The 54,762-nt window shown below is 68.3% G+C and carries 58 protein-coding genes, 4 tRNA genes and 1 pseudogene (1 of these 63 only partly in view); 8 read left to right on the top strand and 55 right to left on the bottom strand.

What is annotated here, in order from left to right; genetic code table 11:
- The 27 genes from secY to rpsL form a co-directional block, all read right to left on the bottom strand.
- Positions 1-1,225, bottom strand: partial view of a preprotein translocase subunit SecY gene (gene secY / locus NOD94_RS03800; RefSeq protein WP_281204235.1) — the 5' portion only. Its footprint begins 92 nt before the window's first position; 1,225 of the gene's 1,317 nt are visible here — the first part of the coding sequence; its start codon is at positions 1,223-1,225; its stop codon lies off the left edge, out of view.
- Between the two features lie 187 nt (positions 1,226-1,412).
- Positions 1,413-1,868, bottom strand: coding sequence for a 50S ribosomal protein L15 (rplO, locus tag NOD94_RS03795; RefSeq protein WP_008739693.1), 456 nt, complete (start codon positions 1,866-1,868; stop codon positions 1,413-1,415).
- A gap of 1 nt (position 1,869) precedes the next feature.
- Positions 1,870-2,052: a 50S ribosomal protein L30 gene (gene rpmD / locus NOD94_RS03790; RefSeq protein WP_053682614.1), complete on the bottom strand. Its 183-nt coding sequence runs from the start codon at positions 2,050-2,052 to the stop codon at positions 1,870-1,872.
- Positions 2,052-2,654, bottom strand: a complete 603-nt coding sequence (gene rpsE / locus NOD94_RS03785) for a 30S ribosomal protein S5 (protein ID WP_073912880.1) — start codon at positions 2,652-2,654, stop codon at positions 2,052-2,054. Before rpsE ends, rpmD begins: the two co-directional genes overlap by 1 nt.
- Before the next feature lie 45 nt (positions 2,655-2,699).
- Positions 2,700-3,083 carry a 50S ribosomal protein L18 gene (rplR, locus tag NOD94_RS03780; protein WP_008739696.1) on the bottom strand — a complete coding sequence of 128 codons (384 nt, stop codon included), beginning with the start codon at positions 3,081-3,083 and terminating at the stop codon, positions 2,700-2,702.
- Positions 3,084-3,085: 2 nt separating this feature from the next.
- A complete protein-coding gene (gene rplF / locus NOD94_RS03775) occupies positions 3,086-3,625 on the bottom strand; it encodes a 50S ribosomal protein L6 (RefSeq protein ID WP_281204234.1) in 540 nt (179 codons plus the stop codon).
- A 20-nt stretch (positions 3,626-3,645) separates the two neighbouring features.
- Entirely contained in the window at positions 3,646-4,044 is a 399-nt protein-coding gene (gene rpsH / locus NOD94_RS03770; RefSeq protein WP_007265911.1) for a 30S ribosomal protein S8, read from the bottom strand.
- 223 nt (positions 4,045-4,267) lie between these two features.
- A complete protein-coding gene (locus NOD94_RS03765) occupies positions 4,268-4,453 on the bottom strand; it encodes a type Z 30S ribosomal protein S14 (RefSeq protein ID WP_003956452.1) in 186 nt (61 codons plus the stop codon).
- A 5-nt stretch (positions 4,454-4,458) separates the two neighbouring features.
- Complete coding sequence (gene rplE, locus NOD94_RS03760; protein WP_030008469.1) at positions 4,459-5,010, bottom strand: 50S ribosomal protein L5; 552 nt, start codon at positions 5,008-5,010, stop codon at positions 4,459-4,461.
- Positions 5,010-5,321: a 50S ribosomal protein L24 gene (gene rplX / locus NOD94_RS03755; RefSeq protein ID WP_030008468.1), complete on the bottom strand. Its 312-nt coding sequence runs from the start codon at positions 5,319-5,321 to the stop codon at positions 5,010-5,012. Before rplX ends, rplE begins: the two co-directional genes overlap by 1 nt.
- A 2-nt stretch (positions 5,322-5,323) precedes the next feature.
- Positions 5,324-5,692, bottom strand: a complete 369-nt coding sequence (rplN, locus tag NOD94_RS03750) for a 50S ribosomal protein L14 (protein ID WP_053682618.1) — start codon at positions 5,690-5,692, stop codon at positions 5,324-5,326.
- Between the two features lie 109 nt (positions 5,693-5,801).
- Positions 5,802-6,086: a 30S ribosomal protein S17 gene (gene rpsQ / locus NOD94_RS03745; protein WP_008739702.1), complete on the bottom strand. Its 285-nt coding sequence runs from the start codon at positions 6,084-6,086 to the stop codon at positions 5,802-5,804.
- Positions 6,086-6,310 (bottom strand): 50S ribosomal protein L29, encoded by a 225-nt coding sequence (gene rpmC, locus NOD94_RS03740; protein WP_008739703.1) that lies wholly within the window; start codon positions 6,308-6,310, stop codon positions 6,086-6,088. The genes rpsQ and rpmC overlap by 1 nt, the downstream gene beginning before the upstream one ends.
- Positions 6,310-6,729 carry a 50S ribosomal protein L16 gene (rplP, locus tag NOD94_RS03735; RefSeq protein WP_030026326.1) on the bottom strand — a complete coding sequence of 140 codons (420 nt, stop codon included), beginning with the start codon at positions 6,727-6,729 and terminating at the stop codon, positions 6,310-6,312. Before rplP ends, rpmC begins: the two co-directional genes overlap by 1 nt.
- Before the next feature lie 5 nt (positions 6,730-6,734).
- A complete protein-coding gene (gene rpsC, locus NOD94_RS03730) occupies positions 6,735-7,577 on the bottom strand; it encodes a 30S ribosomal protein S3 (protein ID WP_008739710.1) in 843 nt (280 codons plus the stop codon).
- Complete coding sequence (gene rplV, locus NOD94_RS03725; RefSeq protein WP_007265904.1) at positions 7,577-7,924, bottom strand: 50S ribosomal protein L22; 348 nt, start codon at positions 7,922-7,924, stop codon at positions 7,577-7,579. Before rplV ends, rpsC begins: the two co-directional genes overlap by 1 nt.
- A gap of 43 nt (positions 7,925-7,967) precedes the next feature.
- Positions 7,968-8,249: a 30S ribosomal protein S19 gene (rpsS, locus tag NOD94_RS03720; RefSeq protein WP_008739713.1), complete on the bottom strand. Its 282-nt coding sequence runs from the start codon at positions 8,247-8,249 to the stop codon at positions 7,968-7,970.
- A 12-nt stretch (positions 8,250-8,261) separates the two neighbouring features.
- The gene (rplB, locus tag NOD94_RS03715) at positions 8,262-9,098 is read right to left on the bottom strand and encodes a 50S ribosomal protein L2 (protein ID WP_030388860.1); all 837 of its coding nucleotides are present in this window, start codon (positions 9,096-9,098) and stop codon (positions 8,262-8,264) included.
- A gap of 39 nt (positions 9,099-9,137) precedes the next feature.
- Positions 9,138-9,461 carry a 50S ribosomal protein L23 gene (gene rplW, locus NOD94_RS03710; RefSeq protein ID WP_266934873.1) on the bottom strand — a complete coding sequence of 108 codons (324 nt, stop codon included), beginning with the start codon at positions 9,459-9,461 and terminating at the stop codon, positions 9,138-9,140.
- Positions 9,461-10,120, bottom strand: a complete 660-nt coding sequence (gene rplD, locus NOD94_RS03705) for a 50S ribosomal protein L4 (protein ID WP_281204233.1) — start codon at positions 10,118-10,120, stop codon at positions 9,461-9,463. Before rplD ends, rplW begins: the two co-directional genes overlap by 1 nt.
- A gap of 4 nt (positions 10,121-10,124) precedes the next feature.
- The gene (gene rplC, locus NOD94_RS03700; protein ID WP_281204232.1) at positions 10,125-10,769 is read right to left on the bottom strand and encodes a 50S ribosomal protein L3; all 645 of its coding nucleotides are present in this window, start codon (positions 10,767-10,769) and stop codon (positions 10,125-10,127) included.
- A 14-nt stretch (positions 10,770-10,783) separates the two neighbouring features.
- Positions 10,784-11,092: a 30S ribosomal protein S10 gene (rpsJ, locus tag NOD94_RS03695; RefSeq protein ID WP_003948644.1), complete on the bottom strand. Its 309-nt coding sequence runs from the start codon at positions 11,090-11,092 to the stop codon at positions 10,784-10,786.
- 465 nt (positions 11,093-11,557) lie between these two features.
- Positions 11,558-12,745, bottom strand: coding sequence for a hypothetical protein (locus NOD94_RS03690; protein WP_281204231.1), 1,188 nt, complete (start codon positions 12,743-12,745; stop codon positions 11,558-11,560).
- A 221-nt stretch (positions 12,746-12,966) separates the two neighbouring features.
- Positions 12,967-14,160 carry an elongation factor Tu gene (gene tuf / locus NOD94_RS03685; protein ID WP_281204230.1) on the bottom strand — a complete coding sequence of 398 codons (1,194 nt, stop codon included), beginning with the start codon at positions 14,158-14,160 and terminating at the stop codon, positions 12,967-12,969.
- A gap of 150 nt (positions 14,161-14,310) precedes the next feature.
- Positions 14,311-16,443, bottom strand: a complete 2,133-nt coding sequence (fusA, locus tag NOD94_RS03680) for an elongation factor G (RefSeq protein ID WP_281204229.1) — start codon at positions 16,441-16,443, stop codon at positions 14,311-14,313.
- Between the two features lie 39 nt (positions 16,444-16,482).
- The gene (rpsG, locus tag NOD94_RS03675) at positions 16,483-16,953 is read right to left on the bottom strand and encodes a 30S ribosomal protein S7 (RefSeq protein WP_266626462.1); all 471 of its coding nucleotides are present in this window, start codon (positions 16,951-16,953) and stop codon (positions 16,483-16,485) included.
- A gap of 2 nt (positions 16,954-16,955) precedes the next feature.
- Positions 16,956-17,327 carry a 30S ribosomal protein S12 gene (rpsL, locus tag NOD94_RS03670; RefSeq protein WP_007265893.1) on the bottom strand — a complete coding sequence of 124 codons (372 nt, stop codon included), beginning with the start codon at positions 17,325-17,327 and terminating at the stop codon, positions 16,956-16,958.
- Positions 17,328-17,728: 401 nt separating this feature from the next.
- On the opposite strand from rpsL, the gene NOD94_RS03665 reads away from it, so the two are divergent.
- Positions 17,729-20,215, top strand: coding sequence for a YfhO family protein (locus NOD94_RS03665; RefSeq protein WP_281204228.1), 2,487 nt, complete (start codon positions 17,729-17,731; stop codon positions 20,213-20,215).
- Positions 20,216-20,391: 176 nt separating this feature from the next.
- On the opposite strand, the gene NOD94_RS03660 is transcribed toward NOD94_RS03665, so the two are convergent.
- From NOD94_RS03660 to NOD94_RS03610, 11 genes are all read right to left on the bottom strand, one after another.
- A complete protein-coding gene (locus NOD94_RS03660; protein WP_281204227.1) occupies positions 20,392-24,291 on the bottom strand; it encodes a DNA-directed RNA polymerase subunit beta' in 3,900 nt (1,299 codons plus the stop codon).
- A gap of 97 nt (positions 24,292-24,388) precedes the next feature.
- The gene (rpoB, locus tag NOD94_RS03655; RefSeq protein WP_281204226.1) at positions 24,389-27,871 is read right to left on the bottom strand and encodes a DNA-directed RNA polymerase subunit beta; all 3,483 of its coding nucleotides are present in this window, start codon (positions 27,869-27,871) and stop codon (positions 24,389-24,391) included.
- A 565-nt stretch (positions 27,872-28,436) separates the two neighbouring features.
- Positions 28,437-28,817, bottom strand: coding sequence for a 50S ribosomal protein L7/L12 (rplL, locus tag NOD94_RS03650; protein ID WP_281204225.1), 381 nt, complete (start codon positions 28,815-28,817; stop codon positions 28,437-28,439).
- Positions 28,818-28,927: 110 nt separating this feature from the next.
- Positions 28,928-29,458, bottom strand: coding sequence for a 50S ribosomal protein L10 (gene rplJ, locus NOD94_RS03645; RefSeq protein WP_030710304.1), 531 nt, complete (start codon positions 29,456-29,458; stop codon positions 28,928-28,930).
- A gap of 250 nt (positions 29,459-29,708) precedes the next feature.
- Positions 29,709-30,602 carry a hypothetical protein gene (locus tag NOD94_RS03640; RefSeq protein ID WP_281204224.1) on the bottom strand — a complete coding sequence of 298 codons (894 nt, stop codon included), beginning with the start codon at positions 30,600-30,602 and terminating at the stop codon, positions 29,709-29,711.
- A gap of 49 nt (positions 30,603-30,651) precedes the next feature.
- Entirely contained in the window at positions 30,652-31,518 is an 867-nt protein-coding gene (locus tag NOD94_RS03635) for an LppX_LprAFG lipoprotein (RefSeq protein ID WP_281204223.1), read from the bottom strand.
- A gap of 190 nt (positions 31,519-31,708) precedes the next feature.
- On the bottom strand, positions 31,709-32,437 hold the full coding sequence (gene rplA / locus NOD94_RS03630) for a 50S ribosomal protein L1 (protein WP_281204222.1): 729 nt from the start codon (positions 32,435-32,437) through the stop codon (positions 31,709-31,711).
- An 85-nt stretch (positions 32,438-32,522) separates the two neighbouring features.
- The gene (rplK, locus tag NOD94_RS03625) at positions 32,523-32,957 is read right to left on the bottom strand and encodes a 50S ribosomal protein L11 (RefSeq protein ID WP_281204221.1); all 435 of its coding nucleotides are present in this window, start codon (positions 32,955-32,957) and stop codon (positions 32,523-32,525) included.
- A 184-nt stretch (positions 32,958-33,141) separates the two neighbouring features.
- The gene (gene nusG / locus NOD94_RS03620; RefSeq protein WP_281204220.1) at positions 33,142-34,077 is read right to left on the bottom strand and encodes a transcription termination/antitermination protein NusG; all 936 of its coding nucleotides are present in this window, start codon (positions 34,075-34,077) and stop codon (positions 33,142-33,144) included.
- An 84-nt stretch (positions 34,078-34,161) separates the two neighbouring features.
- On the bottom strand, positions 34,162-34,443 hold the full coding sequence (secE, locus tag NOD94_RS03615) for a preprotein translocase subunit SecE (RefSeq protein WP_281204219.1): 282 nt from the start codon (positions 34,441-34,443) through the stop codon (positions 34,162-34,164).
- Positions 34,444-34,548: 105 nt separating this feature from the next.
- Positions 34,549-34,621, bottom strand: a tRNA-Trp gene (locus NOD94_RS03610).
- Between the two features lie 191 nt (positions 34,622-34,812).
- Between NOD94_RS03610 and NOD94_RS03605 the strand changes: the two genes are divergently transcribed.
- The gene (locus NOD94_RS03605; protein ID WP_281204218.1) at positions 34,813-36,039 is read left to right on the top strand and encodes a pyridoxal phosphate-dependent aminotransferase; all 1,227 of its coding nucleotides are present in this window, start codon (positions 34,813-34,815) and stop codon (positions 36,037-36,039) included.
- Between the two features lie 185 nt (positions 36,040-36,224).
- Positions 36,225-37,244, top strand: coding sequence for an adenosine deaminase (locus NOD94_RS03600; protein WP_281204217.1), 1,020 nt, complete (start codon positions 36,225-36,227; stop codon positions 37,242-37,244).
- Here the strand turns inward: NOD94_RS03600 and NOD94_RS03595 are convergent.
- The 10 genes from NOD94_RS03595 to NOD94_RS03550 all read right to left on the bottom strand — a co-directional run bounded on the left by NOD94_RS03595 (position 37,234) and on the right by NOD94_RS03550 (position 43,360).
- Complete coding sequence (locus tag NOD94_RS03595; RefSeq protein ID WP_281204216.1) at positions 37,234-37,650, bottom strand: hypothetical protein; 417 nt, start codon at positions 37,648-37,650, stop codon at positions 37,234-37,236. The genes NOD94_RS03600 and NOD94_RS03595 overlap by 11 nt on opposite strands.
- A gap of 1 nt (position 37,651) precedes the next feature.
- Positions 37,652-38,707 carry a UDP-N-acetylmuramate dehydrogenase gene (locus NOD94_RS03590; RefSeq protein WP_281204215.1) on the bottom strand — a complete coding sequence of 352 codons (1,056 nt, stop codon included), beginning with the start codon at positions 38,705-38,707 and terminating at the stop codon, positions 37,652-37,654.
- Between the two features lie 45 nt (positions 38,708-38,752).
- Positions 38,753-39,151 carry a DUF3291 domain-containing protein gene (locus NOD94_RS03585; protein ID WP_281204214.1) on the bottom strand — a complete coding sequence of 133 codons (399 nt, stop codon included), beginning with the start codon at positions 39,149-39,151 and terminating at the stop codon, positions 38,753-38,755.
- A 150-nt stretch (positions 39,152-39,301) separates the two neighbouring features.
- The gene (locus tag NOD94_RS03580) at positions 39,302-40,759 is read right to left on the bottom strand and encodes a DHA2 family efflux MFS transporter permease subunit (RefSeq protein ID WP_281204213.1); all 1,458 of its coding nucleotides are present in this window, start codon (positions 40,757-40,759) and stop codon (positions 39,302-39,304) included.
- Between the two features lie 128 nt (positions 40,760-40,887).
- Positions 40,888-41,481 (bottom strand): helix-turn-helix domain-containing protein, encoded by a 594-nt coding sequence (locus tag NOD94_RS03575; protein WP_281204212.1) that lies wholly within the window; start codon positions 41,479-41,481, stop codon positions 40,888-40,890.
- 393 nt (positions 41,482-41,874) lie between these two features.
- Complete coding sequence (locus NOD94_RS03570; protein WP_281204211.1) at positions 41,875-42,303, bottom strand: MaoC family dehydratase; 429 nt, start codon at positions 42,301-42,303, stop codon at positions 41,875-41,877.
- Position 42,304: 1 nt separating this feature from the next.
- Positions 42,305-42,757, bottom strand: a complete 453-nt coding sequence (locus NOD94_RS03565; RefSeq protein WP_281204210.1) for a MaoC family dehydratase N-terminal domain-containing protein — start codon at positions 42,755-42,757, stop codon at positions 42,305-42,307.
- Positions 42,758-42,913: 156 nt separating this feature from the next.
- Complete coding sequence (gene rpmG / locus NOD94_RS03560) at positions 42,914-43,078, bottom strand: 50S ribosomal protein L33 (RefSeq protein ID WP_007265873.1); 165 nt, start codon at positions 43,076-43,078, stop codon at positions 42,914-42,916.
- Between the two features lie 88 nt (positions 43,079-43,166).
- Positions 43,167-43,239: transfer RNA gene (locus tag NOD94_RS03555), tRNA-Met, on the bottom strand.
- 48 nt (positions 43,240-43,287) lie between these two features.
- A tRNA-Thr gene (locus tag NOD94_RS03550) sits at positions 43,288-43,360 on the bottom strand.
- A gap of 390 nt (positions 43,361-43,750) precedes the next feature.
- Between NOD94_RS03550 and NOD94_RS03545 the strand changes: the two genes are divergently transcribed.
- Positions 43,751-45,040, top strand: coding sequence for an amidohydrolase family protein (locus NOD94_RS03545; protein ID WP_281204209.1), 1,290 nt, complete (start codon positions 43,751-43,753; stop codon positions 45,038-45,040).
- 55 nt (positions 45,041-45,095) lie between these two features.
- A complete protein-coding gene (locus NOD94_RS03540) occupies positions 45,096-45,752 on the top strand; it encodes an SDR family oxidoreductase (protein WP_281204208.1) in 657 nt (218 codons plus the stop codon).
- Positions 45,753-45,788: 36 nt separating this feature from the next.
- On the opposite strand, the gene NOD94_RS03535 is transcribed toward NOD94_RS03540, so the two are convergent.
- Positions 45,789-46,229: a DUF3574 domain-containing protein gene (locus NOD94_RS03535; protein WP_281204207.1), complete on the bottom strand. Its 441-nt coding sequence runs from the start codon at positions 46,227-46,229 to the stop codon at positions 45,789-45,791.
- A 105-nt stretch (positions 46,230-46,334) separates the two neighbouring features.
- Between NOD94_RS03535 and NOD94_RS03530 the strand changes: the two genes are divergently transcribed.
- Positions 46,335-46,841 (top strand): hypothetical protein, encoded by a 507-nt coding sequence (locus tag NOD94_RS03530; RefSeq protein WP_281204206.1) that lies wholly within the window; start codon positions 46,335-46,337, stop codon positions 46,839-46,841.
- A gap of 110 nt (positions 46,842-46,951) precedes the next feature.
- Here NOD94_RS03530 and NOD94_RS03525 read toward each other — a convergent pair.
- Positions 46,952-47,033: transfer RNA gene (locus tag NOD94_RS03525), tRNA-Tyr, on the bottom strand.
- A gap of 199 nt (positions 47,034-47,232) precedes the next feature.
- On the opposite strand from NOD94_RS03525, the gene NOD94_RS03520 reads away from it, so the two are divergent.
- Entirely contained in the window at positions 47,233-47,721 is a 489-nt protein-coding gene (locus tag NOD94_RS03520) for a YajQ family cyclic di-GMP-binding protein (RefSeq protein ID WP_281204205.1), read from the top strand.
- Positions 47,722-47,972: 251 nt separating this feature from the next.
- Complete coding sequence (locus NOD94_RS03515) at positions 47,973-49,400, top strand: SulP family inorganic anion transporter (RefSeq protein WP_281204204.1); 1,428 nt, start codon at positions 47,973-47,975, stop codon at positions 49,398-49,400.
- 376 nt (positions 49,401-49,776) lie between these two features.
- Here NOD94_RS03515 and NOD94_RS03510 read toward each other — a convergent pair whose 3' ends face one another.
- From NOD94_RS03510 to NOD94_RS03490, 5 genes and pseudogenes are all read right to left on the bottom strand, one after another.
- Positions 49,777-50,169 carry a YccF domain-containing protein gene (locus tag NOD94_RS03510; RefSeq protein ID WP_281204203.1) on the bottom strand — a complete coding sequence of 131 codons (393 nt, stop codon included), beginning with the start codon at positions 50,167-50,169 and terminating at the stop codon, positions 49,777-49,779.
- The gene (gene htpX / locus NOD94_RS03505; protein ID WP_281204202.1) at positions 50,166-51,029 is read right to left on the bottom strand and encodes a zinc metalloprotease HtpX; all 864 of its coding nucleotides are present in this window, start codon (positions 51,027-51,029) and stop codon (positions 50,166-50,168) included. Before htpX ends, NOD94_RS03510 begins: the two co-directional genes overlap by 4 nt.
- 215 nt (positions 51,030-51,244) lie before the next feature.
- Positions 51,245-52,783: an NADH-quinone oxidoreductase subunit N gene (locus NOD94_RS03500; protein ID WP_281204201.1), complete on the bottom strand. Its 1,539-nt coding sequence runs from the start codon at positions 52,781-52,783 to the stop codon at positions 51,245-51,247.
- Entirely contained in the window at positions 52,780-54,333 is a 1,554-nt protein-coding gene (locus NOD94_RS03495) for an NADH-quinone oxidoreductase subunit M (protein WP_281204275.1), read from the bottom strand. Before NOD94_RS03495 ends, NOD94_RS03500 begins: the two co-directional genes overlap by 4 nt.
- 38 nt (positions 54,334-54,371) lie before the next feature.
- Positions 54,372-54,762 (bottom strand): annotated as a pseudogene (locus tag NOD94_RS03490) (NADH-quinone oxidoreductase subunit L); the annotation flags it as partial.

Here is a 54,762-nt window from a genome sequence, read left to right as displayed (position 1 = left end):
TCGTCCCGCCGAACGGGAAGTTCTGGTTCGCCCCGAAGCCCGCCAACGCCATTGTCGGCACAAGAGCGATCAGACCCAGGTACAGCGAGCCGGGCCAGGTGATCCGGTTGAGTACGTAGCTCAGGTACTCGGCGGTCGGCCGGCCGGCGCGGATGCCCGGGATGAAGCCACCATACTTCTTCATGTTGTCGGCAACTTCCTCGGGGTTGAACGAGATCGCCACGTAGAAGAACGCGAAGAAGACGATCAGGAGGAAGTAGACGGCGATGTAGTACGGGTGGTCGCCCTTGACGAAGTGCTTCTGGATCCAGTTGGCCCAGCCCGCGGTCGAACCGCTGAACTGCACCACCAGGGCCGGGATGTACAGCAGCGACGAGGCGAAGATGACGGGGATGATGCCCGCCTGGTTCACCTTGAGCGGGATGTAGGTCGAGGTACCGCCGTAGGCGCGGCGGCCGATCATGCGCTTCGCGTACTGAACCGGAATGCGGCGCTGCGCCTGCTCGACGAAGACGACCAGGCCGACCATCGCGAGACCGACCAACATGACCACGCCGAACTCGACCCAGCCTCCAGCGATCTTGCCCTGGAGCTTGATCGTCCAGAGCGAACCGACGAAGCCGGCGGCGATCGAGATGAACATCAGGATCGACATGCCGTTGCCGATGCCACGGTCCGTGATGAGCTCACCGAGCCACATGACGACACAGGTACCGGCCGTCATGGTGAGCACCATGACGACGGTCGTGAAGATCGAACGGTTGGGAACGATCTGCGAGGCGACCGAGCAGTTCCCGAAAAGGGCTCCGGTACGGGCGGTGGCGACGAGACCTGTGCCCTGAAGGATCGCGAGCGCGACCGTCAAATAGCGCGTGTACTGAGTGATCTTCGCCGTGCCGGACTGACCCTCTTTTTTGAGGGTCTCCAGCTTCGGGATGACCACGGTCAGCAGCTGCAGGATGATGCTCGCCGTGATGTACGGCATGATGCCGAGCGCAAAGATCGTGATCTGCAGCAGCGCGCCGCCGCTGAACATGTTGACCAGACCGAAGAGGCTGTTGCTGCCATTCCCCATCTGGTCGAGACAGATCTGAACGTTCTTGTAGCTCACGCCGGGTACCGGGATGTGGGACCCGAGCCGATACAGCACGATGATGCCGAGCGTGAAGAGCAGCTTCTTGCGCAGGTCGGGCGTCTTGAACGCCCGGGCGAACGCGGTGAGCACGGTGCCTCCTGCGACCCCCGCGCTACTGCGTCAGAGGTGACGGTCTGAGGGATCGACGAATACGTACAAGCAAAGGTGCAGGCCACCTTACCGGCGACTGCGCCCCCCGTGGAACGACCAACCGGGGATGCCCCATATGTGAGGCATCCCCGGTCGGGTTTCTAGCTATTTGTCACTGAGTTTTGTCTTAGACGAGCTCGGTGACGGTGCCGCCGGCAGCAGCGATCTTCTCCTTGGCGGAGGCGGAAACGGCGTCAACCGAAACCTGCAGCGCCACGGAGAGCTCGCCCTGGCCCAGGACCTTGACGAGGCTGTTCTTGCGAACCGCGCCCTTGGCGACCAGGTCGGCCACCGTGACTTCTCCACCCTCGGGGTAGAGAGCGCCGAGCTTGTCCAGGTTCACGACCTGGAACTCGGTGCGGAACGGGTTCTTGAAGCCCTTGAGCTTCGGCAGACGCATGTGGAGGGGCATCTGCCCGCCCTCGAAGCGCTGCGGGATCTGGTAACGGGCCTTCTGGCCCTTCGTACCACGACCGGCCGTCTTACCCTTCGACGCCTCACCACGACCGACACGGGTCTTCGCGGTCTTGGCGCCGGGGGCGGGACGGAGGTTGTGGGCCTTCAGCGGGCTGTTCTCAGCCATGTTAGTCAACCTCCTCAACCGTCACGAGGTGGCGGACGGTCTGCACCATTCCGCGGAACTCGGGGCGGTCCTCCTTGACGACCACGTCGTTCAGGCGCTTGAGCCCGAGCGAACGCAGAGTGTCGCGGTGGTTCTGCTTGCTGCCGATGTACGACTTCGTCTGCGTGATCTTGAGGCGAGCCATTACGCACCCGCCCCGGCACGTGCACGAAGCAGAGCCGCGGGGGCGACGTCCTCGAGGGGCAGACCACGGCGAGCCGCGATCTCCTCGGGACGCTGCAGGCCCTTGAGGGCCGCCACGGTCGCGTGCACGATGTTGATCGCGTTCGAAGAGCCGAGCGACTTCGACAGGATGTCGTGAACGCCGGCGCACTCCAGAACGGCGCGCACCGGACCACCGGCGATAACACCGGTACCGGGGGAAGCCGGCTTCAGGAGCACGACGCCCGCGGCACGCTCGCCCGTGATCGGGTGAGGGATGGTGCCCTGGATGCGCGGAACCTTGAAGAAGGACTTCTTGGCTTCCTCGACACCCTTGGCGATGGCCGCGGGAACTTCCTTGGCCTTGCCGTAACCGACACCTACAGTGCCGTCACCGTCGCCCACCACGACCAGCGCGGTGAAGCTGAAGCGGCGACCACCCTTGACAACCTTGGCGACGCGGTTGATCGCGACAACGCGCTCAACGTAAGCGGTCTTCTCGGCGGCAGGGCCACCGTCGCGACCCTTCCGGTCCCGCCGCTCGCCGCCACCGGCACCGCTTCCGCGGCGCTGGGGTCCAGCCATTGGATTACCTCTCTCTGTTACGTCCGTGAGTCCCGGAACCGGGGCTTAGAACTTCAGCCCGGCTTCGCGGGCGGCGTCAGCCAGAGCGGCAATGCGCCCGGCGTATCGGTTGCCACCGCGGTCGAAGACAACGGTCTCCACGCCGGCAGCCTTCGCACGCTCGGCCACGAGCGCGCCGACGGCCTGGGCCTGGGCGCTCTTGTCGCCTTCGCCACCGCGGATCGAGGTGTCCAGGGTCGACGCGGACGCCAGGGTGTGACCCTGGAGGTCGTCGATGACCTGAGCAACGATGTTGCGGTTGGAACGCGTCACGACGAGGCGCGGACGCTCCGCCGTACCCGACACGTTCTTGCGAATGCGGATGTGGCGGCGAGCCTTGGCAGCGCGCTTGTACGCGTCGCCCTTGGCGATCTTCACACCGTATGCCATGGCTACTTACCAGCCTTTCCGACCTTGCGGCGGATGACTTCGCCGGCGTACTTGACACCCTTGGCCTTGTACGGGTCGGGCTTCCGCAGCTTGCGGATGTTGGCGGCGACCTCGCCGACCTTCTGCTTGTCGATGCCCTCGACCGAGAACTTGGTGGGCGACTCGACCTTGAAGGAGATGCCCTCGGGCGCCTCGATCAGGATCGGGTGGCTGTAACCAAGCTGGAACTCCAGGTTGGAGCCCTTCGCGGCGACGCGGTAACCGACACCGCTGATCTCGAGAGCCTTGACGTATCCCGTGGTCACGCCGGTGATCATGTTCGCCACCAGCGTGCGGGACAGGCCGTGCAGGGCCTTGTTCTGACGCTCGTCGTTGGGGCGGGTGACGTTCAGAACGCCGTCCTCACCCTTGACGATCTCGATCGGCGCCTTGACGGTGTGCGCGAGGGTGCCCTTGGGGCCCTTCACTGCGACCGTCTGGCCGTCGATGGTGACGTCCACACCGGCGGGAACCTGGATGGGGAGCTTGCCGATTCGCGACATTGCTTTTCCTCCGTTCCCGACTACCAGACGTAGGCGAGGACTTCCCCACCTACGCCCTTCTTGCCTGCCTGCTGGCCGGTGAGGAGACCGTGGGACGTGGAGATGATCGCCACGCCCAGGCCGCCGAGCACCTTCGGCAGGTTGGTGGACTTCGCGTACACGCGCAGACCGGGCTTCGAGATCCGCTTGATGCCCGCAATGGAGCGCTCGCGGTTCGGCCCGAACTTCAGCTCGAGGACGAGGTTCTTGCCGACCTCGGCGTCCTCGACCTTCCAGCCGGTGATGAAACCCTCCTGCTTGAGGATCTCTGCGATGTGCGACTTGATCTTGCTGTGCGGCATCACGACGGTGTCGTGGTACGCCGAGTTAGCGTTACGCAGACGCGTGAGCATGTCTGCGATCGGGTCAGTCATGGTCATGAAGTGGCCTTCGGCCTCTCTCGCCGGGGTTTCCTGTATGCGCCATCCCTCTCCCCACTCAGAGGCGGGACGGGTGCGGCGCGGGGACCTACGGCGTAGTAAGTCGTTATGAGCGGCGGACGCCCAACCACACAAGCCTAAGGCATGCGCGGGTGGGCATCCGCCGACCAGATGCTTACCGAGAGTGCCTGGTACTTCTCAAGTCCTTACGGACGAGAGGGAGTTACCAGGAGCTCTTGGTCACGCCCGGCAGCTCGCCACGGTGAGCCATCTCACGAAGGCACACGCGGCACAGGCCGAACTTGCGGTACACGGAGTGGGGGCGACCGCAGCGCTGGCAGCGGGTGTACGCACGCACACCGAACTTGGGCTTGCGGGCAGCCTTCGCGATGAGAGCCTTCTTCGCCATCTCGCTTACGCCTCCTTGAAGGGGAAGCCGAGGTGACGAAGGAGCGCGCGGCCCTCAGCGTCGTTGGTCGCCGTGGTGACCACGGTGATGTCCATACCCCGGGTACGGTCGATCTTGTCCTGGTCGATCTCGTGGAACATGACCTGCTCCGTGAGACCGAAGGTGTAGTTGCCACGGCCGTCGAACTGCTTCGGCGACAGACCACGGAAGTCACGGATACGCGGCAGCGCGAGCGACAGCGTACGGTCCAGGAACTCCCACATGCGGTCACCACGGAGGGTGACGTGGCAGCCGATCGGCTGACCCTCACGCAGCTTGAACTGCGCGATGGACTTCCGGGCCTTCGTGACGGCCGGCTTCTGACCGGTGATCGTCGTCAGGTCCTTGATGGCGCCGTCGATCAGCTTGGAGTCGCGGGCGGCGTCGCCCACACCCATGTTGACCACGATCTTCACGAGGCCGGGGATCTGCATGACGTTCTCGTAGGAGAACTCCTCACGCAGCTTGCCCGCGATGTCCTCGCGGTACTTCGTCTTGAGACGCGGAGTGGTAGCCATCAGATGTCCTCACCCGTCCGCTTGGCAACGCGGATCTTGTTGCCCTCGTCGTCGAAGCGGTAGCCGACGCGGGTGACGACCTTCTTGCCGTCCTTCTCCACAACCAGCTGAACGTTGCTCACGTGGACCGGGGCCTCGGTGATGACGATGCCGCCGGCCTGGTTCTGCGCAGCCTTGGTGTGCTTCTTGACCCGGTTGACACCCTCGACCAGGACACGGTTGTCAGCGGGGAAGGCGACGATGACCTTGCCCTGCTTGCCCTTGTCCTTACCGGTGATGACCTGTACCAGGTCGCCCTTCTTGATCTTCATGCTTACAGCACCTCCGGCGCGAGCGAGATGATCTTCATGAACTTCTTCTCGCGCAGCTCACGGCCGACGGGGCCGAAGATACGGGTGCCGCGAGGGTCGCCGTCGTTCTTCAGAATGACGGCGGCGTTCTCGTCGAAGCGGATGTACGAGCCGTCCTGGCGGCGGCGCTCCTTGACGGTGCGAACGATGACAGCCTTGACGACGTCACCCTTCTTCACGTTGCCGCCGGGGATCGCGTCCTTGACGGTGGCGACGATGACGTCACCGACGCCCGCGTAGCGGCGACCGGAGCCACCGAGAACACGGATGCAAAGGATCTCCTTGGCACCAGTGTTGTCGGCGACACGCAGTCGCGACTCCTGCTGGATCACGTGTATCTCCTGTTTGTCTGCCGGTTCCCGGCGGGGGCTTCACGCTCCGAAGAGCGCTCGCCCCCACCGAGCCTGGCGGAACGAATCCGGGGGAAACCCCCCGGACTGATTACTTGGCCTTCTCGAGGATCTCGACGATGCGCCAGCGCTTGCTCGCCGACAGCGGACGCGTCTCCATGATGAGGACGCGGTCGCCGACGCCGGCAGCGTTCTGCTCGTCGTGAGCCTTGAGCTTGTTGGTACGGCGGATGACCTTGCCGTACAGCGCGTGCTTGACGCGGTCCTCGACAGCGACGACGACGGTCTTGTCCATCTTGTCGCTGACGACCAGACCCTCACGGGTCTTGCGGAAACCGCGCTGCTCGGTGGTCTCAGTCACGTTCTTCTCGCTCATCAGGCGCTCTCCACCGTCTCGATACCGAGCTCACGCTCGTGCATCAGGGTGTAGATGCGAGCGATGTCCTTACGGACGGACTTGAGCCGGCCGTTGTTCTCCAGCTGACCCGTGGCCGCCTGGAAGCGGAGCTTGAACAGCTCCTCCTTGGCCTCGCGCAGCTTGCCAACGAGCTCCTCGTTGCCGAGCTCACGCAGCTCGGACGCCTTGGTTCCCGTCGCCATCACGACTCACCTGCCTCGCGCCGAACAATCCGGCACTTCATCGGAAGCTTGTGAGCAGCGCGGGTGAGCGCCTCACGAGCAATCTTCTCGTTCGGGTAGGACAGCTCGAACATGACCCGGCCCGGGTGCACGTTCGCGATCCACCACTCGGGAGAACCCTTACCGGAACCCATGCGGGTCTCGGCAGGCTTCTTGGTGAGCGGGCGGTCCGGGTAAATGTTGATCCAGACCTTGCCGCCACGCTTGATGTGGCGGGTCATCGCGATACGAGCCGCCTCGATCTGGCGGTTCGTCACGTACGCCGGGGTCAGCGCCTGGATGCCGTACTCGCCGAACGAGACCTCAGTACCGCCCTTGGCCATACCGCGGCGCTTCGGGTGGTGCTGCTTGCGGTGCTTGACCCTACGAGGGATCAGCATGTCGGTCAGGCCTCCGTTCCGGTGCTCTCGGCCGGAGCGGCGGCGGGAGCGTCGGCCTTGGGGGCCTCGGCACCAGCAGCCTGCTGCGGCTTGCGGCCACCACGGCCGCCGCGCTCGCCACCACGGCCACCACGGCCGGCGGGACGGTCGCCAGCGCCCTGAGCACCACGGGCCGGGCGGTTACCCGCACGGGCCGCAGCGTTCTCGGCGCGAACCTCGGCGATGTTCTTGACGTCGCCCTTGTAGATCCAGACCTTCACACCGATACGGCCGAAGGTGGTCTTGGCCTCGAAGAAGCCGTAGTCCACGTTCGCGCGCAGCGTGTGCAGCGGCACACGACCCTCGCGGTAGAACTCGGAGCGGGACATCTCGGCGCCGCCGAGGCGACCGCCACACTGGATCTTGATGCCCTTGGCGCCGGCCTTCATCGTGCCCTGCATGCTCTTACGCATGGCGCGACGGAAGGAGACGCGGGAGGAGAGCTGCTCGGCAACGGCCTGGGCAACCAGCTGAGCGTCGAGCTCGGGGTTCTTGACCTCGAGGATGTTCAGCTGGACCTGCTTGCCCGTGAGCTTCTCGAGGTCACCGCGGATGCGGTCGGCCTCGGCGCCACGGCGACCGATGACGATGCCCGGACGAGCGGTGTGGATGTCCACACGCACGCGGTCACGGGTGCGCTCGATCTCAACCTTCGAGATGCCGGCGCGCTCCATGCCGGACGTCATCATCCTGCGGATGGCGACGTCTTCCTTGACGTAGTCCTTGTACAGCTTGTCGGCGTACCAACGCGACTTGAAGTCGGTGGTGATGCCGAGCCGGAACCCGTGCGGGTTTACCTTCTGGCCCATTACCGGGAACCTTCCTTGCTGCTGACGACCACGGTGATGTGGCTGGTCCGCTTGCGGATCCGGTAGGCACGGCCCTGGGCACGCGGACGGAACCGCTTCAGGGTCGGGCCCTCGTCCACGTACGCCTCGCTGATGACCAGCGTGGAGGCGTCCGGGTGGTTGTAGTTGTGTGCGGCGTTGGCGATGGCGCTGTCGAGCACCTTGCCAACCGGCACGCTCGCGGCCTGCGGGGCGAAACGCAGGACCGCCTGAGCCTCCGTGGCATCCATGCCACGGATAAGGTCCACCACTCGGCGGGCCTTCATGGGCGTGACGCGGATGTACCGCGCCTGGGCCCTGGCTTCCATGGTTGTCCCTTCGGTGTAAGTCATAGTCGTAACCACCCCGCCTTTAGCGGCGCTTCGACTTCCGGTCGTCCTTGACGTGGCCGCGGAAGGTGCGAGTCGGCGAGAACTCGCCGAGCTTGTGGCCGACCATCGACTCGGTGACGAACACCGGGACGTGGGTCTTGCCGTTGTGCACCGCGATGGTGTGACCCAGCATGCTGGGGATGATCATCGAGCGACGGGACCAGGTCTTGATGACGTTCTTGGTGCCGGCTTCGTTCTGGACGTCCACCTTCTTTACGAGGTGGTCGTCGACGAAGGGCCCCTTCTTGAGACTGCGCGGCATCTAAACCCGCTCCTAGCGCTTCTTGTTCGTCTTGCGGCGGCGGACGATGTACTTGCTCGAAGCCTTCTTCGGCGAGCGAGTACGACCCTCCTTCTGACCCCACGGGGAGACCGGGTGGCGACCACCACTGGTCTTGCCCTCACCACCACCGTGCGGGTGGTCAACCGGGTTCATCGCGACACCGCGGACGGACGGGCGAACGCCCTTCCAGCGCATACGGCCGGCCTTGCCCCAGTTGATGTTCGACTGCTCGGCGTTGCCGACCTCGCCGACCGTGGCGCGGCAGCGGGCGTCGACGAGACGGATCTCGCCGGACGGCATGCGGAGGTGGGCCATGACGCCCTCCTTCGCAAGCAGCTGCACGGACGCACCGGCGGAGCGGGCGAACTTCGCACCGCCGCCGGGACGCAGCTCGATGGCGTGGATGGTCGTACCAACCGGGATGTTGCGCAGAGCCAGGTTGTTGCCCGGCTTGATGTCGGCCGTGGGGCCGTTCTCAATCCGGTCGCCCTGCTGCAGACCGCGCGGCGCGATGATGTAGCGCTTCTCGCCGTCGGCGTAGTGCAGCAGCGCGATGCGCGCGGTGCGGTTGGGGTCGTACTCGATGTGCGCGACCTTGGCCGGCACGCCGTCCTTGTCGTGACGACGGAAGTCGATCACGCGGTAGGCGCGCTTGTGACCGCCACCCTGGTGGCGAACAGTGATCCGACCGGTGTTGTTACGGCCGCCCTTGCTGTGCAGCGGGCGAACCAGCGACTTCTCCGGCGTGGACCGCGTGATCTCGACAAAGTCGGCGACGCTGGAGCCACGACGGCCCGGGGTCGTCGGCTTGTACTTGCGGATACCCATTTCTCAGTCCTCGTCCGATTCCGGACGACTAGACCTCCGTTAGGAGGCCTGGCCGCCGAAGATGTCGATTCGGTCGCCCTCAGCGAGGGTCACGATGGCGCGCTTGGTGTCAGCGCGCTTGCCGAAACCGGTCTTGGTGCGCTTGCGCTTACCCTGACGGTTGATCGTGTTGACCCCGGTGACCTTGACCCCGAAGACCGCTTCCACGGCCTGCTTGATCTGGGTCTTGTTGGAGCCGGGCGCGACGATGAACGTGTACTTGTTCTCGTCCAGCAGCGCGTAGCTCTTCTCCGACACGACAGGCTTGATCAGCAGGTCGCGCGGGTCGTTGAAAGTCTTGCTGGTAACGGTCGCCTCGGACATCAGGCGTCGCTCCCTTCGGTCTCATCGTTCCGGCCAGAAGGCGCGCCAGACACGAAGGACTCGAAAGCGGCCTGAGTGAAGACCACGTCGTCAGAGACGATCACGTCGTACGTGTTCAGCTGGCCCGGCTCCAGGATGTGAACCTGGGGCAGGTTGCGGGCGGACAGCCACGCGGCCTCGTCGGCGCGGTCGACGACCAGGAGCAGGTTCTTGCGCTCCGAGATCTTGCCGAACAGCGTCTTGGCGGCCTTCGTGGAGGCGGCACCCTCGACCACGCCGGTGACGACGTGGATGCGGGAGTGACGCGCACGGTCCGAGAGGGCACCGCGGAGGGCGGCGGCCTTCATCTTCTTCGGGGTCCGCTGGGAGTAGTCACGCGGCTGCGGGCCGTGGACGACGCCACCGCCGACGAACTGCGGAGCGCGGGTGGAACCCTGGCGAGCGCGGCCGGTGCCCTTCTGGCGGTACGGCTTGCGGCCACCACCACGGACTTCGCCACGACGCTTGGTCTTGTGCGTGCCCTGACGGGCAGCAGCCAGCTGAGCGACAACGACCTGGTGGATCAGCGGAACGCTGGTCTTCGCGTCGAAGATCTCCGCGGGGAGCTCGACGGTACCGGCCTTGTCGCCTGCCGGCGAAAGGATGTCAATGGTGCTCATTACCTCAAGCCCCCTTGGCCGCGGTACGGACCAGGACGAGGCCGCCGTTCGGACCGGGGACCGCACCCTTGATGAGGAGCAGACCCTTCTCCGCGTCAACCGCGTGGATGGTCAGGTTCTGGGTGGTGACGCGCTCGTTACCCATACGACCGGCCATGCGCATGCCCTTGAAGACACGCCCAGGGGTGGCGCAGCCACCGATCGAACCGGGGGAGCGGTGCTTGCGCTGGACGCCGTGACCGGCACCGAGGCCCTTGAAGTTGTGACGCTTCATGACACCGGCGAAGCCCTTGCCCTTGCTGTTGCCCGTGACGTCAACCTTGACGCCGGACTCGAACACCTCAGCAGTGATCTCCTGGCCGAGCGTGTACTCGCTGGCGTCGGAGGTGCGGAGCTCCACCAGGTGGCGGCGGGGGGTGACGTCGGCCTTGGCGAAGTGACCCTTGAGGGGCTTGTTCACCTTGCGCGGGTCGATCTCGCCGAAGGCGATCTGGACCGACTCGTAGCCGTCGATGTCGTTCGTACGGACCTGGGTAACGACGCAGGGTCCGGCCTTGACCACGGTGACCGGGACGACACGGTTGTTCTCGTCCCAGACCTGGGTCATGCCGAGCTTCTCGCCCAGGACGCCCTTGATCTGCTTTGCCATCTTCTCGACGCCTCTCAGAGCTTGATCTCGATGTCAACGCCGGCCGGAAGGTCCAGGCGCATCAGCGAGTCAACGGTCTTGGGAGTCGGGTCGAGGATGTCGATCAGGCGCTTGTGCGTGCGCATCTCGAAGTGCTCGCGCGAGTCCTTGTACTTGTGCGGCGACTTGATGACGCAGTACACGTTCTTCTCAGTGGGCAGCGGCACCGGGCCTGCGACCGACGCACCAGTGCGGGTCACCGTCTCGACGATCTTCTTCGCCGAGGAGTCGATGACCTCGTGGTCGTAGGCCTTGAGCCGGATGCGGATCTTCTGTCCCGCCATGGCTACTCCGTAGTCCTGTCTGTATGTGGAACGCTCTGGCTCCCGGTTGGCCGCGGGATGACTCCCGCAGTCTCTCCTCCGACCCACGCGGTCGGGCGTGTCGCACACCCTCTACAGAAAATTCCCATACGGAAATTCCCTCGTCCAAGGGGATGCGGTCCCTGACCGCGCATCGGGGGAGAAACACCCACCGAGTGCCTGGTGGGCACCTTGCTGACGCTTCCCAGAAGATTCCCGTACGTCCGTCCCCATTGCTGCCCCGAAAGGCAGATTAAGGACGACGAGTACTGTGGGACTCGCTTCCGGTCCTCCCGGCGGGAGGCGCGCAGCATCGGCACTCAACCGAGCAACTTGAGTAGTCTGCCATACGAGACACGTACCTGGCCAATCGGGCGGAAGAGAATACCCCTCCGGGGGGACACGTCAAACTGCGGCGCGCGTTTGCCCGACGGGGTCCCTGCCTGGTCAGGACCGGGAGAGCCTGCCGCACTCCTCCTGACCGGGTGTGTCGATGCCCCGGCTGCGGTCGTACGGATCGACCGGCGCCCCGGAAGGTTCCGGTCCGCTTTCCCCGGGGTCCGAGAAGAACGACGGGTGCAGGTAGCCGTCGTTCCGGTCGCAGGCGGTGTTGGCGACGTCCCGCAGGGTCTCGCGGAGCCACAGCTTCCCCGGTGTCGAGTCCCACGCCTTCGCGTCGACGACGTGGAACGTGAGCTCGCGCCGCACGATGCTCCGGGCCACGTCCTCCGGGTTCCCCTGAACCTTCACGAAGGGGTGGACGAAGGAGTAGTCCAGCTTGATGGCGGCCTGTCCGCGCTCCGGTCCCGGCTCCAGCCACATGCGCCCGCGCACCTTGACCACGTCCCCCACGGGTCGCAGCTCCGCCGGGTCGTACCGCGTGAAGAGCTCCATCGGGTCCGCTTCCTCGGTCGGCCGCTCGTAGGCCGTCCTCATCCGCTGGTGAAGCTCCTCGTCCTTCGGGTCGAGGAGGGCCAGCGCGGCATCCGGACGCTCCCCCCGTAGCACCGCCGGGTCCAGGTTGGACGCCACCAGGAACTGCTTCGCCTTGGCGATCCCGTCCGCGACCCGCTCCTTGTCGACGCCGTTGACGGCCTCGGCCTGCGGAACCTCGATGCCGGCGGCTCCGTCCGCCCATTGGAGGGCCGGCGAGCCGCGGAACGGATCCTTCAGGGTGGGCCGATCGGGGTACTGGCCCTCCGGCGCCGCGCTCGGCCGGACGGACTCCGCCGGCAGCGGCCCCGCCTGCTCCGCCGCCGACCGCGACTCGGCCTTCCCCGTGACCCGGTCGATGAGCAGCTCCGGCCGCAGGGCGATCAGCGCCAGGCCGGCCACGAGCACGATCGCCCCCGCGGCCTTGAGCCGGCGCTTGCGCCTCCCCCGCCCTTCCAACTCCTGCCACGCCGGCCCGGTTCGCCAGCCCGGCGGCTCGGCCGCGGCGGCCTTGCGCTTGCGTCCGAAGCGACCCGCCGCCTTCTGTCGTTCCTCGTCCTCGCGCCGCAGCCGTTCGGTCACCATCCGCGCCCGCGCGGACGGCTCCTGGGGCGCGTCCGCGCTCCCCTGCCCCACCTGCTCGCCGAACCGCCGCCACTCCTCGTCGGATATGCCCGGTCGGCCGTCGTCCTGCTGCCCCATGCCTGTGCCCCACCCCGTGAAACGTTCCTGCTGCGCCCTTACGGCGCCCCTACGCATCGGGAGCGTCTCATACGCCACCGACAGCACGTCCGGGGCCCCTCGCGGCCCGCGGGGGCGTCGGACATGCGGAAGGGCCCCTCCCCGCCGCCGGAGCGGTGGGAAGGGGCCCTTCCGTCAAACATGGTGTCCGCTCGCGCGGACGACCGGGTCAGAGCACGAAATTACTTCGTGATCTTGGTGACCTGGCCGGCGCCCACGGTACGACCACCCTCACGGATGGCGAACTTCAGGCCCTCTTCCATCGCGACGGGCTGGATGAGGTTGACCGTCATGTCGGTGTTGTCACCGGGCATGACCATCTCGGTGCCCTCGGGAAGGGTCACAACGCCCGTCACGTCCGTGGTACGGAAGTAGAACTGCGGGCGGTAGTTGTTGAAGAACGGGGTGTGACGGCCACCCTCGTCCTTCGACAGGATGTACGCGGCGGCCTCGAACTCGGTGTGCGGCGTGACCGAACCGGGCTTGATGATGACCTGGCCGCGCTCGACGTCCTCGCGCTTGATGCCACGGAGGAGCAGACCGACGTTCTCGCCCGCCTGGCCCTCGTCGAGCAGCTTGCGGAACATCTCGATGCCGGTGACCGTGGTGGTGGTCTTCTCCTGCTTGATGCCGATGATGTCAACGGTCTCGTTGACCTTCAGGACACCACGCTCGATACGACCGGTGACGACGGTGCCACGACCGGTGATCGTGAAGACGTCCTCGACGGGCATGAGGAACGGCTTCTCGGTGTCACGCGGCGGGGTCGGGATCGCCTCGTCGACGGCGTCCATCAGGCCGAGGAGCTTGTCGCCCCACTCCTTGTCGCCCTCGAGCGCCTTCAGCGCGGAGACCTGGACGACCGGAAGGTCGTCGCCCGGGAAGTCGTACTCGGAGAGCAGCTCACGGACCTCGAGCTCGACGAGCTCCAGGATCTCCTCGTCGTCCACCATGTCGGCCTTGTTCAGGGCGACGACGATGTACGGAACGCCGACCTGGCGGGCCAGGAGCACGTGCTCCTTGGTCTGCGGCATCGGGCCGTCGGTGGCGGCGACCACGAGGATGGCACCGTCCATCTGCGCGGCACCGGTGATCATGTTCTTGATGTAGTCCGCGTGACCCGGGCAGTCGACGTGGGCGTAGTGACGCGCCTCGGTCTGGTACTCGACGTGCGCGATCGAGATGGTGATACCGCGCTGACGCTCCTCAGGAGCCTTGTCGATCTGATCGAAGGCCGAAGCCGCGTTCAGGTCCGGGTACTTGTCGTGCAGCACCTTGGTAATGGCGGCCGTGAGGGTCGTCTTACCGTGGTCAATGTGACCGATGGTGCCGATGTTGACGTGCGGCTTAGTCCGCTCGAACTTCGCCTTCGCCACGGGGGTCCTCCTGAGAGTGGTTCTGTACGCCTTGAATCGTCGGCGCCAGGTGATCTTTGCTGGATAGCCGGCTCCCCCGGGGCAGCGGGAGGGTTGCTCCTGTTGCCCCGGAGGCTCCGGTGACAAGCCTAAAGCGTGTACTCGGAAGAGTTACTCGCCCTTGGCCTTCGCGATGATCTCCTCAGCGACGTTCCGGGGAACCTCGGCGTAGGAGTCGAACTGCATCGAGTAGCTGGCGCGACCCGAGGTCTTGCTGCGGAGGTCTCCGACGTAGCCGAACATCTCCGAAAGCGGCACGAGGCCCTTCACGAGACGAGCGCCGTGACGCTCCTCCATGGCCTGGATCTGGCCACGGCGGGAGTTGATGTCACCGATGACGTCGCCCATGGACTCCTCGGGCGTGGTGACCTCAACGGACATCATCGGCTCGAGCAGGACGGGGGACGCCTTGCGAGCGGCCTCCTTGAATGCCTGCGAACCGGCGATCTTGAAGGCGAGCTCCGAGGAGTCCACCTCGTGGTAGCCACCGTCGAGAAGAATGACGCGAACGCCGGTCATCTCGTAGCCGGCCAGGATGCCGAACTGCATGGCTTCCTGCGCACCGGCGTCGACCGAGGGGATGTACTCCCTCGGGATGCGGCCACCGGTGACCTTGTTGACGAACTCGTACGCCGGACCGTCGGCCTCGAGGATGGGCTCGATCGCGATCTGCACCTTGGCGAACTGACCGGTACCACCGGTCTGCTTCTTGTGGGTGTAGTCGTGACGCTCGACGGTCTTGCGGATCGTCTCGCGGTAGGCCACCTGCGGCTTGCCGACGTTGGCCTCGACCTTGAACTCGCGCTTCATACGGTCGACCAGCACCTCGAGGTGCAGCTCGCCCATACCGCCGAGGATGGTCTGGCCGGTCTCCTCGTCCGAGTGAACGTGGAAGGAGGGGTCCTCCTCCGCGAGAGACTGGATGGCGACACCCAGCTTCTCCTGGTCACCCTTGGACTTGGGCTCGATGGCGACCTGGATGACCGGAGCCGGGAAGTCCATGGACTCCAGGATCACGGGGGCCTTGTCGTCACACAGCGTCTCACCGGTGGTGGTCTGCTTCAGACCCATGACGGCGACGATGTCACCGGCGCCCACCGCGGCGATCTCCTCACGCTTGTTCGCGTGCATGCGGTAGATCTTGCCGATGCGCTCCTTCTTGCCCTTGACGGAGTTCAGCACCGCGGTGCCGGCCTCCAGGCGGCCCGAGTAAACCCGGACGAAGGTGAGCTTGCCGAGGTGCGGGTCACGCATGATCTTGAACGCGAGCGCCGCGAGCGGCTCCTCGTCCGAGGGCTTGCGCTTCACGACGACCTCGGCGTCACGGACGTCGTGGCCTTCGATGGCCTCGATGTCCAGCGGCGACGGGAGGTAGCGGATGACGGCGTCGAGCAGGGGCTGAACGCCCTTGTTCTTGAACGCCGTGCCACAGAACACCGCGGTGATCGTGGGCTCGCCCTTGCCCTTGCCGGAGCCGAGGATGATGCGACGCACGGCGGCGTGCAGCTGCTCGACGGAGGGCTCGTTGCCCTCCAGGAACAGCTCCATGATCTCGTCGTCGTTCTCGGCGACGGTCTCGACCAGCTTGCCGCGCCACTCTTCAGCAGCCTCGGTGTGCGTGGCCGGGATGTCGACGATGTCGTACATCTCGCCCTTGGTCGCCTCGGCGGACCAGACGAACGCCTTCATGGTGACGAGGTCGACGACACCCTGGAAGTCGGCCTCGGCACCGATGGGGAGCTGCATGACGATCGGAACCGCACCGAGGCGGTCCTTGATCATGTCGACGCAGCGGTGGAACTCGGCGCCGGTGCGGTCCAGCTTGTTGACGAAGCAGATGCGCGGGACGCCGTAGCGGTCCGCCTGACGCCAAACAGTCTCGGACTGCGGCTCAACACCGGCGACACCGTCGAACACGGTGACGGCGCCGTCGAGGACGCGGAGCGAACGCTCCACCTCGACGGTGAAGTCAACGTGACCCGGGGTGTCGATGATGTTGATGGTGTGGTCGACGTCTTCGAGCGGCCAGTGACAGGTGGTGGCGGCAGACGTGATGGTGATACCACGCTCCTGCTCCTGCTCCATCCAGTCCATCGTGGCGGCGCCGTCGTGGACCTCACCGATCTTGTAAGACACACCGGTGTAGAACAGGATGCGCTCGGTGGTGGTCGTCTTGCCCGCGTCGATGTGGGCCATGATCCCGATGTTGCGGACCTTGGCCAGGTCAAGCGAAGTGGTAGCCATAAGGCTTCGGTCTTCTCTCGGTCTCGATGTGGGGTGGGACTACCAGCGGTAGTGCGCGAAGGCCTTGTTGGACTCGGCCATCTTGTGCGTGTCCTCACGCTTCTTGACGGCCGCACCGAGGCCGTTCGAGGCGTCGAGGAGCTCGTTCATGAGGCGCTCGGTCATGGTCTTCTCGCGACGGGCGCGGGAGTAACCCACGATCCAGCGCAGCGAGAGGGTGGACGCGCGACCGGGCTTGACCTCGATCGGAACCTGGTAGGTCGCGCCACCGACACGGCGGGACTTGACCTCGAGCGACGGCTTGACGTTCTCCAGCGCGCGCTTCAGCGTGATGACCGGGTCAGCGCCGGTCTTCTCGCGGAGGCCTTCCATGGCGCCGTAAACGATGCGCTCGGCGGTGGAGCGCTTGCCGTTCAGGAGGATCTTGTTGATGAGCGACGTCACCAGAGGAGATGCGTAGACCGGGTCGATGATGACCGGGCGCTTCGGGGCGGGGCCCTTACGAGGCATTCTTACTTCTCCTTCTTGGCGCCGTAGCGGCTGCGGGCCTGCTTGCGGTTCTTGACAGCCTGGGTGTCAAGCGCACCGCGGATGATCTTGTAACGAACACCCGGCAGGTCCTTCACACGGCCACCACGCACGAGCACGATCGAGTGCTCCTGCAGGTTGTGTCCCTCACCCGGAATGTAAGCGGTGACCTCGATGCCGGAGGTCAGACGCACACGCGCGACCTTACGGAGCGCCGAGTTCGGCTTCTTCGGGGTGGTCGTGAACACACGCGTGCAGACGCCGCGACGCTGGGGCGAAGCCTCAAGCGCGGGGGTCTTTGTCTTCTCGACCTTGTCCTGCCGGCCCTTACGGACCAGCTGCTGGATCGTAGGCACTACTTCTCCGGTTTCTGTGTGCCGTGTAGTGAAACTAACCTGGAACATTGCCGACCCACGCGGTCGGGTGTGTCGGATCCGGCGGACCTCCGCGCAAGCACGGAAACGCATGGATCGCGGTGGCCGATGCGGGCTCACGTGCGGTTGATGGACACGCACAGGAGCCCAGGCACACCCCAGGCACAAGGTCTGAGCGTACCTACCGCATCCACTCCGGTCAAAACATAAGCCCCGCCACCGCGGCCGTCGCACCCCCACAGGTCAGGCGCCGCACGGGCGTACGCCCTCCGGGGCGGGGTGGCCGCGCGAAGCCCGCACCGGCGTGGTAGGGCGGGCCAACTACACTTCCAGCGAATCCCAGCGAGTCAGTCCAAAAACGTACGAGCGCCAGGAGCAGGACATTGGGGACGGTCACCTCGGAGCCGAAGACGGCCGGAAGCCCGCCTCCCGACGACGGCCGGAGCCCCTCGACGCGCCGGCGGGGCCGCCTGACCGGCCTCTACGGGCCGCTCCTCGCGTTCCTCGTCACCTCGGGCGCCTTCTGCGCGGCCTGGGCGGCGCGCGGCACCTTCCCCTTCGGCAACACCGGCCGGGCCCTCAACGACCAGGCCAACCAGTACGTCCCGTTCCACCGCGCGCTCTGGGACCTGGTCCACGGCCAGGCCGCCGGCGACGTCCTCTTCACCTGGCGCGGGGGCTTCGGCCAGCAGTTCCTGTCCGACTACTACACGTACCTCGGCAACCCGTTCTCCTGGTCGGCCGTGCTCGTTCCGCGCGACCACGTGGACCTGGCCGTCTTCGCGATCACCCCGCTCACCATGGGCACCGCCGCCGCCCTGATGACCGTCTACCTCGGCAAGCTCCAGCCCGGCCCGTGGTGGCAGCGGGGGGTGCTCGGGGCGACGTACGGGCTGTGCGGCTGGGCGCTGAGCGACGCCTCGTACATCCCGATGTGGCTGTGGGGCCTGGTGGCCCTGCCGATGCTGGGCATCGCCGTCGAGTGGTGCCTGGAGGGGCGCCGGTGGCCCGGGGTGGCCCTGCTCGTGGCCCTCGCCTGGTTCGGCAACTTCTACACCGCGATGATGGCCACGATGGCGGCCTGCGTACTGCTCGCCATCCGCCTGATCACCCTCGACATGACGGGCGCCCAACGGCTGCGGGCCCTGGCCCGGGCGGCCACCGCGGCGGCGACGGGCATCCTGCTGACGCTGCCCCTGCTGCTGCCGTCGTTCCTGTCCAGCGGGGCGGCGCAGCCCACGACGGCGGGCGCCTTCGACCCGGTGCGGATCGAGGTGTTCCTCGCCGGGATGCTGCCGGCGACGCACCTGTGGGGCGGCCGACCCCGGCTCTACGTCGCCTCCCTCGGCCTGATCCTGGCCGCGGCCTTCCTCTTCAACACGGCCATCGCGAAGCGGACCCGACTGGTGTGGGCGGCCGCGACCCTGCTCGTGGTCGTCTCCTTCCAGTTCCCGCCGACCCAGTACCTGTGGCACGGGCTGGCCGTGCCCAACGGCAACCCGTACCGCGAGGCGTTCGTCTTCAGCGGCATGGTCGTGGTCCTGGCCTGGCTGGCGCTGGCCAACCGGCCCCGACCGCTCCACCTGGCGCTCGCCGCCGCGCTGCTGGTCGTGGCCACCTTCGTACTGCGCCGCACCGACGACTTCGGCGGCTGGACGTGGCCCGCGGTCCTCGGCGGCGGCGCCCTCTCGCTGCTGGCCCTGGTGCTGCTGGCGCTGGGCGAGAAGCGCCGCTACCTGGTCCCGGTCGCCGCGGCCCTGATGGTCGCCGTCGTCTTCGCCGAGTCCACGGCCGCCGCGGCCAACGCCGACGCCCGGCGCGCGCGCGAACGCTGGGCGAAGCCGGCCGCGACCTCCAGCCAGTCGATCACCAACCACTTCGACGCCGTCCGAGGGGTGGACGGATGGCCCGCCCACCGGACGGACTCGGGCGCCCCGCAGACCTCGTACAACGACGCCCTCGCCCTCCAGGCGGAGGGCCCGCAGTACTACAGCAGCTACCTCCCCGAGGCCACGTACCGGGCCCTGGAGCCGCTGGGCTACGGCTACAAGAACGACGGCCGGACCTTCTTCGGCGCCGACAACCCGGTGCTCGACGCGATCTTCTCGATCGGCGCCCGGGTCCGCCCGGGCACCGCCCCCGGCTCCTGGACGGGCACCACCTTCCCGGCGCCGCCCCTGGTCACCCTCCGCTCGACCCCGTACGCCTCCCCGAACCCCGCGGACAGCGTCTACGCCCGCCAGGAGAACGTCCTGGGCGCCACCGTGTACACCGTCCCCGAGGTCCGCCGCGGCGGCACCGCCACCACACAGACGTACACCGCCCGGTGCGCCCCCGGCTCCGAGGCCTTCTGGTACTCCCCCGAGTTGTACGGGACCCTCACCCACGGCTCCTCGCGCCGCCCCCTGGAGGACCGGATGAGCGGTGTCCTCCCCCTGGGCCCCGTCCCCGCCTCGGGAACCGTCGAGGTCACCGTCGAAACCCGGACCGAGAACGCCTCGGCCGGCCCCCGCCCCGTCGGCTGCCTGGACCGGGCCGCCCTGGACGCCCGGATCCGCGACCTGACCGCCACCGGCGCCACCTCCGTCGATGCGGGCGGCCACAGCATCGAGGCCACCCTCCCGAGCGGCGCCTCGGGCACCGCCGTCATCGCCATGACGAACGTCCCGGGCTGGCAGTGCTCGGCCCCGATCCGCCCCTTCCACGGCCTGGTCGCCCTGGACATCGCGCCCGGCACGTCGAAGGTCTCCTGCACCTTCACCCCCAAGGGCCTCACCCCGGGCCTGGCAGCCGCCGCCCTGGCCCTCCTCACCCTCGCCTCGGTCACCACGACCACGTACCTCCGCCGGCGGCGCGAGAAGAACGCGTAGGCGCGACCCCCACGGGTGAGCCCCCCGGCCGGACGGCCGGGGGGCTCACCCGTACCCCGGGAGAACGGGATACGGGGATGCCGGGGATACCGGGTACCGGCATACCGGGCTGCGGAAACGCCGCAGGGCGGCCACCCTCTCGGGTGACCGCCCTGCGTTTACCGCTCTGTTGCGACTCAGCCGTTGTACGGGCCGTAGTCGTAGTCCTCCAGCGGGACCGCCTGGCCGGAGCCGGTGCCGAAGGGCGAGTAGTCGATGTCGTCGTAACCGACGGCCGAGTACATCGCTGCCTTGGCTTCCTCGGTCGGCTCCACCCGGATGTTGCGGTAGCGGGCAAGACCCGTACCGGCCGGGATGAGCTTACCGATGATGACGTTCTCCTTGAGGCCGATGAGGCTGTCGGACTTGGCGTTGATCGCCGCATCCGTCAGGACTCGGGTCGTCTCCTGGAAGGAGGCGGCCGACAGCCAGGATTCCGTCGCCAGCGAGGCCTTGGTGATACCCATCAGCTGCGGACGACCGGAGGCGGGGTGACCGCCCTCGGTGACCACACGACGGTTCTCGGTCTCGAACTTCGAGCGCTCGACGAGCTCGCCCGGCAGGAGCTCCGCGTCGCCGGACTCGATGATCGTCACGCGGCGCAGCATCTGCCGGATGATGATCTCGATGTGCTTGTCGTGGATCGACACGCCCTGCGAGTTGTAGACCTTCTGGACTTCGCCGACCAGGTGGACCTGGACGGCGCGCTGGCCGAGGATGCGCAGCACGTCGTGCGGGTTGGTCGCACCCATGGTGAGCTTCTGGCCCACCTCGACGTGATCGCCCTCGTGCACGATGACCTTGGCGCGCTTGGAGATCGGGAACGCCGTCTCCTCGCTGCCGTCGTCGGGCGTGATGACGATCTTCTTCGTCTTCTCGGTCTCCTCGATCCGCACGCGGCCGGCGGCCTCGGAGATCGGGGCGACACCCTTCGGGGTACGGGCCTCGAAGAGCTCGACGACACGCGGCAGACCCTGCGTGATGTCGTCACCGGCCACACCACCGGTGTGGAAGGTACGCATCGTCAGCTGGGTACCGGGCTCACCGATGGACTGGGCGGCGATGATGCCGACCGCCTCACCGATGTCGACCAGCTTGCCGGTGGCCAGCGAGCGGCCGTAGCAGAAGGCACAGGTGCCGACCGCGGACTCGCAGGTCAGGACCGAGCGGGTCTTGACCTCCTCGACGCCGTTCGCGATGAGGGCGTCGATGAGCACGTCACCGAGGTCCACGTTCGCCGGCGCGATGACCTTGCCGTCGATGACGACGTCCTCGGCCAGCATGCGGGCGTACACGGAGGTCTCGACGTCGTCCGCCTTGCGGAGGACACCCGCCTCGTCCTTGACACCGATCTTGAGCTTGAGGCCGCGCTCGGTGCCGCAGTCCTCCTCGCGGATGATGACGTCCTGCGAGACGTCCACCAGACGACGGGTGAGGTAACCCGAGTCGGCGGTACGCAGGGCGGTGTCCGCCAGACCCTTACGGGCACCGTGCGTGGAGATGAAGTACTCCAGAACGGTGAGGCCCTCACGGAAGGACGCCTTGATCGGACGCGGGATGGTCTCGTTCTTCGCGTTCGACACCAGACCACGCATACCGGCGATCTGTCGCATCTGCATCATGTTTCCTCGGGCACCCGAGTCAACCATCATGAAGATGGGGTTCGTCTTGGGGAAGTTCGCGTTCATCGCCTCGGCGACCTCGTTGGTCGCCTGCGTCCAGATCTGGATGAGCTCCTGAGTGCGCTCCTCCTTGGTGATCAGACCGCGCTCGTACTGCTTCTGGACCTTCTCGTCCTTGGCCTCGTAGCCCGCGACGATTTCCTTCTTCGCCTCGGGAACGACGACGTCGGAGATGGCCACGGTGACGCCCGAACGGGTCGCCCAGTGGAAGCCGGCCGCCTTCAGGTTGTCGAGCGTCGCCGCCACGATGACCTTGGGGTAGCGCTCCGCCAGGTCGTTGACGATCTCGGAGAGCTGCTTCTTGCCCACCGAGTAGTCGACGAACGGGTAGTCCTCGGGCAGCAGCTCGTTGAAGAGCGCGCGACCCAGGGTCGTCTTCAGACGGAAGCTGTCACCCGGCTGGAACTCCTGCTCGCCCTCCTCGGCGACCGGCGGCACCCAACCGCGCGGCGGGATGGTGCCCACCGGGAAGCGGATGTCGACGGACGACTGGAGCGCCAGCTCACCGTTGTCGAACGCCATGGTCGCCTCGGCGGAGGAACCGAACGCGCGGCCCTCACCCTTGACGTCACGGAGCTCACCGTCGGTGGTCAGGAAGAACAGACCGAGGACCATGTCCTGGGTCGGCATCGTGACCGGACGGCCGTCGGCCGGCTTGAGGATGTTGTTCGAGGACAGCATCAGGATGCGGGCCTCGGCCTGCGCCTCCGCGGAGAGCGGCAGGTGCACGGCCATCTGGTCACCGTCGAAGTCCGCGTTGAACGCGGTGCAGACGAGCGGGTGGATCTGGATGGCCTTGCCTTCGACCAGCTGGGGCTCGAAGGCCTGGATGCCGAGGCGGTGCAGCGTGGGCGCACGGTTCAGGAGGACCGGGTGCTCGGCGATGACCTCTTCGAGGACGTCGTAGACGACCGTGCGGCCGCGCTCGACCATCCGCTTCGCCGACTTGATGTTCTGCGCGTGGTTCAGGTCGACCAGGCGCTTCATCACGAACGGCTTGAAGAGCTCCAGCGCCATGGCCTTGGGCAGACCACACTGGTGCAGCTTCAGCTGCGGACCGACGACGATCACGGAACGCGCGGAGTAGTCCACGCGCTTGCCGAGGAGGTTCTGACGGAATCGACCCTGCTTGCCCTTCAGCATGTCGCTGAGGGACTTCAGGGGACGGTTACCGGGACCGGTCACCGGACGACCACGACGACCGTTGTCGAAGAGGGCGTCGACGGCCTCCTGGAGCATGCGCTTCTCGTTGTTCACGATGATCTCGGGGGCACCGAGGTCGAGAAGGCGCTTCAGGCGGTTGTTGCGGTTGATCACGCGGCGGTACAGGTCGTTCAGGTCGGAGGTCGCGAAGCGGCCACCGTCCAGCTGCACCATCGGACGAAGGTCCGGCGGGATCACCGGCACGCAGTCCAGAACCATGCCCTTGGGGCTGTTGCTGGTCTGCAGGAACGCGGAGACGACCTTGAGGCGCTTGAGCGCACGGGTCTTCTTCTGGCCCTTGCCGGTACGGATGATCTCGCGGAGGCGCTCGGCCTCCTCCTCCAGGTCGAAGGACTCCAGGCGCTTCTGCAGCGCCGCGGCACCCATCGAACCGTCGAAGTAGGTACCGAAGCGGTCGCGCAGCTCGCGGTAGAGCAGCTCGTCGCCCTCCAGGTCCTGGACCTTGAGGTTCTTGAAGCGGCTCCACACCTCGTCGAGGCGGTCGATCTCGCGCTGGGCGCGGTCACGGAGCTGCTTCATCTCGCGCTCGGCGCCTTCGCGCACCTTGCGGCGCACGTCGGCCTTCGCGCCCTCGGCCTCAAGCTCGGCCAGGTCGGTCTCGAGCTTCTTGGCGCGGCCTTCGAGGTCCGAGTCGCGACGGTTCTCGATCTGCTGGCGCTCGACGGAGACGTGGGCCTCCAGCGACGGGAGGTCGCGGGTGCGGCGCTCGTCGTCCACGAACGTGATCATGTACGCGGCGAAGTAGATGACCTTCTCAAGGTCCTTCGGCGCGAGGTCCAGCAGGTATCCGAGGCGCGACGGGACGCCCTTGAAGTACCAGATGTGGGTGACGGGAGCGGCAAGCTCGATGTGGCCCATCCGCTCACGACGCACCTTGGCGCGCGTGACCTCGACGCCACAGCGCTCACAGATGATGCCCTTGAAGCGGACACGCTTGTACTTGCCGCAGTAGCACTCCCAGTCCCGGGTCGGACCGAAGATCTTCTCGCAGAAGAGTCCGTCCTTCTCGGGCTTGAGCGTGCGGTAGTTGATGGTCTCCGGCTTCTTGACCTCGCCGTGGGACCAGGTTCGGATGTCGTCCGCGGTGGCAAGGCCGATCCGCAGCTCGTCGAAGAAGTTGACGTCGAGCACTGTGCGTCAATCCCTCTTTCGGGGTCGAGTCTCAATCATGGTCTGAACGGTCCCGGGGATGACGGGGGGCTCTTGAGCGAGCCCCCCGTCAGGCCCGTCAGACCTCTTCGACGCTGCTCGGCTCACGCCGGGACAGGTCGATACCGAGCTCCTCCGCCGCGCGGAAGACGTCCTCGTCGGTGTCGCGCATCTCGATGGACATGCCGTCCGAGGACAGCACCTCCACGTTGAGGCAGAGCGACTGCATTTCCTTGATGAGCACCTTGAAGGACTCGGGAATGCCCGGCTCGGGGATGTTCTCGCCCTTGACGATGGCCTCGTAGACCTTCACGCGGCCGGTGACGTCATCGGACTTGATGGTCAGCAGCTCCTGGAGGGCGTAAGCGGCGCCATAAGCCTCGAGCGCCCACACCTCCATCTCACCGAAGCGCTGGCCACCGAACTGCGCCTTACCACCCAGCGGCTGCTGCGTGATCATCGAGTACGGACCGGTCGACCGCGCGTGGAGCTTGTCGTCGACCAGGTGGTGGAGCTTGAGGATGTACATGTACCCGATGGAGATCGGGTCCGGGAACGGCTCACCGGAGCGGCCGTCGAACAGACGCGCCTTGCCGGACGGGAGGACCAGACGGTCGCCGTCGCGGTTCGGGATGGTGTGCTCGAACAGGCCTGTGAGCTCGTCCTCGCGGGCGCCGTCGAACACCGGGGTGGCGACGTTGGTGCCGGGCTCGACGCGGTCGGCGCCGATGACCTTGAGGCGCTCGGCCCACTCCTCGCCGAGACCGGAGACGTCCCAGCCGCGGCTGGCGAGCCAGCCGAGGTGGATCTCCAGGACCTGACCCGGGTTCATTCGGGACGGGACACCCAGCGGGTTCAGGATGATGTCGACCGGCGTGCCGTCCTCAAGGAAGGGCATGTCCTCGATCGGAAGGATCTTGGAGATGACACCCTTGTTGCCGTGACGGCCGGCGAGCTTGTCACCATCGGTGATCTTGCGCTTCTGGGCGACGTAGACGCGGACCAGCTGGTTCACGCCCGGAGGAAGCTCGTCGCCCTCCTCGCGGTCGAAGACGCGGACACCGATGACCTTGCCGATCTCACCGTGAGGGACCTTGAGCGAGGTGTCACGCACCTCGCGGGCCTTCTCACCGAAGATCGCGCGGAGCAGGCGCTCCTCGGGGGTCAGCTCGGTCTCGCCCTTGGGCGTGACCTTGCCGACCAGGATGTCGCCGGCGACGACGTCCGCACCGATGCGGATGATGCCGCGCTCGTCGAGGTCGGCGAGGACCTCCTCGGAGACGTTCGGGATGTCCCGGGTGATCTCCTCGGGGCCCAGCTTGGTGTCACGGGCGTCGACCTCGTGCTCCTCGATGTGGATCGAGGAGAGGACGTCGTCCTGTACGAGGCGCTGCGACAGGATGATCGCGTCCTCGTAGTTGTGACCTTCCCAGGGCATGAACGCCACGAGCAGGTTCTTGCCGAGGGCCATTTCGCCCTCTTCGGTCGCGGGACCGTCGGCGAGGACCTGGGACTCGATGATCCGGTCACCCTCGTTGACGATGACCTTCTGGTTGACCGAGGTGCCCTGGTTCGAGCGGGAGAACTTGGCGACGCGGTACGTGGTGTACGTGCCGTCGTCGTTGGCGACGGTGATGTAGTCGGCCGAGACCTCCTGGACGACACCGTCCTTCTCCGCGCGGATCGAGTCACCGGCGTCGACCGCACAGCGGTACTCCATGCCGGTGCCGACGAGCGGCGCTTCCGCCTTGATGAGCGGAACGGCCTGGCGCATCATGTTCGCGCCCATGAGGGCACGGTTGGCGTCGTCGTGCTCCAGGAAGGGGATCATCGCGGTCGCGACGGACACCATCTGGCGCGGGGAGACGTCCATGTAGTCGACGTCGTCGCCGGCGATGTAGTCGATCTCGCCGCCACGACGACGAACCAGCACGCGGTTCTCGGTGAAGCGCATCTCGTCGTTCAGGCCGGCGTTGGCCTGGGCGATGACGAAGCGGTCTTCCTCGTCGGCCGTCAGGTAGTCGACGTCGTCGGTGACGACACCCTCGATGACCTTGCGGTACGGGGTCTCGACGAAACCGAACGCGTTGACGCGACCGTAGGACGCGAGCGAGCCGATCAGACCGATGTTCGGGCCTTCGGGGGTCTCGATCGGGCACATGCGGCCGTAGTGCGACGGGTGGACGTCTCGGACCTCGAAGCCGGCCCGCTCACGGGACAGACCACCGGGGCCCAGCGCCGACAGACGGCGCTTGTGGGTCAGGCCCGACAGCGGGTTGTTCTGGTCCATGAACTGCGACAGCTGGCTGGTGCCGAAGAACTCCTTGATGGAGGCGACGACCGGCCGGATGTTGATCAGGGTCTGCGGCGTGATCGCCTCGACGTCCTGGGTCGTCATCCGCTCGCGGACGACGCGCTCCATACGAGCCAGACCCGTGCGGACCTGGTTCTGGATGAGCTCGCCGACGTTGCGCAGACGACGGTTGCCGAAGTGGTCGATGTCGTCGGTCTCGACGACGATCGAACGGCCGGACTCGCCGGTCGTCTCGGTCTCACCCGCGTGCAGCTTGACCAGGTACTTGATCGTCGCGATCACGTCGTCGGTGGTGAGCACACCGGCGTCGAGCGGCTCGTCGGCGCCGAGCTTCTTGTTCACCTTGTAGCGGCCGACCTTCGCGAGGTCGTAGCGCTTCGGGTTGAAGTAGAGGTTCTCGAGCAGCGTCTGAGCGGCCTCGCGGGTCGGCGGTTCGCCCGGACGCAGCTTGCGGTAGATGTCGAGCAGCGCGTCGTCCTGGCCCTGGGTGTGGTCCTTCTCCAGGGTGGCGCGCATGGACTCGTACTCGCCGAACTCCTCGAGGATCTGCTCGGTGGTCCAGCCGAGAGCCTTCAGGAGGACGGTGACGGACTGCTTGCGCTTGCGGTCGATGCGGACACCGACCATGTCGCGCTTGTCGACCTCCATCTCCAGCCAGGCACCCCGGGAAGGGATGATCTTGGCGGAGAAGATGTCCTTGTCGGACGTCTTGTCGATGGAGGAGTCGAAGTAGACACCGGGGGAACGGACGAGCTGCGACACGACGACACGCTCGGTGCCGTTGATGACGAAGGTGCCCTTGTTGGTCATGAGCGGGAAATCGCCCATGAAGACCGTCTGAGACTTGATCTCTCCGGTCTCGTTGTTCGTGAACTCGGCAGTAACGAACAGCGGAGCCGCGTACGTGAAGTCGCGCTCCTTGCACTCGTCGACAGAGTTCTTCGCCGGCTCGAAACGGTGGTCGCGGAAGGTCAGCGACATCGACCCGGAGAAGTCCTCGATCGGCGAGATCTCCTCGAAGATCTCTTCCAGACCGGACTTGGTGGGGACGTCCTGTCCACTCTCAAGCGCCGACTCGACGCGAGACTTCCAGGCGGCGTTGCCGAGCAGCCAGTCAAAGCTCTCGGTCTGCAGCGCCAGGAGGTTCGGAACCTCGAGGGGCTCCTTGATCTTTGCAAAGGAGATGCGCAGCGGGGCGGTGCTGGCACCGTTGTTCGTATTGGTCGAGGCGTTGCGCGAGGCGGCCAAGAGGGGGTCCTTCCGAGGGCTCGGACTCACTACGCGCGTACCGGTCCCAGCCGACACGGAAGACGGACGTTCTCGATCCGGCGAAAAGACCAGGTCGGAGACGATCAATCAGTGTGCTCAAGCGTGGGCATGCCCCTGGCGACGGGCAGGGGGCAGCTAACAGGCAGCGCAAAGGGTCAGTGTAGCCACTCGGCTCACTGATGTCCAGACCAGGTTTCCGGAAACCGGCAACAGGCCTTCCCCATGTCGTTTGAACTACCCCTGCCAACGCTCGGCATCGCACACAGAGCGCGTATCAGTACTGCCCTCTTCGTAACCGATCCATGCCTGGTATCTCGAATCCCACCGGGCGGAGTCGGCAACGGGACTGAGAATTGCGCGCCGCCGGCCGTTCGTCAAGGCCCCGTGCTCCGAGCGGATCATCTTCGGACCCTGCTCCGGGGCAACGATGATCACCCTACTCCCCAACGAGACCAGGGCAAGTCAGGCACTGCGGGTACGCCAAAGGGCGACCACCCTTACGGGTGATCGCCCTTGGAAGAGGCCTCAGAGAGCCTCAGAGGTGTTACTTGACCTCGACGCCGGCGCCGGCAGCCTTGAGGGCCTCGGCGGCCTTGTCAGCGGCCTCCTTGGCGACCTTCTCGAGGACGGGCTTCGGGGCGCCGTCAACGAGGTCCTTGGCTTCCTTCAGACCCAGGGAGGTCAGCTCGCGCACGACCTTGATGACCTGGATCTTCTTGTCGCCGGCACCGGTGAGGATGACGTCGAACTCGTCCTGCTCCTCAGCGGCCTCAACGGCGGCGGGGGCGCCCGGACCGGCAACGGCGACGGCCGCGGCGGCGGTGACGTCGAACTTCTCCTCGAACGCCTTAACGAACTCGGAGAGCTCGATGAGGGTGAGCTCCTCGAACTGGGCGAGGAGTTCGTCCTGGGTGAGCTTCGCCATGATGGGCGATCCTTCCACTAAATCGGCAGGTGCCGGATGTATATAGAGGCGGGCGTAACGGCCCGCTACGACCCACGCACTAGGCGGCGTGGATCAGTGCGCGAGCCGAATTACTCGGCACCGCCCTGCTCGGCAAGCTTGACGCGAAGCGCTTCCGCGGTGCGGACGAACTTCGACGGCAGCGCCTGGAAGAGCGAGGCAGCCTGGGACTGCTTGCCCTTGAACGCGCCGGCCAGCTTGCTGAGCAGAACCTCGCGGGACTCGAGGTCCGCAAGCTTCTTGATCTCATCGGCGGTGAGCGCCTTACCATCAAGGACACCCGCCTTGATGATGAGGTTGGGGTTGTCCTTGGCGAAGTCACGCAGGCTCTTCGCCGACTCCACCGGGTCACCGGTGATGAAGGCGACCGCGGTCGGACCAGCGAAGTGCTCGTCCAGCGCGGTGATCCCGGCCTGGTTGGCCGCAATCTTGGTCAGCGTGTTCTTCACCACGGCGTACTGGGCGTTCTCACCGAGCGAACGACGCAGCGTCTTGAGCTGCGCGACGGTGAGACCCCGGTACTCGGTCAGCACGGCGGCGTTCGAGCTCTGGAACTGGTCCGTGAGCTCGGCTACCGCGGCAGCCTTGTCGGGCCTTGCCATAGAGCGTCGGCCTCCTTCCGGGTGATGAGGACCGCTCAGAAGGGGCTGAACAAAACGAAACGCCCCGGCGCAAGCGCACGGGGCGTAAGCTCGACCGAATCACTCCGGGAGCTTCTCCACGAACACCTGCGCAGGACGTCCGCACTCAGCGGATCCTTCGGTCGCCTCACTCTTTCGAGCAGGGCAACGACCAGCGGTCTTTGGCTTCTGGTGAAGCGTACGTGAAGCGGTCCGGTCGAGGCAAATCGCCTCAGGAACCCTTGAGGCCGCCCAGTCCGGCGTCCCTCAGGGTGCGGTCCGCCCCCTCCAGCGACGTGTCCGCGCCCTTCAGTATTTCCTCGTAGGTCGTCACCTGGTCCGCGGGCGGCGCCACGACCGGTGCGACCGTGCCGTACTCGGAGAACTTGGCGCTGACCTTCGCCGTCCCGCCCTTGGCCTCGGTCCGGGAGGTCTCGACGCGGACGGGGTGACCCTGCGCGTCGATCCACACGTCCAGTTCCTGGCCGGTGACGTCCTCCATCGCCTCGTGGAGGTAGGTACGGTTCGCCTCCTCCATCACCTTGCTCGACTCGTCGGCCTTGAGCAGGTCGGCGTTGGTGAGGGAGGCCTTGTAGTGCCGCGTCTCGGTTCCGTCGGTCGGCTCCACGCCGACGAACGTGAGCTTCTGCTGGCCCAGGAGGAGCCCGAGGTACTCGGCCGGGTCGTCGTTGATGCGGCTACGGCCCTTGCCGCCCTTGGCGAGGTCCAGCTTCATCCAGGTCTTGCCCGCGACGGGCATTGCCGGACGGGAGTAGACGACGTCACCGATCATCACCGTGGAGGCGGCGCCCGATCCGACCACCGTCATCTCGGTGGCGGCCGGGTACCAGCCCTTGGTCCCTTGCATCCGGTGGGTCTTGCCACCGTCGACGACGGTGACGTCCGCCTTCGCGAACTTGGCCGCCACCGTCTTCAGGTACGCGGCCTTCACGACGTCGGCGGGGGTGGCCTCCGCGGGCTGCGCCGCGTTCGCCCCGCGCCCGTCCCCGGCGGCCCCGCCCCCGTCCCCACCGGTGTCCCCGCAGGCGGTCAGTCCCGCCGCGAGCAGCGCGGCGACCGCCGTTGCCGTGCCGGCCCTGGTCAGGGTCCGTACAGCCTTGTTCATTCGTTCTCCCCCGTCATCGGAACTGGTACCGCGGTGCCGTCGAGGGCACTCAGGCGGCGCCTTCCCCGCCGCCCTTCATCATTTCCGCCAGGTCCACGACCTGATCGGCCGGCGGCGCCGTGACGTCGACGGGCTTGTTGACGTCGTGGAACTTGATCGTGACGTCCATCGGGCCCTCGGTGCCCTGGCCGCGGGTGCGGACCTGCTTGGTCTGGTCGGACTCGTCGATCCAGATGTCCATCGTCAGTTCCTTGATGCCCTGGGCCTCCAGCATCTTCAGGTTCTTCTCCTGGCGGGCCTTGGCCTCGGGCGTGGTGGCGGCGCTCGGATCCCGCAGCTGGTCCAGCCCGATCGTGCCCGTCAGGTGGGTGGTCTTCTGACCGTCGATGGTCTCCTCGCCGACTGTCTTCAGGTCCTTGGACAGGCTCAGGTCGTTCGCCTTGTCGCCCGGGTTCTCGCCCTGCTGGCCGCCGCCGAGGGCGTCCAGCTGCTTGGCCTGGTCCGGAGCCAGCGCCTTCAGGTCGAACTTCATCCACTTGCCCTCGCTGCCCAGGTAGAGGGCGCCGTCGAGGAGGCGGATGCCGACGTCCTGCCCGGGCGTCTCGGGCGAGGCCATCGTCATGGACATCGCGACGTCGGGCTTGAGGCGCATGGCGGCCTCGCCGGAGATCGCGTTGCCCGCGGCGGTGCCGGACATGGTGTACCGCAGCGAGGTGATCTCCGCGGACTTCTTCTTCGTCTTCTCCAGGAACGCGGCCGGCGCCATCGCGGGCGTCGCCGGGGCCGACTTGGACGGTGCCGGGGCGGCGGCGCCGTCCTTCTTCTCGCCCTTCCCGTCCTCGCACGCCGTGGCCCCGCCCACGAGCAGTACGGCGGCCAGCGCGGCGCCGATGGTCTTCCTGCGGTATGCAGACATGAAGGTCCCCACCCCTTGTGTGATCGTCATTTGATTTCGACTTTACGTTCCCGTCACGCACGAACGCGCGGCCATTACGGCTTACGCGCCCTTCTGTGGTGCGGAACACGACGAACGGGCCCCCCACCGCCCGCGAAGGGTGGTGGGGGGCCCGCTCAGTCGTGCAGGGAGCCGGTCAGGCTCGGCCCGATCAAACGGCAGCCGGGTCTTCCTCGACGAGGAGGTTCCGGGTGCGGTTCGAGTCCAGGGCGATGCCGGGACCCATGGTGGTGCTCAGGGCGGCCTTCTTGATGTAGCGGCCCTTCGCGGCGGACGGCTTCAGACGGATGATCTCGTCCAGGGCCGCCGCGTAGTTCTCGACCAGCTGCTCATCGGAGAAGGAGACCTTGCCGATGATGAAGTGCAGGTTCGAGTGCTTGTCGACGCGGAACTCGATCTTGCCACCCTTGATCTCGGTGACAGCCTTGGCGACGTCCATCGTGACGGTGCCGGTCTTCGGGTTCGGCATGAGGCCACGGGGACCGAGCACGCGGCCGAGGCGGCCGACCTTGCCCATGAGGTCCGGCGTGGCGACAACGGCGTCGAACTCGTTGAGGCGGTTGCCCTTGGCGATCTCGTTGATCAGCTCGTCGTCGCCGACAATGTCGGCGCCGGCGGCTTCCGCGGCCGCTGCACGGTCACCGGTCGCGAAGACCAGGACCCGGGCGGTCTTGCCGGTGCCGTGCGGGAGGTTCACGGTGCCACGGACCATCTGGTCGGCCTTGCGCGGGTCGACACCCAGGCGGAAGGCGACCTCGACGGTGCTGTCGAACTTGGTCGCGGAGGTCTCCTTGGCGAGACGGACGGCCTCGAGCGGGGCGTAGAACTTGTCCCGGTCGATCTTGGCGTCCGCAGCGCGGAGAGTCTTGCTGCGCTTCACTTCTGCTCCTGTGTAGTGACTTCAGGCGTGGAGTCGTGGTGCGGACCAGCGCTTGGCCCTACCACTGTCGTGCTGGGTGGCTGAATCAGCCTTCGATCGTGATGCCCATCGAACGCGCGGTGCCGGCGATGATCTTCTCGGCGGCGTCGATGTCGTTCGCGTTGAGGTCAGGCATCTTGATCGTGGCGATCTCGCGGACCTGGTCACGCGTGAGCTTCGCGACCTTGGTCTTGTGCGGCTCGCCGGAGCCCTTCTCCACGCCCGCGCTCTTCAGGATGAGACGCGCGGCCGGCGGAGTCTTGGTGATGAAGGTGAAGGAACGGTCGTCGTAGACCGTGATCTCCACCGGCACGACCATGCCACGCTGCGACTCGGTCGCGGCGTTGTAGGCCTTGCAGAACTCCATGATGTTGACGCCGTGCTGACCGAGCGCGGGGCCGACCGGCGGAGCCGGGTTGGCCGCACCGGCCTTGATCTGGAGCTTGATAAGCCCCGTGATCTTCTTCTTCTTGGGAGGCATTGCTCTCTCCGGGTCCTAGTGAGAGTTTTCAGCCGCCAACCGGTCATCCGGATGGAGGCATACCGCACCACGATAACGGGTACAGGCGCGGGGCTAAAAACCGAGCAGGTCAGACCACCCTTTACGGGGCGATCTGACCTGGTTCGGAAGCGTCGTTCAGAAGATCCGGATCAGCGGATCCGGGTCAGTTCTTCTGGATCTGGTCGAAGCTCAGCTCGACCGGGGTCTCGCGGCCGAAGATCTCGACGAGACCCTTGACCTTCTTCGAGTCCGGGTTGATCTCGTTGATCGTCGCCTGCAGCGTCGCGAACGGGCCGTCGGTGACGGTGACCGAGTCGCCGACCTCGAAGTCCAGGACCTCGATGGTGCGCTTGACGGCGGGAGCCGGCAGGCCCGCGGCCTCGGCGGCGGCCTTGTCGGCCTTCTCCTTCGCCTCCGGCGCGAGCATCTTGACGATCTCGTCCAGGGTCAGCGGGTACGGGTCGTAGGCGTTGCCCACGAAGCCGGTGACACCGGGGGTGTTGCGGACGACGCCCCAGGACTCGTTCGTCAGATCCATGCGGACGAGAACGTAACCGGGCAGCTTGTTCTGCCGGACGTTCTTGCGCTCGCCGTTCTTGATCTGGACGATCTCTTCCTCGGGCACCTCGGCCTGGTAGATGAACTCCTCGACGTTCAGCGAGACGGCACGCTGCTCCAGGTTCGCCTTCACGCGCTTCTCGTAGCCCGCGTAGGTGTGGATCACGTACCACTCGCCGGGGAGCAGGCGAAGCTCGTCGCGCAGGGCCTGGGTGGGGTCGACGGGCTCGGCGGGCTCGACCTCGGCGGCCTCCTCGGCCTCCTCGTCGTCGCTCTCGTCCGCGGCTTCGACGTCGACCTCGGCGGTCTCGTCGTCGGAGTCGTCGGCCTCTTCGACCTCGGCGTCGTCCTCAGCCTCGGCGTCGACCTCGTCCTCGACGTGCAGCGCGGCCTCTTCGGCGGCGATGCCGGCGTCGGCGTCGGCGAGTTCGGCCTCGTCGGGGTCCACAGCGTCGGCAGCCTCGACGATGTCGAGCTGGTCCTCAACGGACTCGACGGACTCGACGGACTCGTCGCTCGCGTTCAGGTTCGGGTCAGACACGGTGGCTGCTTCTTCCTGGATACAAAAGGTGGTGGAACATGCGAAAACGGGCGGCACCCATCAAGGCGCCGCCCTCCGCGGGGATCAGCCGAAGACGAACTTGATGGCTTCCTGGAACCCATAGTCAATCACGGTCACCAGACCGATCATGATGACGACGAAGACAATCACCACGGAGGTGTACGTCGTGAGTTGGTTACGGGTGGGCCAAACGACCTTGCGGAGTTCCGCGACGATCTGACGGTAGAAGAGCGCGAGCCGGCCGAGAGGGCCCTTCTTGCCGCGCTTACCGCCCTTGCGGGACTTCTTCTCGCGAGTGTCGTCCTCGGCGTCAGGCATGTCGATGGAGCCCAGGGCGTCCGTCACGTCTCTCACCTGAATCCGGGTCGTGGCCGTAGCCGCGCCCGGTTGCGCCGCACGGCGTTGCATCGAAGTACGTACCTGCGCACACATCCGAGAAGGAGTGTGGAGCAGGGCCGGAGGGACTCGAACCCCCAACCGCTGGTTTTGGAGACCAGTGCTCTACCAATTGAGCTACGACCCTTTGCGTTCCCCAACCTACCGCATCCGAGCGAGTGCACGGAGTGCTCACGTTCCGGGCGGTTGATGAGGACCAACGACAGGTGAGTGTACGTGGTCCGGGCCCTGACGTCGAACAGAAGAGATCCGAACCTGCTCCGTCCGGTACCTGAAACGGTGTGCGGGCCTTCTGGGCCGTCTGGGACGATTGGCCGCATGACCTCTGCAACGCCTTCCTCCGAGCGCCGGGTGTCCGCCCGTATCGGCGCCATTTCCGAGTCCGCCACCCTCGCCGTCGACGCCAAGGCCAAGGCCCTCAAGGCCGCCGGGCGTCCGGTGATCGGCTTCGGTGCGGGCGAACCCGACTTCCCGACCCCCGACTACATCGTCGAGGCGGCGGTCGAGGCCTGCCGCAACCCGAAGTACCACCGCTACACGCCGGCCGGCGGCCTCCCCGAGCTGAAGGCCGCGATCGTCGCGAAGACGCTGCGCGACTCCGGCTACCAGGTGGACGCGTCCCAGGTACTGGTGACCAACGGCGGCAAGCAGGCCATCTACGAGGCGTTCGCGGCCATCCTCGACCCGGGCGACGAGGTCATCGTCCCGGCTCCGTACTGGACCACCTACCCGGAGTCGATCCGCCTCGCGGGCGGCGTCCCGGTCGAGGTCGTCGCCGACGAGACCACCGGATACCGGGTCTCCGTCGAGCAGCTGGAGGCCGCGCGCACCGAGCGCACGAAGGTCGTCCTCTTCGTCTCCCCGTCCAACCCGACGGGCGCCGTCTACTCCGAGGCCGACGCCGAGGCCATCGGCCGCTGGGCCGCCGACAAGGGCCTGTGGGTCCTGACGGACGAGATCTACGAGCACCTGGTCTACGGCGACGCCAAGTTCGTCTCGCTCCCGGCGATCGTCCCCGAGCTCGCCGACAAGTGCATCATCGTCAACGGCGTCGCCAAGACGTACGCGATGACCGGCTGGCGCGTGGGCTGGATCATCGGCCCGACGGACGTCGTGAAGGCCGCGACGAACCTCCAGTCGCACGCCACCTCCAACGTCTCCAACGTGGCCCAGGTCGCGGCGCTCGCCGCCGTCTCCGGCAACCTGGACGCCGTCCACGAGATGCGCACCGCCTTCGACCGCCGCCGCCAGACCATCGTGCGGATGCTGAACGAGATCGACGGCGTGTTCTGCCCGACCCCCGAGGGCGCGTTCTACGCGTACCCGTCGGTCAAGGAGCTGCTGGGCAAGGAGATCCGCGGCAAGCGCCCGCAGACCTCCGTCGAGCTCGCCGCGCTGATCCTGGACGAGGCCGAGGTCGCGGTCGTCCCGGGCGAGGCCTTCGGTACCCCCGGCTACCTGCGCCTCTCGTACGCCCTGGGCGACGAGGACCTGATCGAGGGCGTGTCCCGGCTCCAGAAGCTGCTCGCCGAGGCCAAGGCCTGATCGTCGAGGCGTACGGAGCGGCGTCACCCCGGCGGGGTGGCGCCGCTCCGTCGTTTCCGGGCCCGGCCGCCGCCGGGTCCGCTGCGCCCCGTCCCGCCCCCCAGCAGCTCATATTTACGTTCGGGCAAGGTCCCGTTCAGGGAAAGCGGCTGCCGATCGGGTGACAAGTACGGCAGGATCACCAGATGGAGCACGTACGCGATCTCACGCTTCTGCCGAAAGCCCACCTCCACCTGCACTTCACCGGGTCGATGCGCCCCGCGACGCTGCTGGAGCTGGCCGACAAGTACGGCGTCCGCCTGCCCGAGGCCCTGACCAGCGGCGAACCGCCCAAACTCCGGGCCACCGACGAACGCGGCTGGTTCCGCTTCCAGCGGCTCTACGACACCGCCCGCTCCTGCCTGCGCGAGCCCGACGACATCCGACGGCTGGTCCGCGAGGCCGCCGAGGAGGACGTCCGGGACGGCAGCGGCTGGCTGGAGATCCAGGTCGACCCCACTTCCTACGCCCCCCTGCTGGGCGGCATGATCCCGGCCGTCGAGATCATCCTCGACGCCGTCGACTCCGCCTCCCGGGAAACCGGCCTCGGCATGCGCGTCGTCATCGCCGCCAACCGCATGAAGCACCCCCTCGACGCGCGCACCCTCGCCCGCCTCGCCGTCCGCTACGCCGACCGCGGCATCGTCGGGTTCGGGCTCTCCAACGACGAACGCCGCGGCATGGCCCGCGACTTCGACCGGGCCTTCGCCATCGCCCGCGAGGGTGGCCTGCTCGCGGCCCCGCACGGTGGCGAGCTGGGCGGGCCCTCCTCCGTCCGGGACTGCCTCGACGACCTGCACGCCGCCCGCATCGGGCACGGCGTACGGGCGGCCGAGGACCCCCGGCTGCTCAAGCGGCTCGCCGACCGGCAGATCACCTGCGAGGTCTGCCCGGCGTCCAACGTCGCCCTCGGCGTGTACCAGCGGCCGGAGGACGTGCCGCTGCGGACCCTGTTCGAGGCCGGCGTGCCGATGGCGCTGGGCGCGGACGACCCGCTGCTGTTCGGTTCGCGGCTGGCGGCGCAGTACGAGTTCGCGCGTCGCCACCACGGGTTCACGGACGCCGAGCTGGCCGAGCTGGCCCGGCAGTCGGTGCGCGGTTCGGCCGCGCCGGACGACGTCCAGGCCAAGCTGCTGGACGGGATCGACCACTGGCTCAGCGGGTGAGCCGCAGGTCCCCCTCGTAGCAGTCGGCCCGCACCCGGTGGCCGCCGGGGAACCCGATCTCCAGGTGGGTGCGGCCCTGCTCGGGCAGCGCGAACTCGGCGACCGAGGCGATCGTCCGCCCGACGTGGGGCAGGAACGGGTGGTCACCGAGGTCCTCGCCGACCTCGATGCGGCCCCACTCCCCCAGGTCGTAGGGCTCGTGCGGGGTCGCGGACTCGACGATGAGGCACTGGTCGGAGCCGGTGGTGATCCGCGTGGAGTCGCCGACGCTGTCGATCAGCCACACGTCGAGCGGCGCCTCGGAGCGTTCGCCTTCACAGACGTGCCAGGACGCGACGACCCTGCTGATCTCGCGGCCCACCAGGCGCGTGGGGTCCGTGCCGGCCCCGTGCTGGGGGCAGTTCATGTCAGACGCGGACGCCGACCGTCACCGGCTCGTTGACGAGCGTGACGCCGAAGGCCTCGTGGACACCGGCGACGACCTCGCGGGCCAGCGCGAGGAGGTCCTCGGTGGTGGCCTCGCCGCGGTTGGTCAGGGCGAGGGTGTGCTTGGTGGAGATCCTGGCCGGGCCGGTGCCGTAGCCCTTGGTGAAGCCGGCCTTGTCGATCAGCCAGGCCGCGCTGGTCTTCGTACGTCCCTCGCCGGCCGGGTACGCGGGCGGGGCCGTGTCGGGGCCGAGGCGGTCCTGGGCGCGGGTGAGGAAGGCGGCGTACGCCTCGTCGGTCAGGATCGGGTTGTGGAAGAAGGAGCCGGCCGACCAGGTGTCGTGGTCGGCGGGGTCGAGGACCATGCCCTTGCCGGCGCGCAGGCGCAGCACCGTCTCGCGGGCGGTGGCGGCCGGGACCCGGTCGCCGGCGCCGACGCCGAGGGCGCGGGCCGTTTCCGGGTACTTGATCGGGGCGGAGAGGCCGCCCGCGTCCTCCAGGGCGAAGCGCACGCGCAGGACGACGTACCGGTCGGGCTGGTCCTTGAAGGTGCTGTTGCGGTAGCGGAAGTCGCACTCGGCGGCGGTCAGGGTGACCGTTTCGCCGCTGGTGCGGTCGTAGGCCACGACCTCCGTGATGGTGTCGCGGACCTCCTGGCCGTACGCGCCGACGTTCTGGATCGGGGTCGCGCCGGCCGAGCCGGGGATCCCGGCGAGGCACTCGATGCCCGCGAGTCCGGCGTCGACGGTGCGGGCGACGGCGTCGCTCCAGTTCTCGCCGGCGGCGAGCTCCAGCCGGGTGCCGTCGAGGACGAAGCCGGTCGTCGCGATGCGCAGGGCGGTGCCGTCGAAGCCCTGGTCACCGATGACCAGGTTGCTGCCGCCGCCGATGACCAGCAGCGGAGTGCCACTGGCGTCCGCGGCGCGGACGGCGTCGACGACCTCGGCGTCGGTGGTCGCGGTGACCAGCCGGGCCGCGGGGCCGCCGAGGCGGAAGGTGGTCAGCGGGGCGAGGGGGGCGTCGTGGAGTTCCTGCACGAGCACAAGAGTACGGTCCGTCCCCCTCGCATCCCGGCGGGGCACTCAGTGCGCCCGCTTCCGCTCGGCCAGACGGCGCTCGGCCTCCGCCCAACCCAGGGGGAGTTCCGAGGCCCGCACGCTCCAGAAGGTGAACTCGGATTCCTTCATGTGGGCGGCTGCGGCGCGGGAGCCGGAGCGGTGCGGCTCGCTGCCCGCGAAGCGGTAGAGGGCGTCCCGGTCCTCCCAGGCGGACAGGGTGAGGAAGGTGCGGCGCAGCACCCGCGCCCGGAGGGCGACGCCGTGCGCGCCGGGAGCCTTGCGGATCTGCGCGATGATCCCGGGCGCCTTGAGGAAGAACTTGAGGGCGCCGAGGAGGGTGACGGTCTCGAAGCGGGAGGCCATGACGTAGACCTCGGCGTCGGGTGCGGGCTGGACGGGCGTGGACCAGGGGATGTCGGGCATGACGGGCGCTCCTTCGCGTTGAGCCGTACGGAACTTCGCGTGCGGGCGGTGCTGCGGTTCTCCCGGCCGCGCCCGGGCGTCGGACCCGGCCGGCGAGCGGGGCCGGTGGGGTGGGGCCGGTGGGGTGGGGAACCGGTGTGCTGCGGGGCCTCAGCCGGCGATGGGCACCTTGCGGGCCTCGACGACCGGCTCCGACCCGGTGAGGGGCCCGCTGCCGCGGCGCGGCACGAGCAGCGCGAACCCTGCGGCGAGGGCGACGGCGACGGCCCCGATCCACAGGGCGGGGACGGTCCCGTCGGTGAAGGCCTGCGGGGTCTCGTAGCCGCCCTGGGCGGAGAAGACGGAGGCGAGGACGGCCACACCGAGGGCGCCGCCGACCTCGCGGAGTGCGTTGTTGGTTCCGGAGGCCTTGCCCTGGTCGGCGGGGCGCACCGTGGACATGAGCACGTTGGCGGCCGGGGCGAAGTAGAGGGCCATGCCGATGCCGCTGAGGATCAGCGCCGGGAGCTGGGCGGCGTAGGAGACGTCGGTGCTCAGGACCACCGCGAACCAGCCGAGCCCGATGGCCTGGAACGCCAGCCCGGCGGCGACGACGGGCCGCCCGCCGATCCGGTCGGAGAGGATGCCGGCGAGCGGGGCCACGATCATCGGCATGCCGGTCCAGGGGAGCATGCGCAGTCCGGCCTCGGTGGGCGAGTAGCCGACGACCCCTTGGAGGAACTGGCTGAGCAGGAAGATCGAGCCGAACATGCCGAGGAACATGAGCAGGCCGGCGACGTTGATCCCGAGGAACCCGCGGTCGCGGAAGAGCCGCATGGGCAGGACGGGGTCGGCGGCGCGCATGCCGTGCCGGATGAAGGCGCCGATGAGCGCGGTGCCCGCGATGAGGCCGGTGAGGACGGGCGCGCTGGTCCAGCCGTCGGCGTTGGCGTTGACCAGTGCGTAGACGATGCCGAAGAGGCCGGCGCTGATCAGCAGGGTGCCGGGTACGTCGAGGCGGGCGTTCGGTGCGGTGGACTCGGCGAGGCGCAGGCGGGCGAGGGGGATCAGGGCGAGGCCGATCGGGACGTTCAGCCAGAAGATCCACTGCCAGGAGATGTGCTCGGTGAGGGTGCCCCCGATGAGCGGACCACTGGCCACGGCGAGACCGGTCACGGCCCCGTAGATCCCGAGGGCCATGCCCCTGCGGGCGGCCGGGACGGCGACGGTGAGCAGCGTGAGGGTCAGCGGCATCATGATCGCCGCTCCGACGCCCTGAACGGCCCGGGCGGCGATGAGCGCGTCGATGCCGGGCGACAGCGCGGCCGCGGCGGAGGAGGCCGTGAATATCCCGAGCCCGATGATGAAGAGCCGCCGCCGGCCGAACCGGTCCCCGAGCGCGGAGCCGAACATGAGCAGGACGGCGAAGGTCAGCGTGTAGGCGTTCACCGTCCACTCCAGGTCCTCCAGCTTCCCGCCGAGGTCGGCGCGGATCGCGGGGAGGGCAGTGGTGACGACGAGGTTGTCGAGGGCGGCCATGAAACTGGCGGCGCCGGTGAGGACGAGAGCCCAGATCGCGGGCGCTCCGAGGCGGGGCGCGGGCGCTCCGAGGGCGGGTTGTGTGCTCACGGTGTTTCCCCCTGATCAGCGTGACGCTTTTGGTAGTGACTGATTACTAACTTTTGCGGGCAGGCCGCACCGGCCGGCGGGACGGGGTGGGACGGGCGGGAGCGGTGGGGCTCGGAGGGCGGACGGACTCAGGCCTGCGGGGACTCGCGGGATTCGGCGAAACGGGCGGACTCGGCGGACCCGGAGAGCCAGCACCCTTCCCACACGCGGTGCCCCGGCGGGAACCCGAGGGCCGCGAGGGTGTTGATGAGCATTCCGTAGGCCATGAAGGAGCCCGCCTGCTCGCTGTCCCCACCGAGGGGCAGGCGAACGGTGTCCCAGAGATCCATCCAGCCGGCCCGGACCAGCTCGCCGAACTCCCGCTCCCCGGCGGCTTCGGCAGCCGCCACGGTCACGTACACCTGGAGCTGCATCTGCAGCTTGTCGGGCTGCTCGGCGATCAACGTCAGGTAGGCCGCCCCCATGGCGTCCATGGCCTCCTCACCGCTGAGCCCCTTGGCGGCCTCCTCGAAGACCAGCCTGATCTCCTCCATGCAGCGGGTGGTGGCGGCGAGGAACATGGCCTGCTTGTTGGGAAAGAGCCGGAACAGGTACGGCTGCGAGACACCGACGCGCTTGGCGATCGCCTCGGTGGACGTCCCGTAATAGCCGCCACGCGCAAACTCACACATGGCCGCCCGCACGACGCTCTCGCGCCGCTCTTCCGCACTCATCCTTGCCATGGTTCTAAGTTAGTGCTCAATCACTAACCGGGTCAAGGGTGGCGGGGAGGACGGGGCGAGGTGCGGGGTGCCGGGTGCCGGCAGTCGGGGTTGCGGACGTGAGCGGGGTCCGGGGGCGGGGTCCCACCGGTCCGAATCAGGGCGGGTTCGGGGGGTTCCCGTCGGTCTTCGGCTTTCCGTGTCGGGTCGGTCGGTCAAGGGTGGCCGAAGGCCATCGCGAAGCGACGCGACCGCAGGGAGCGCCCTTGAGGGACCGGCCCGACACGGGGAGACGATGAGACCGGCGGGAACCCCCCAAACCCGCCCTGATCCGGGCCAAGGACACCCCGCCCACCCCCATCCCGACCAGCCCCGCGGGCCCGAGGAACAAGACCCCGCCCAACCCGACCCCGCTCAGGCCAGTTGGACCACCGCGCGGGACATGCCGAGGACCTTCTGGCCCGCGCTCATCGCCGTCAGGTCGACCCGTACGCGCTTGTCGTCCAGCTTGACGGCCACCTTCGCGGTGACCTCGATCAGTGCGCCCTCGTCGTCGTTCGGGACCACGACCGGCTTGGTGAAGCGGACTCCGTAGTCGACCACCGCACCCGGGTCGCCCGTCCAGTCGGTCACCACACGGATCGCCTCGGCCATGGTGAACATGCCGTGGGCGATCACGTCCGGCAGTCCGACCTCCTTGGCGAACTTCTCGTTCCAGTGGATCGGGTTGAAGTCGCCGGAGGCCCCGGCGTAGCGGACGAGCGTCGCGCGCGACACGGGGAAGGACGCCGCCGGCAGTTCGGTGCCGACCTCGACGTCGTCGTACTGGATGCGGGCAGTCATCTCAGGCCTCCTCGGGGGCGCGGGACACGAGCTTGGTCCACGCCGTCACCACGTGCTCGCCGGAGGCGTCGTGGACCTCGCCGCGGATGTCGATGATGTCGTTGCCGGCCATCGACTTCACGGCCTCGATCGTCGAGGTCACGGAGAGCCGGTCGCCCGCGCGGACAGGACGGACGTACGAGAACTTCTGGTCGCCGTGCACGACGCGGCTGTAGTCGAGACCCAGCTGGGGGTCCTCGACGACCTGTCCCGCCGCCGCGAATGTGATGGCAAACACAAAGGTCGGGGGTGCGATCACGTCGGAGTGGCCGAACGCCTTGGCCGCTTCCGGGTCGGTGTAGACGGGATTCTCATCACCCACCGCGACCGCGAATTCGCGGATCTTCTCCCGGCCGACCTCGTACGGATCGGTGGGCGGGTAGGTCCGCCCGACGAAGGTCTGGTCGAGGGCCATGGCTCACTACCTCCTGTGGAAGGGACACGAAAGAACAGACGGAGAGGGACGCGCCGCCCCGCGCCGGATCGTGATCCGTGCGGAAACGACACAAGGCCGCCCCCCAATGACGGGGACGACCTCATGACGGTGCCTATATTCGAGACTTCGCCAGGATCAGCGGGTCTCGCGGTGCGCGGTGTGCGAGTTGCAACGCGGGCAGTGCTTCTTCATCTCCATGCGATCCGGGTTGTTACGCCGGTTCTTCTTGGTGATGTAGTTCCGCTCCTTGCACTCCACGCAGGCCAGCGTGATCTTCGGGCGGACGTCGGTGGCAGCCACGTGAGTGCTCCTTGACGGACTATGGGACGGATGAACGCATAAAAGAGTAGCCGATCGGGAGACCGACCCCGCAATCGGCTACTAGTTGTAGCGGCGACCGGACTTGAACCGGTGACACAGCGATTATGAGCCGCTTGCTCTACCGACTGAGCTACGCCGCTTTGATGAGATCCGCTCCCCACCCGAGGGTGGGGAACCTCACTCACCAGAGCCCCAATGCGGAATCGAACCGCAGACCTTCTCCTTACCATGGAGACGCTCTACCGACTGAGCTATTGGGGCGAGCGATGAAGACATTACACGGTTGCCCGCCGATCGCCCAAATCCTTTGCGGCGACTGGCCTCGGGAGGAGGCCGGTGAAGATTTTCGATCACCGCGCGGGCGCCCGTCCGACAGATTTCGGGCCGATTGTGCGGGAGCTCACACCGCGCCACCCGACTCTCGCCGTCACGGACGCACCACATGTCCTCGGCGACCCCTCCCCGCTCCTCCCCCGCCGCGCCGGAGCGGCAGGTCGCGCCGGGGCGCGCCGGGGCACCACACCGGTACGACTATTGCGCTCTTCCGCGAAGCGGGCAGTCGGGCGCCCTAGGCTCTGACCACGCTGCGTGATCTTGGGCCGCGGGCTGTGGCCACGGCGCAGGAACCGCCCGAGCCACCGCAGGAGCGCGATGTCCGACAGCCAGCCGCAGCAGCCCTCCCACTCCTCGCGGAACCCGGCGGAGGGCCCCTCCCGCGCCCCCGGCCTCGGGGGCGCGCCCGAGGCCGGCGGTCTTCTCCTCGCCGGGGCGCGGCTCACCGACGGTCGTACCGTCGACGTCCGGCTCGGCGGCGGTCGCATCCAGGCCGTCGGGACCGCGGGCAGTCTGACCGCCCCCACGCTGTCCCGGGTCGACCTGCGGGGATACCTGCTGCTCCCCGCCCCCGCCGAGCCGCACGCGCACGGGGACACCGCCCTGACCGCCGACGGCGAGGGGCCCGTCTCGTACGGCCTGGACGAGGTGCAGCGCCGGGCCACCGAGGCTGCCCTGCTCCAGCTCGGTCACGGCGCGACCGCCGTCCGCTCCCACGTGCGGATCGGCGATGTGCACGGGCTCGGCCCCATGGAGGCCGTCCTCCAGGCGCGGCGGTCCTTGCGGGGGCTGGCCGACCTGACGGCCGTGGCCGTGCCGCGGTTGCTGACGGGGGCCGCCGGCGCGGACGGATTGGCCATGCTCCGCGACGCCGTCAAGATGGGCGCCTCCGTGATCGGGGGCTGCCCGGATCTGGATCCCGATCCGACGGGCTTCGTCGAAGCGGTCCTGGAGCTGGCCGCGGAGCACGGCTGCCCCGTGGACCTGCACACGGACGGTGACGACCCCGGCCGTCTCGCCCGGCTCGCGGCGATGGCCGGCGGGCTGCGCCCCGGGGTGAGCATCGGGCCCTGCGGGGGTCTGTCGCGGCTCCCGCTCGAGGCGGCTTCGCGCGCGGCCGACCAGCTCGCGGCGGCGGGCGTACGGGTGACGTGCCTGCCCCAGGGCGACTGCGCGGCCCTGGAACGGCGCGGCCTGCGCACCGCCCCCGTACGTCTGCTGCGGGCGGCCGGGGTGCGCGTGACGGCCGGGAGCGGGGCACTGCGGGACGCCGGGAACCCGGTCGGGCGCGGGGACCCGCTCGAAGCCGCGTACCTGCTGGCCTCCCAGGGCGGGCTGCGTGCTCCGGAGGCCTACGAGACGGTCAGCAGCGCCGCCCGGGAGGCGATGGGGCTGCCCGAGGTGCGGGTGGAGGCCGGCTTCCCGGCGGAGCTGCTCGCCGTGCGCGGGGACCGGATCGCCGGGGTGCTGTCGTTGGCGTACAGCCGGATCGTGATCCACCGGGGGCGTGTCGTAGCCCGTACGAGTGCCGTACGGGAGTACTGCGACTCGGCGGTCGCGGTGGCCCTGGACCTGCCCAGGCAGGGCCGTACGGAGTCGGGGGCCTGAGGCGCCGGACGGGCGTTCGCGGGCGCCCGCGCCCGGCTCGACGTACGGTCGGGACATGCGCATCGTCATCGCGGGTGGACACGGTCGGATCGCGCTGCGGCTGGAGCGACTGCTCGCCGCGCGCGGGTACGAGGTCGCGGGCATCATCCGCGATCCGGCGCAGGGCGACGACCTCAGGCAGGCGGGCGCCGAACCGGTGCTGTGCGACCTGGAGTCGGCGTCCGTCGAGCACGTGGCGGGCATCCTGCAGGGCGCGGACGTCGCGGTGTTCGCCGCCGGCGCCGGTCCGGGCAGTGGGGCGGAGCGCAAGGAGACCGTGGACCGGGGCGCGGCGACGCTGTTCGCCGACGCGGCCGAACGGGCGCGCGTGCGGCGCTTCCTGATGGTCTCTTCGATGGGTGCGGACCCGCGGCACGGGGGCGACGAGGTCTTCGACGTCTACCTGCGGGCGAAGGGCGAGGCCGACGAGTACGTCCGTACCCGGTTGGGCCTGGAGTGGACGGTCCTGCGGCCGGGTTCGCTGACCGATGAGGCGGGGACGGGCGAGGTCCGGCTGGAGGCGGACACGGGGCGCGGGTCCGTCCCGCGCGACGACGTCGCGGCGGTGCTCGCCGAGCTGGTGGAGACGCCGGCGACGGCGGGCCTGACCCTGGAACTGGTCGCGGGCTCCACCCCGGTGTCGGTGGCCGTCAAGAACATGGCGGGCACCTGAGCGGGGGCGGGCGCCCGGCCCGCCGTTGAACGGGCGTCAGAAGTCGGCGTCCAGCTTGTCGTCCGAGCGTCCGACGGAGTCCTGCTGGAACTGCTTCTCGTAGGTCTGCCGGATTCGTTCGACGCGTACCGAGCGTTCCTCCGCCTCCTTCTCGGGGTAGAGCAGGATGACTTCGTACGATGTCTCGCGGATGGTCGTGCCGTCCTGGCCGCGCCACTGGCCGCGGCCGTCCTGGAGGGTGAGCCCCTCGGGGAAGGCCGGGGTGATGTCGTGGTCCAGGAACCGGAGGAACTCCGCCTCCCCCACGGGCTCCCGGCCGTCGGGGCGTTGCGTGCCGAAGTACAGCCGGGTCTCCCGGTACGGCTCTCCGACCGGGGTGTGCAGTGCGGCCCCGACCAGGGCGGGGATCCCGGCGCCGAGCAGGGCGAGCAGGACGCCGCCCCCGACCTTTCCGCGTGTGTCCGTAGTCCATGTCACGGCCGGTGAACGACCGGCCGCCCCCATCGGTGCGCCGGAGGCGCCCGATAGGGTCACCCGGATGTCGACCGCAGGGGGCGGTCCCGTGAGGTTCCGGGGTTGGGAATGGGCGACGGCGACTGGAACGTCGGTGCGGCCGAGGGCGGCCGGTTGGCGGCCCGGTGGTGGAAGTGGGCGCTGTCCGCGCCGGCCGACCGGAGCCCGGTGAGCGATACGACGGGGGTGTACGCCGACTGGCGGCAGCCGGAGGACCTCTGGTTCCTGGCGGGGACGTACGGCGGCAGGGTGGTGCGGCGCTGCACCGTTGCGGCGGGCCGTCGGCTGTTCTTCCCGGTCCTGAACACGCAGCGTCCGGTGGTTCCGCTGGTGACCAAGCCGTGGCGGATGGAGGTGACCCGGGCTTCGGCGGCGGTGAACAGTCGTCCGCTGGAGGTGCGCGAGTTCACGTCGGGGACGTTCCAGTCCATGGGGATACCGCGGGTCGCGTGGGGTCTGTGGTGCGCGCTCGAACCGCTTCCGGCGGGTCAGTTCGTGCTGGAGATCGAGGCCTCGGCGACGAACGGCTTCTGGGTGGACACGACCTACCACCTGACGATGGCCGGGCCTTCCTGAGTGCACCGGGGACGCCGGCGGGGCGTCCAGCGGGCGCTCGCCCGGTACGGGACGTACGAAAAAACCCCCGTCCACCGCATTTTCGCGGATGGACGAGGGTTTTACTCGCGTGGCGGCGCCAGGGTTCGAACCTGGGTAGGCTGAGCCGGCAGATTTACAGTCTGCTCCCTTTGGCCACTCGGGCACACCGCCATGATCGTTGCCGTCTTTCCGCCTTGCGGCGGCGCTCCGTGGCAACGACGTAAACAATACCCGATGTGCGGGTGTGGTCCGCCACCGGATTGATCAGCCCCCCACGTGGGCGTGATGGCTAGGCTTTGCGGAGCGGGCCGGGGATGTCCGGCCGCGCCCTTCGGGGCACATCACAGCCGACTTCAAGGAGCCACAGCACATGGCCGACTCCAGTTTCGACATCGTCTCGAAGGTCGAGCGGCAGGAGGTCGACAACGCCCTCAACCAGTCCGCGAAGGAGCTCTCGCAGCGCTACGACTTCAAGGGCACGGGCGCGTCGATCGCCTGGTCCGGCGAGAAGATCCTGATGGAGGCGAACTCCGAGGAGCGCGTCAAGGCCGTCCTCGACGTGTTCGAGACCAAGCTGGTCAAGCGCGGGATCTCGCTGAAGGCGCTGGACGCCGGCGAGCCGCAGCTGTCCGGCAAGGAGTACAAGATCTTCGCGACGATCGAGGAAGGCATCTCCCAGGAGAACGCCAAGAAGGTCGCGAAGATCATCCGTGACGAGGGCCCCAAGGGCGTCAAGGCCCAGGTCCAGGGCGAGGAGCTGCGCGTCAGCTCCAAGAGCCGTGACGACCTCCAGGCCATTCAGGCGCTGCTCAAGGGCAAGGACCTGGACTTCGCGATCCAGTTCGTGAACTACCGCTGATCAGCGGGTCCGGTGGTTCCGGGCCCGTTCGCGCAGCACTGAACGAACCCCGAGGGCACGACGGGGGCGGTTCGCCGGGGAGGTTGCGGCGGGCGCCCGTGTCGTGCCCTTCGTCGTCGGCGCTCGGAGGGTGTGTGCGGGGCGTGAGCGGCGCGTGCTCCTACGCGGCCCCCCTGTGATCACTAGGCACGGGCCGGTGCGGCCACCACGCTGGGTGAATCGTCAATCACCGGATGGCAGGGGGTTCCCGCATGCCTGGGGCCGGCACGTTCCGCCAGGACTTCGCGGCGTCCGTGGTCGTCGCGCTGGTCGCGCTTCCGCTCTGTGTGGGGGTGGCCGTCGCCTCCGGGGTGCCGGCCGAGTTGGGGGTCGTCACCGGGGTGGTCGGCGGGCTGGTCACCGGGTGGTTCCGTGGGAGCTCCCTCCAGGTGAGCGGGCCCGCGGCCGGGCTAACCGTGCTGGTCTACGAGGCGGTGCGGGCGTACGGGCTGCCCGCGCTCGGGGTGCTGGTGCTGGCCGCCGGGCTGTTGCAGCTGGGCATGGGGGTGTTGCGGCTCGGGCGGTGGTTCCGGGCGATCTCGATCGCCGTCGTGTACGGGATGCTGGCCGGGATCGGGCTCGTGCTGATCGCCGGGCAGCTCTACGCCCTGGGCGGGGTGACGGCGCCGGGGCACACCCTGGCCAAGCTGGGCGGGCTGCCGGCGCTCGTGGGGCGCGCGGACTGGTCGGCCGTCGCGCTGGGCGCCGCGACCGTCGCGGTGTTGGTCGCGTGGCCGCGGGTGCCGGCGCGGCTGCGGATCGTGCCGGGGGCTCTCGTCGGGGTGGCGGCCGCGACGGCGGTGGCCGTGTTGCTGGGCCTGCCCGTGGAGAAGGTGCGGGTGACGGGGGTGCTGGAGGCTGTGGCGCCGCCCGGCTGGGCGGACTTCGGGGTGCTGGCCTCCGTGGGTGCCGTCGGGACCGTGGTCGCGCTCTCGCTGATCGCCTCCGCGGAGACGCTGTTCAGTGCGGCCGCCGTCGACCGGATGCACGACGGGCCGAGGACGCACTACGACAGGGAACTCATCGCCCAGGGCGTGGGCAACAGTGTGTGCGGGATGCTCGGCTCGCTGCCGATGACCGCCGTCATCGTCCGCAGCGCCGCCAACGTGGAGGCGGGGGCCAGGACCCGCGCCTCCCGGGTGATGCACGGGGCCTGGCTGTTGCTGTTCGCCGTGGCCTTCCCCCAACTCCTGGAGATCGTTCCGCTCGCCGCGCCGGCCGGGGTGCTGTTGCACGCGGGGTGGAAGCTGCTGCCGGTCCGGGCCGTGGCCGGGCTGTGGCGCACGCACCGGGGGGAGGCCGTGGTCCTGCTGGTCACGGCCTCGGCGATCGTGGTCACCAACCTCTTCGAAGGGGTGCTGATCGGCCTGGGGCTCGCCGTCGCCAAGGCGGCCTGGGAGACCTCCCACGTGCACATCGAGGAGGTCCAGGAGGGCGAGGAGCTGTGCGTGCGGGTGGTGGGGAACGCCAGCTTCCTGAGGCTGCCCAAACTCCTCGACGCGCTGGACGCGCTGCCGAACGGGGAGCACGTGCGGCTCGACCTGAGCGGGCTGCGGCACCTGGACCACGCCTGCCTGACCGCCCTGGAGGGGTGGGAACGCAAGCGGGCGCCGCTCCCCGGCCGGGAAGGCGTCGTCTAACCCGACCACCGCTGCGCGCTACGCGATCGCGAACGTCTGCGCGCGGGCTCTCGGTTCAGCTGTCAAGGTACGGGCCGTCACCGCGGTCGGGGTGTTCGCCGGCGGGTGCCGGCCTGCGCGACGCACTCCTCGCCTCCGGTGGTCACGCGGGCGGCGTTGACCCCGGGAGGGGCGGCGCGGGGCCGGGCCAAGGGGCGGCCCGGGGTGGCCCCCCGGAACCCGGCTGCGCGGGCAGGTGTTCGTGGCGCCCGGCCGCGCAGCCCCTCAACCGGTCGGTGACTTGCTCCAGCAACTGCTCGGATTCGTTCATGCGTTCATGGTGACGCATGCCCCCGACATCCGTTCGACCCTGTGGATAACCCCGGGACGTCCGAGGTCAGCGCGAGGCGAACGGGGCGTCCGTCGGGACGATCTCGCGGCCGAGCGGGAGCAGGGAGAGCGGGACCATCTTGAAGTTGGCGATGCCGAACGGGATGCCGATGATCGTGATGCACAGCGCGATGCCGGTGGCGATGTGGCCGAGGGCCAGCCACCAGCCGGCCAGGATCAGCCACAGGACGTTGCCCACGCAGGAGCCGGCGCCGGAGTCACGGCGTTCGACCGTGGTGTAGCCGAACGGCCAGAGGGCGTACACGGCGATGCGGAACGCCGCTATGCCGAAGGGAATGCCGATGATCGTGATGCAGAGGATCACGCCGGCCAGGCAGTAGCCCAGGAACAGCCAGATCCCGCTGAGCACGAGCCAAATGATGTTGAGGATGGTCTTCACTGACTGCGTCCTGCCATCTGTTCGAGCCGGGCGATGCGCTCGGCCATCGGAGGGTGTGTCGAGAACATCTTGGACAGTCCTTCGCCCGGCCGGAAGGGGTTGGCGATCATCATGTGACTCGCCGTCTCGATGCGCGGTTCGGCGGGCAGCGGGAGCTGTTTGGTGCCCGCATCGAGCTTGCGCAGGGCGCTGGCCAGGGCGAGGGGATCACCGGTGAGCTGGGCTCCGGAGGCGTCCGCCTCGTATTCGCGCGAGCGGCTGATGGCGAGCTGGATCACGGACGCGGCCAGCGGGCCGAGGATCATGATCAGCAGCATGCCGATGAGGCCGGGGCCCTCGTCGTCGTTGGACCGGCCGATCGGGATCAGCCAGGCGAAGTTCACCAGGAACATGATCACGGAGGCCAGTGCGCCGGCGACCGAGGAGATCAGGATGTCCCGGTTGTAGACGTGGCTCAGCTCGTGGCCGATCACCCCGCGCAGTTCGCGTTCGTCGAGGATGCGCAGGATGCCCTCGGTGCAGCAGACCGCGGCGTTGCGCGGGTTGCGGCCGGTCGCGAAGGCGTTGGGTGCTTCGGTCGGTGAGATGTAGAGCCGTGGCATGGGTTGGCGCGCGGACGTGGAGAGTTCGCGCACCATGCGGTACAGCTCGGGGGCCTCGAACTCGCTGACGGGGCGGGCGCGCATCGCGCGTAGAGCCAGCTTGTCGCTGTTCCAGTACGCGTAGGCGTTCGTCCCGAGGGCGACGACGACGGCGACGATCAGGCCCGTCCGCCCGAAGAGGCTTCCGATGACGATGATGAGTGCGGACAGCCCGCCGAGGAGTACGGCGGTCTTGAGCCCGTTGTGCCGGCGGTGCACGGTACGCCCTCCAAGTGGTGCGGCAGGGGGGACCCCGTCCAAGGTCTGAGGGTCTACGGTCCAGTGGACCCTCCCTTCCTGGTCAACGCCAGATGGGGCCGTACGGTTCCCGGGGCGCGGCGGGGCCGCCGCCCCCGCAGGGCCGGTCCGGGGGTGGTGGTGGGCGTTGGGCCGGGCGGGTGAACGTGCTCCGACCTGAGGGGTCCTGCCGCGTCCTACTGCGGGAAGAGGCTGCCCGAGGCGAAGCGCAGGACGAGCTGGGGGGCGCCGGAGAGCACCACGGCGGTGGCCGCGGTGAGCACGATCGCGGCGGTGACCGGCCAGGGGACCTTGGCCGCGGCGGGCCGCGCGGCGGGGGCGCCGTCCTCGGGGGAGCGGAAGAGGAGCGCGGTCCACCGCAGGTAGTAGTAGAGGGCGACGACGACGTTGGCGGCCATGACGACGGCGAGCCAGCCGAGCCCGGCGTCGACGGCGGACCGGAAGACGGTGACCTTCGCGAAGAGGCCGATGATGCCCGGCGGCAGTCCCGCGAGGCACAGCAGGAAGAAGGCCAGCGCGAGGGCGGCGAACGGGCGCTCGGCGTAGAGGCCGCGGTAGTCGGCGATCCGCTGGAGGGGCTTGGTCCGGGCGACGAGCGCGGCCACGGCGAAGGCTCCGAGGTTCACGGCCCCGTACATCAGGGCGTAGGCGACGGTGGAGCCGATCTGGTCGCGATCGGAGTACGCGGCCGCCGCGATCGGGACCAGCAGGTAGCCGGCCTGGCCCACGGAGGACCAGGCGAGGAGCCGTACGGCGCTGTTGGGGCGGTCCGCGGACTGGCGCAGGGCGGCGGCGTTGCCGAGGGTCATGGTCAGCGCGGCGAGGACGGCCAGGGCGGGGCCCCAGATGTCGGAGTACGCGGGGAAGGCGATGACCGTGACGAGGATCAGGCCGGTGAAGCCGACGGCCTTGCCGATCACCGAGAGGTAGCCGGCGATGGGCAGCGGGGCGCCCACGTAGGTGTCGGGGACCCAGAAGTGGAAGGGGACGGCGGCGGTCTTGAAGGCGAAGCCGACGAGGGTCAGCGCGACGCCGGCCATGGCGAGGGTGTCGAACCGCGCGGGGACGTCTTCGAGGCGGTCCGCGACCTGGTCGAGGTGCAGGGAGCCGGTGGCGGCGTAGACGAAGGCGACGCCGAGGAGGGAGACGGCCGTGGCGGTGACGGAGGACAGGAAGAACTTGAGGGCGGCCTCGGAGGACAGCCGGTCGCCGCGGCGCATGCCGACCAGGGCGAAGGCGGGCAGCGAGGCCACTTCGAGGGCGACGATCAGGGTGGCGAGGTCGCGGGAGGCGGGCAGCAGGGCGGCGCCGGCGGCGGAGGAGAGCAGCAGGAACCAGTACTCGCCGGCGGGCATGCGGGTCTCGCGGACGGCGGTGACCGACATGAGGGCGGTGACGAGGGCGCCGGCGAGGACCAGGAACTGCACGACGAGCGCGAAGTGGTCGGCGGTGTAGGAGCAGGCGGTCGGGTCGCCGGTGAGGCAGAAGGTGGTGCGGTCGCCGGCGCGCAGGGGCCACAGGGCGGCGGTCGCGGCGGCGAGGCCGGCGACGGAGATCCAGCCGAGGAGCGGCTTGCGTCCTTCGGGCAGGAACAGGTCGGCGACGAGGACGAGCAGGGCGACGGCGGCGGGGACCACCACGGGCGTGATGGCGAGCCAGTCGACGGACTGGACGAGGCTGGGGGTTTCGGCGGCGAGGACCGTCAGGGCCGTCATGAGTTGCCTCCTGCGAGGAGCTTCTGGACGGCCGGGTCGGTGAGGCCGAGGAGGACCGCGGGCCACAGGCCCGCGAGGACGGTGAGGGCGACGAGCGGGGTCCAGGCGGCGAACTCGTGGCGCTGGACGTCCGCGACGGTGATCCCGGGTTCGGCCTTCGGGTCGCCCATGCAGACGCGCCGTACGACGATCAGCAGGTAGGCGGCGGTGAGCAGGGTGCCGAACGCGCCGACGGCCGTGTAGGTGAGGAAGGCCGGCCGCGACAGGCCTTCGGCGGGGTCGAACGCCCCGAACAGGGCCAGCATCTCGCCCCAGAAGCCGGCGAGGCCGGGCAGGCCGAGGGAGGCGACGGCGGCGAAGGCGAGGAGGGCGCCGAGGCGGGGCGCGCGGCCGTACAGGGCGGCGCCGGTCGCGCCGGCGAGGGTGTCGAGGTCGGCGGTGCCGTAGCGGTCCTTGAGGGCGCCGACCAGGAAGAAGAGCAGGCCGGTGATCAGGCCGTGCGCGATGTTCGCGAAGAGCGCGCCGTTGACCCCGGTCGGGGTCATGGAGGCGATGCCGAGGAGGACGAAGCCCATGTGGCCGACGGAGGAGTAGGCGATGAGGCGCTTGAGGTCGCCCTTGCCGCCCTTGCGGGCCAGCGCGAGGCAGGCGAGGGATCCGTAGACGATGCCGACGACGGCGAAGGCGCCGAGGTACGGGGCGAAGGTGTGCATGCCGTCGGGGGTGACGGGGAGCAGGATGCGGACGAACCCGTAGGTGCCCATCTTCAGCATGACGCCCGCGAGGAGGACGGAGCCGACGGTGGGGGCGGCGGTGTGGGCGTCGGGGAGCCAGCTGTGGAGCGGCCACATGGGGGTTTTGACGGCGAGGCCGATGCCGATGGCGAGGACGGCCAGCAGCTGGGTGGTGTGGGTCAGTTCGCGGCCGTTGTCGGAGGCGAGTGCCACCATGTCGAAGGTGCCGCTGTTCAGTCCGATGAGGAGCAGACCGAGCAGCATGACGACGGATCCGAGGAGGGTGTACAGGATGAACTTCCAGGCGGCGGCCTGCCGCTGAGCGCCGCCCCAGCGGGCGATGAGGAAGTACATCGGGATGAGGACCATCTCGAAGGCGAGGAAGAAGAGCAGCAGGTCGAGGACGGCGAAGGTCGCGAGCGTCCCCGATTCGAGGACGAGGAGCAGCGCGACGAAGGCCTTCGGGGAAGGGCCATCGGGGAGCTTGTGGTAGCTGTACACCGCGCAGAGGAAGAACAGCAGCGCGGTCATCAGGAGGAGGGGGAGCGAGATGCCGTCGACGCCGAGGTGGATCCGGATGTTCAGCGCCTGGATCCAGCTGATGTCCGTCGTCGCCTGGAAGCGGGACGGGGCGTCGTGGTCGAAGCCCGCGGTGAGGGCGATGGCCGCGGCGAGGATGACGCCGGTGACGGTCACGCCGTGGCGCAGGACGGCCTGTTCGGGGCTCCTGCCCTTGAGTCCGGGCGGGGCCGGCAGGAGGGCGGCGACGGCCCCGAGGAGCGGTGCGGCCACGATGAACGCCAGAAGGAACTGCATCACGGACGGGCTGATATCAATCACGGCTGACTCACGGCTCACGATCCGGCGTTGACGTTGGCGAGGACGGCGGTGGCGATCGCCAGGACCACGGCGCCGGCGAGCAGGGCGCTCAGGTAGGTCTGCACGTTGCCGGTCTGGGCGCGGCGCACGAGGCTGCCGAGCAGCCGGGTGCCGGTGCCCGCGCCGCGGACGTACGTGTCCACGACCTCCCGGTCGAGGAAGCGGACCAGGCTCGCGGCCCCGCGGACGGGGCGGACGAACAGGCGGTCGTAGACGGCGTCGAGGTGGAAGCCGTCGGCGGCGTGGCGGTGCAGGGGGCCGAGGAGGGCGCGTCCGGGGTCGGGGGCGGGTCCCGCCGGGACGGCGGGGTGCTCGTGGGTGACCTCCGCGACCTCGGGGGTCTCGGCGGCGGACTCGGCGGCGGCG

The organism is Streptomyces sp. Isolate_45 (assembly GCF_024721315.2).
GTDB lineage: Bacteria > Actinomycetota > Actinomycetes > Streptomycetales > Streptomycetaceae > Streptomyces.
The sequence above is the reverse complement of the archived record's forward strand: the minus strand, read 5'-3'. Positions and strand labels throughout refer to the sequence as shown.

Excerpts from the sequence above, each read along its gene's own strand:
- rplO (WP_008739693.1), bottom strand. The coding sequence starts at position 1,868 with ATGGCTGAGAACAGCCCGCTGAAGGCCCACAACCTCCGTCCCGCCCCC.
- rpmD (WP_053682614.1), bottom strand. The coding sequence starts at position 2,052 with ATGGCTCGCCTCAAGATCACGCAGACGAAGTCGTACATCGGCAGCAAG.
- rpsE (WP_073912880.1), bottom strand. The coding sequence starts at position 2,654 with ATGGCTGGACCCCAGCGCCGCGGAAGCGGTGCCGGTGGCGGCGAGCGG.
- rplR (WP_008739696.1), bottom strand. The coding sequence starts at position 3,083 with ATGGCATACGGTGTGAAGATCGCCAAGGGCGACGCGTACAAGCGCGCT.
- rplF (WP_281204234.1), bottom strand. The coding sequence starts at position 3,625 with ATGTCGCGAATCGGCAAGCTCCCCATCCAGGTTCCCGCCGGTGTGGAC.
- rpsH (WP_007265911.1), bottom strand. The coding sequence starts at position 4,044 with ATGACCATGACTGACCCGATCGCAGACATGCTCACGCGTCTGCGTAAC.
- NOD94_RS03765 (WP_003956452.1), bottom strand. The coding sequence starts at position 4,453 with ATGGCGAAGAAGGCTCTCATCGCGAAGGCTGCCCGCAAGCCCAAGTTC.
- rplE (WP_030008469.1), bottom strand. The coding sequence starts at position 5,010 with ATGGCTACCACTCCGCGTCTCAAGACGAAGTACCGCGAGGACATCGCG.
- rplX (WP_030008468.1), bottom strand. The coding sequence starts at position 5,321 with ATGAAGATCAAGAAGGGCGACCTGGTACAGGTCATCACCGGTAAGGAC.
- rpsQ (WP_008739702.1), bottom strand. The coding sequence starts at position 6,086 with ATGAGCGAGAAGAACGTGACTGAGACCACCGAGCAGCGCGGTTTCCGC.
- rpmC (WP_008739703.1), bottom strand. The coding sequence starts at position 6,310 with ATGGCGACGGGAACCAAGGCGTCCGAGCTGCGTGAGCTCGGCAACGAG.
- rplP (WP_030026326.1), bottom strand. The coding sequence starts at position 6,729 with ATGCTGATCCCTCGTAGGGTCAAGCACCGCAAGCAGCACCACCCGAAG.
- rpsC (WP_008739710.1), bottom strand. The coding sequence starts at position 7,577 with ATGGGCCAGAAGGTAAACCCGCACGGGTTCCGGCTCGGCATCACCACC.
- rplV (WP_007265904.1), bottom strand. The coding sequence starts at position 7,924 with ATGGAAGCCAGGGCCCAGGCGCGGTACATCCGCGTCACGCCCATGAAG.
- rpsS (WP_008739713.1), bottom strand. The coding sequence starts at position 8,249 with ATGCCGCGCAGTCTCAAGAAGGGGCCCTTCGTCGACGACCACCTCGTA.
- rplB (WP_030388860.1), bottom strand. The coding sequence starts at position 9,098 with ATGGGTATCCGCAAGTACAAGCCGACGACCCCGGGCCGTCGTGGCTCC.
- rplW (WP_266934873.1), bottom strand. The coding sequence starts at position 9,461 with ATGTCCGAGGCGACCGTTACCAGCAAGACTTTCAACGACCCGCGCGAC.
- rplD (WP_281204233.1), bottom strand. The coding sequence starts at position 10,120 with ATGAGCACCATTGACATCCTTTCGCCGGCAGGCGACAAGGCCGGTACC.
- rplC (WP_281204232.1), bottom strand. The coding sequence starts at position 10,769 with ATGGCAAAGCAGATCAAGGGCGTCCTGGGCGAGAAGCTCGGCATGACC.
- rpsJ (WP_003948644.1), bottom strand. The coding sequence starts at position 11,092 with ATGGCGGGACAGAAGATCCGCATCCGGCTCAAGGCCTACGACCACGAG.
- NOD94_RS03690 (WP_281204231.1), bottom strand. The coding sequence starts at position 12,745 with ATGGGGCAGCAGGACGACGGCCGACCGGGCATATCCGACGAGGAGTGG.
- fusA (WP_281204229.1), bottom strand. The coding sequence starts at position 16,443 with ATGGCTACCACTTCGCTTGACCTGGCCAAGGTCCGCAACATCGGGATC.
- rpsG (WP_266626462.1), bottom strand. The coding sequence starts at position 16,953 with ATGCCTCGTAAGGGCCCCGCCCCGAAGCGCCCGGTCATCATCGACCCG.
- rplL (WP_281204225.1), bottom strand. The coding sequence starts at position 28,817 with ATGGCGAAGCTCACCCAGGACGAACTCCTCGCCCAGTTCGAGGAGCTC.
- rplJ (WP_030710304.1), bottom strand. The coding sequence starts at position 29,458 with ATGGCAAGGCCCGACAAGGCTGCCGCGGTAGCCGAGCTCACGGACCAG.
- NOD94_RS03640 (WP_281204224.1), bottom strand. The coding sequence starts at position 30,602 with ATGAACAAGGCTGTACGGACCCTGACCAGGGCCGGCACGGCAACGGCG.
- NOD94_RS03635 (WP_281204223.1), bottom strand. The coding sequence starts at position 31,518 with ATGTCTGCATACCGCAGGAAGACCATCGGCGCCGCGCTGGCCGCCGTA.
- rplK (WP_281204221.1), bottom strand. The coding sequence starts at position 32,957 with ATGCCTCCCAAGAAGAAGAAGATCACGGGGCTTATCAAGCTCCAGATC.
- NOD94_RS03605 (WP_281204218.1), top strand. The coding sequence starts at position 34,813 with ATGACCTCTGCAACGCCTTCCTCCGAGCGCCGGGTGTCCGCCCGTATC.
- NOD94_RS03600 (WP_281204217.1), top strand. The coding sequence starts at position 36,225 with ATGGAGCACGTACGCGATCTCACGCTTCTGCCGAAAGCCCACCTCCAC.
- NOD94_RS03595 (WP_281204216.1), bottom strand. The coding sequence starts at position 37,650 with ATGAACTGCCCCCAGCACGGGGCCGGCACGGACCCCACGCGCCTGGTG.
- NOD94_RS03585 (WP_281204214.1), bottom strand. The coding sequence starts at position 39,151 with ATGCCCGACATCCCCTGGTCCACGCCCGTCCAGCCCGCACCCGACGCC.
- NOD94_RS03575 (WP_281204212.1), bottom strand. The coding sequence starts at position 41,481 with ATGGCAAGGATGAGTGCGGAAGAGCGGCGCGAGAGCGTCGTGCGGGCG.
- NOD94_RS03570 (WP_281204211.1), bottom strand. The coding sequence starts at position 42,303 with ATGACTGCCCGCATCCAGTACGACGACGTCGAGGTCGGCACCGAACTG.
- NOD94_RS03565 (WP_281204210.1), bottom strand. The coding sequence starts at position 42,757 with ATGGCCCTCGACCAGACCTTCGTCGGGCGGACCTACCCGCCCACCGAT.
- NOD94_RS03545 (WP_281204209.1), top strand. The coding sequence starts at position 43,751 with ATGTCCGACAGCCAGCCGCAGCAGCCCTCCCACTCCTCGCGGAACCCG.
- NOD94_RS03540 (WP_281204208.1), top strand. The coding sequence starts at position 45,096 with ATGCGCATCGTCATCGCGGGTGGACACGGTCGGATCGCGCTGCGGCTG.
- NOD94_RS03530 (WP_281204206.1), top strand. The coding sequence starts at position 46,335 with ATGGGCGACGGCGACTGGAACGTCGGTGCGGCCGAGGGCGGCCGGTTG.
- NOD94_RS03520 (WP_281204205.1), top strand. The coding sequence starts at position 47,233 with ATGGCCGACTCCAGTTTCGACATCGTCTCGAAGGTCGAGCGGCAGGAG.
- NOD94_RS03515 (WP_281204204.1), top strand. The coding sequence starts at position 47,973 with ATGCCTGGGGCCGGCACGTTCCGCCAGGACTTCGCGGCGTCCGTGGTC.
- NOD94_RS03500 (WP_281204201.1), bottom strand. The coding sequence starts at position 52,783 with ATGACGGCCCTGACGGTCCTCGCCGCCGAAACCCCCAGCCTCGTCCAG.
- NOD94_RS03495 (WP_281204275.1), bottom strand. The coding sequence starts at position 54,333 with ATGCAGTTCCTTCTGGCGTTCATCGTGGCCGCACCGCTCCTCGGGGCC.